Below are 56,848 nucleotides of genomic sequence, written 5' to 3'. Positions count from 1 at the left end.
CAGGCGCCCTGCTGAAGCGCCGCGATGCGTTCCTCGATGGGCGGATGCGTGGAGAACAGCTTGCCCACCCCCGAGGTGATGCCCATGGACTGCAGGCCCTTGGGCAGCTCGCCGGGCACCATGCCGCCCAGGCGCGCCAGCGCATTGATCATGGGCTGCTTGCGGCCCATGAGCTGGGCCGCGCCGCGGTCGGCGCGGAACTCGCGCTGGCGCGAGAACCAGGCCACGATGATGGCCGCCAGGAAGCCGAGCACGATGTCCAGCACGATGGTGGTCACGATGTAGCCGATGCCGGGACCGGAGGACTGCTCGCCGCGACGCAGGAAGCCGTCGACCACGTAGCCGATCACGCGCGAGAGGAACACGACGAAGGTGTTCATCACGCCCTGCAGCAGCGTCATGGTGACCATGTCGCCGTTGGCGATGTGCGCCACCTCGTGGCCGATCACGGCCTCCACTTCCTCGCGGGTCATGCCCTGCAACAAGCCGGTGGACACCGCCACGAGTGCGTTGTTCTTGAACGCGCCGGTGGCGAAGGCGTTGGGCTCGCCGGGGAAGATGCCGACCTCGGGCATGCCGATGCCGGCCTTGTCGGCGAAGCGGCGCACGGTGTCCACGATCCACTTCTCGTCGGCGTTGCGCGGCTCTTCGATCAGCTGCACGCCGGAGCTCCACTTGGCGATGGTCTTGGACATCAGCAGCGAGATGAACGCACCGCCGAAGCCCATGATCAGCGCGAAGCCAAGCAGGGCACCCAGGTTCAGCCCGTTGGCCGTGAGGTAGCGGTTGACGCCCAGCAGGCTGGCAACCACGCCCAGCACCACCACCACGGCAAGGTTGGTGGCCACGAACAGGAAGACGCGTTTCATTTTGGCTAGTAGCTCCGGTAGAAGGAAAAGGATTCCCGCGCGAAAGATAAGGCCGCGGCCGCCGGTTTCAAGCGCGACGGCGCATCGGCCTGAAGACCAATGAGTCGTCGTAGAAGGAAAAGTTCTGGTTGGCCGCGCACCAGCCGGGGATGCCCAGCACCGGCAGCGGCGTGAAGGGCTTGGCGGCCAGGGCGTCGGGCGTGAACTCGCCGGCCAGCCAGCGGTCCGCCTGCGCCGCATCATGCAGCGGCGCGGGCGCACGCCAGACGTGGGCGGTCATGTCCTTGCGCGGCGCGGCGAGCTTCTCCAGCAGCGCGTGGCCGAAGATCAGCACCTGCGCGGCGGTCCACAGGGGCCGCAGCTCCACGAAGAGGCGCCGCCACTCGCGCGCGAGCAGCGCCTCCCAGAGGGGAGGCGGCGCCTGCAGCAGCAGGCCGTTCTCGTCGAAGAGGGTGACCGCGTCGCGCACCGGTCCCCGCTCGGCGCCGATGCCATGCCGCGCGATCTGATCCGCCTGAAGTTCATTGAGCCGCGCCTTGGCCCGCGGGAACGCGAGCCAGACCAGGCCATTGAGAAAGTCGTGCAGGTTGTCGCGGCTCGGACAACAGCCGCTCTCGCGGATGAAGCGCTCGTAGGGCATGCCGGCGCCCAGCGCCTGCTGCGGCACGAAGCGCGGCACGCCGGACACGCGCGCGCGGCCGGCCTCCTCGTTCAGGGCGGCGTGCACCGGCGCGCCAGCGGCGATGCGCCGGGCCAGGCGCTCGCCCGGCTCGCGCCATGGCGCCAGCCCGGGCGCGGACCAGTCCAGGCTCAGGCCAGCTTCCACGCCAGCGTTTCGCCCGCGCCCAGGGGCTTGAGCTGGGCCTCGCCGAAGGCATAGGCCTCGGGCACGGTCCAAGGCTCGCGGCGCAGGGTAACGGTGCCGGTGTTGCGCGGCAGGCCGTAGAAGTCGGGGCCGTGGAAGCTGGCGAAGGCTTCCAGGCGCTCCAGCGCACCGGCGGCCTCGAAGGCCTGGGCGTACAGCTCGATGGCCGCATGCGCCGTGTAGCAGCCGGCGCAGCCGCTGGCGTGCTCCTTCAGGTGCGCCGGATGCGGGGCGCTGTCCGTGCCCAGGAAGAACTTCGGGCTGCCGCCGGTGGCCGCCTCCACCAGCGCCTGGCGGTGCGTCTCGCGCTTGAGGACGGGCAGGCAGTAGTAGTGCGGGCGGATGCCACCGGTGAAGATCGCGTTGCGGTTGTACAGCAGGTGGTGCGCCGTGATGGTGGCCGCGGTGTTCGCGTCGGCCTCGCGGATGTACTGCGCCGCCTCGCGCGTGGTGATGTGCTCCATCACGATCTTCAGCTGCGGGAAATCGCGCCGCAGCGGAATGAGCTTTTCGTCGATGAAGACCGCCTCGCGGTCGAAGAGATCGACCTCGGGCGAGGTCACCTCGCCGTGCACCAGCAGCGGCAGGCCTTCGCGTTGCATGGCTTCCAGCGTGGGGTACACCTTGGCCAGGTCGGTCACGCCGGCGTCGCTGTTGGTGGTGGCGCCGGCCGGGTAGAGCTTGACGGCGGCGATGCCGGCTTCGCGGGCGCGACGGATCTCCTCGGGCGGGAGCCGGTCCGTCAGATAGAGCGTCATCAGGGGCTCGAACGCCAGCCCCGGGGGCACGCAGGCCAGGATGCGGTCCCGGTAGGCCAGCGCCTGCTCGGTGGTGGTCACCGGCGGGCGCAGGTTGGGCATGATGATCGCGCGGCCGAACTGCGCGGCGCTGTGCGGCACCACGGCGGCCATGGCGGCGCCGTCGCGCACATGCAGGTGCCAGTCGTCGGGGCGGGTGAGGGTGAGCTGCGAGGTCATGGAACCTGGATTGTCCCACCCTGTAGCCCCCCGCCGACGGCTCAGAACGTGCGAAGGAATCGTAGCGAGCGGCCCGGGGTGGTGCCGAGCATCGCAGCCGTACTTGGGTACGGCGAGAAGCGCAGGCGCCAGATCGGGCCGCAGAGGAGATTCATTCGCGCCTTCAATGGCTGAGGATTTTGTTGAGGAAGTCCTTGGTGCGGGGCTGGCGCCCGTCGGGGTTGCCGAAGAACTCCTCCTTGCTGCAGTCCTCCAGGATGTGGCCGCCCACGTCGATGAAGATCACGCGGTTGGCCACCTTGCGCGCGAAGCCCATCTCGTGGGTGACCACCATCATGGTCATGCCTTCCTTGGCCAGGCCCACCATAACGTCCAGCACCTCGCCCACCATCTCGGGATCGAGCGCGGAGGTGGGCTCGTCGAAGAGCATGACGATGGGGTCCATGGACAGCGCCCGCGCGATGGCCACGCGCTGCTGCTGTCCGCCCGAGAGCTGGCCGGGGAACTTGTCCTTGTGTGCCATGAGGCCCACGCGGTCCAGCATCTTGAGGCCGCGCGTGCGGGCCTCGTCGGCGCTGCGGCCCAGCACCTTGATCTGCGCGATGGTCAGGTTCTCCGTCACCGACAGGTGCGGAAACAGCTCGAAATGCTGGAACACCATGCCCACGCGGCTGCGCAGCTTGGGCAGATTGGTCTTGGGGTCGCTGACACTGATGCCGTCGACGGTGATCGTGCCCTTCTGAATGGGCTCCAGGCCGTTGACGGTCTTGATCAGGGTGGACTTGCCCGAGCCCGAAGGGCCGCAGACCACCACCACGTCACCCTTGCTGATATTCACCGAACAGTCGCTGAGCACCTGCACGGGCCCGTACCACTTGGAAACGTTCTTGATCTCGATCATGGTGTTGCTTTCGACGGTTCAGCGAATGATGGCGATGCGGTTCTGCAGGCGCTTGACCAGCCAGGACAAGGTGTAGCAGATCACGAAATAAAAGACCGCGGCCAGGATGTAGGTCTCCTCCGGACGGCCATAGATCTTGCCGGCGGTGGAAAAGCCCTTGAGCAGGTCGTAGGCGCCGATGGCATAGACCAGCGAGGTGTCCTGGAACAGGATGATGGTCTGCGTCAGCAGCACAGGCAGCATGTTGCGGAAGGCCTGCGGCAGCACGACCAGGCGCATGTTCTGGCCATAGCTCATGCCCAGCGCCTGCCCGGCGTACACCTGACCCCGCGGGATCGACTGGATGCCCGCGCGCATGATTTCGCTGAAGTACGCCGCCTCGAAGGCGATGAAGGTGATGATGGCCGAGTACTCCGCGCCCACCGGCCGGCCGATGATGAGCGGCACCAGCAGGAAGAACCAGAGGATCACCATCACCAGCGGCACCGATCGCATGCCGTTGACGTAGATGGTGGCCGGCACCACGAGCACCTTGCGGCCCGACAGGCGCATGAGCGCGAGCAGCGTGCCGAAGAAGACGCCGCCCAGTGTGGCGATGATGGTCAGCTGGATGCTGAACAGGAGCCCCTTCAGCACGAAGTTGCTGAAGATCTCCCAGTTGAAGAAGCCGAAGTCGAGCGCGCCCATCAGTGACCTCCCGCGGCGCCGGCCACGATGAAGCCTGGCACCTGCACGCGCCGTTCGATCCAGGCGAACACGCGGTTGACGGCGAAGGCGGAGACGGCGTAGGCCGCCGTCACGACGATGTACACCTCGATGCCGCGCGAGGTTTCCTCCTGCACCTGCATGGCGTACATGGTCAGTTCGGGGATGGACACCGCGAACGCCACCGAGGAGTTCTTCAGCAGGTTCATGGACTCGCTGGTGAGCGGCGGCAGGATGATGCGAAACGCCATGGGCAGGAGCACATAGCGATAGGTTTGAGCCGTCGTGAAGCCCATGGCCATGCCGGCGTTGCGCTGGCCGCGCGGCAGCGACTGGATGCCGGCGCGCACCTGCTCGGCGATGCGCGCGGAGGTGAAGAAGCCCAGCGCGAAGACAACCAGCAGGAAGCCGGGGACCTCCTGGAAGAACGGGAACACCCGCGGCACGACGAAGTACCAGAGGAAGAGTTGCACCAGGATGGGTACGTTGCGGAACGCCTCCACCCACACATTGGCCAGGCGCACCAGCACGGGGCTGTTGGGCAGGGTGCGCATCGTGCCGATCAGCGCACCGGCCACCACGGCCACGACCCAGGAGCAACCCGCCACCGTGAGCGTCCATTGCCAGGCCTCGAACAACCACTCGAGGTAAGTGCGGCCACTGCCGTCATCGTTCAGGAATACTGCCCAATCCCAGGTCATGCGCGGAGCCCTCTTGATCGCTCGTTCTTGTTTACCGCTGCCAGATGCTGAAAACCCCGCCTCAGCAGGCGCCTCGGCGGGGTCTTCGTCCTCAGGCGATCTCGATTATTTCTTCGAGTACTCTTCCATCGGCTTGTCGTTGGGGTTGGCCCAGGCCTGCTTGGTGCTCTCGCTGGCCGCGTAGCCCACCTTCGCGTTCTTCGGCGGGATGGGTTGCATGAACCACTTGTCCCACAGCTTGGCGAGTTCGCCGGACTTGGCCATCTGGCGCACGGTCTCGTCGCCGATCTTCTTGAAGGCCGCGTCGTCCTTGCGCACCATGATGGCGATGGGCTCCACGCTCAGCACCTCGCCCACCAGCTTGTACTGCTCGGGGTTCTTGGCGTTGGCGATGTTGCCCGCCAGGATGGCGCCGTCCATCACGAAGGCATCGGCGCGGCCGGACTCCAGCAGCAGGAAGCTGTCGGCGTGGTCCTTGCCGTAGATTTCCTTGAAGTTCAGCTTCTCGCCACGCTCGTGCTTGCGCAGGTGCTGCACGGAGGTGGTGCCGGTAGTGGTGGCCACCGTCTTGTTGTCCAGGTCCTTGATCCCGGTGATGCCGGAGTTGGCCTTGGTGGCGATGCGCACTTCCTCGACGAAGGTGGTGGGCAGGAAGGCCACGTCCTTCTGGCGGGTGGCGTTGTTGGTGGTGGAGCCGCACTCGATGTCCACCGTGCCGTTCTGCACCAGCGGGATGCGGTTCTGCGAGGTCACGGGCTGGTACTTCACATCCAGCTTGCGGCCGACGGCCTTCTCGACGTTGTCGATGATGCGCTGGCAGATCTCGACGTGGTAGCCGGCGTACTTGCCGTCACCCAGCGTATAGGACAGGGCACCGGACGAATCGCGCACGCCCATGGTGATGGTGCCCGAGTTCTTGATCTTGGCCAGCGTGTCGTTGGCCTGGGCCATGGCGCCGCCGGCGGCAGCCATCAGAACGGCGAGGGCCAGCACTTGCTTCTTCATACGCATCTCCTGTGTCGAAAGCGTGGGGTTGAATGAACCGAAAATTCTACGAAAACGAACTTGAGGGAATACCCTTAGGTCACTTTGCTCACATCGAAATGGCGATGCCTACCAATGGCCGAGGCCGCGTTGGAGCATAAGCAGGCTTCGTGCCGGCGGTCACTTCGATTGCAGGCGAAGCGGCTCGGTGAGCGTCTGCGGCACCAGCAGCGCCGCCATCTCCTCGCGGGTGAGGATGCCTAGGGAGTGCGCGACGTCCTCGATGGGCGCGCCGGTGGCGATCGCGGTCTTGGCGATGAGGGCGGCCTTCTCGTACCCGATGATCGGATTGAGCGCCGTGACCAGCGTGACCGACTCGCGCACCCGGCGCGCCAGCAGCTCGCGATTGGGCTCGATCCCTGCCACGCAATGGGCCTGCAGCGTGAGGCAGGCGTTGGACAGGTGCTTGATGCTCTTGAACAGGCTCCAGCCCATGATCGGCTCGAATGCATTGAGCTGCAACTGGCCGGCCTCGGAGGCCAGGGTGACGGTGATGTCGTTGCCGATCACCTCGAAGGCCACCTGGTTCATCACCTCCGGAATCACCGGGTTGACCTTGCCCGGCATGATGGACGAGCCCGCCTGCCGCGGCGGCAGGCGGATGTCACCGAAGCCGGCCTGCGGGCCGCTGGAGAGCAGGCGCAGGTCGTTGCAGGTCTTGGACAGCTTGGTGGCCACGCGCTTGAGGACGCCCGAGAGCTGCACGAAGGCGCCGGTGTCCTGCGTGGCCTCGACCAGGTTCTTGGACTTGACCACCGGGATGCCACTGCCCTGCGCGAGCAGGCGGCAGGCCAGGTCCGCGTAGCCGGCCGGTGCGTTGATGCCGGTGCCGATGGCCGTGGCCCCCAGGTTGATCTCCTGGATGAGGGCGCGCGCCTCGCGCAGGCGGGCCTCGTCCTCCTCCATCATCACGGCGTAGGTGGAGAACTCCTGGCCCAGGGTCATGGGCACCGCGTCCTGCAGCTGCGTGCGCCCGATCTTCAACACCTCCTTGAACTCCTCCGCCTTGGCCTCGAAGCCCGTGCGCAGCACGGCCATCGAATCGAGCAGCTTGTCGATGCCCGCCCACAGCGCCAGGCGCACGGCGGTGGGATAGACGTCGTTCGTGCTTTGGGAGGCGTTGACGTGGTCGTTGGGATGCAGGACGTCGTAGCGCCCCTTTTCGAAGCCCAGGCGCTCCAGTGCGAGGTTGGCGATGACCTCGTTGGCGTTCATGTTGGTGGAGGTGCCCGCGCCGCCCTGGATCACGTCCACCACGAACTGCTCGTGGAACTCCCCTGCGATCAACCGGTCGCAGGCCCACATGATGGCGTGCGCCCGCTTGGCGTCGAGCACGCCCAGCTCCAGGTTGGCGCCGGCCGTGGCCTTCTTGACGAAACCGAAAGCCCGAATGAGCTCCGGCATGGCCGACACGGGCGTGCCGGAGATGGGGAAGTTCTCGACCGCGCGGGCGGTGTGGACGCCCCAGTAGGCGTCGGCAGGAATGTCGCGGGGGCCGAGGAAATCGCGTTCGACGCGGTGCGGGGTGGCGGTCATTTAGAAGGGCTGGAGCGCAGAAGCAGCCACTCTAGGCATGCCCGCGCCCGCTTGCCAATGCCTTTTTCCCGCGGGTCCATGCGCGGCGCGCATGACGCGCTGCACCACGATCAGCCTTCCGTGCGGCCCCGCAGGAACTGCCACAGGGACTGCAGCGCGCGCTTGCCCGCGTCGCGGCCCTGCGGGCGCACGCGGTAGGCGCGGATCTCCATCTCCAGCGACAGGCGCCCGGCCTCGTCGGCCGCCTGCGCCGGAACGAGCCGGCGCGAGCGCAGCTCCCGCCGCACGGCACTGGACGGCAGGAAGGCCAGGCCGTGGCCCTCCGCTGCCATCACCTTCAGGCCCTCGGCCATGTCGGTTTCGTACACGCGGTCCAGGTGCACCGCCGGCTGCGCCTCTTTCAGCAGCAACTCGACCAGGCGCCCGAGGTAGGCGCCGGGCGCATAGGCCAGGTAGGGCAGCGGCTCGGCCGCGGTGCCGGGCAGCCGGAACCGCGGCTGCCCGGACTCGTCGGCGCGCGAGTAGGCCGCCAGCGTCTCGCGGCCGAGGACGACCATCTCGTAGCGATCGGCGTCGAGCTGCAGCGGCTCGGCCGGGTGGTGGTAGGCGATGAGGAGGTCGCAGCCGCCATCGACCAGGCGCAGCGCGGCGTCGTGCACGTTCAGGGCCATCAGGCGGCTCTTGACCGGCCCGAAGCGCTCACGCAGTTCAGCCAGCCAGCTGGGAAAGAAGGTGAAGGCCAGCGTGTGCGGCGCCGCCACCTCGATGACGTCCTGGCCCGCCAGCGCATGCCCGCGCAGCATGGAGCGCATGCCTTGCACGGCCTGCAGCACTTCCAGCGACTGGGCGTAGAGCGTCTCGCCGGCCGGGGTCAGGCGCGTGGGGTAGGAGCTGCGGTCCACCAGGTCGGTACCGGCCCAGGCCTCCAGCGCCTGGATGCGGCGCGAGAACGCCGGCTGCGTCACGTGGCGGAGCTGCGCTGAACGGCTGAAGCTGCGCGTCTCGGCCAGGCTCACGAAGTCTTCCAGCCACTTGGTTTCCATGGCTCAGCGGACGCTCGAACGGTTGTGCATGCGATCGATTGTGCTCCCGCCCGGCGCACGGACGCGGCGCCCTACTCGCCGGACGGCTCGGCCTGGGGCTGGTCGCGGTGCTGGCGCTGCAGCGCCCACATCGCGGCGTAGCGCCCGCCCTGTGCGAGCAGCTGCGGGTGGGTGCCGCGCTCGATGATGCGCCCCGCCTCCATGACCAGGATCTCGTGCGCGTCGACCACCGTGGACAGGCGGTGCGCGATCACGAGCGCCGTCTTGTAGCGCGCCGCGCTTTTCAGCTCGGCCTGGATGGCGCGCTCGTTGGCCGAGTCCAGCGCCGAGGTGGCTTCGTCGAAGATGAGGATGGGCGGGTTCTTCAGCAGCGTGCGCGCGATGGCCACGCGCTGCTTCTCGCCGCCGGAGAGCTTCAGGCCCCGCTCCCCCACCATGGTCTGGTAGCCCTTGGGGGTGGACTCGATGAAGTCGTGGATGCGCGCGGCCCGCGCCGCCGCCTCCACCTCCGCGCGCGTCGCGCCCGGGCGGCCGTAGGCGATGTTGTATTCCACCGTGTCGTTGAACAGCACCGTGTCCTGCGGCACGATGCCGATCGCCTGGCGCACGCTGGCCTGGGTCACCTCGCGGATGTCCTGGCCGGCGATGCTGATGCGGCCCTGCTGGAGGTCGTAGAAGCGAAACAGCAGCCGCGCCAGTGTCGATTTGCCCGAGCCCGAAGGGCCGACCACCGCCACCGTCTTGCCGGCCGGGATCTCGAAGCTCACGTCGTGCAGGATCTCGCGGCTGGGCTCGTAGCCGAAGCGCACGTGCTCGAAGCGCACCGTCGGCTGCTCCAGGCCTGAAAGCGGCAGCGCGCCCGGCTTGTCGGCCACCTCGCGCTCGCGCTCCATGAGCGTGAACATCTTGTCCAGGTCGGTGAGGCTCTGCTTGATCTCCCGGTACAGCACGCCCAGGAAGTTGAGCGGGATGTACAGCTGGATCATGAAGGCGTTGATCATGACCAGGTCGCCCAGCGTCAGCCGCCCCTCCACCACGCCCCGGGTCGCAAGCCACAGCATCAAGACCAGCGCCGTGGCGATGATGAGCTGCTGCCCCGTGTTGAGCATGGACAGGGTGGACTGCGACTTCAGGCGGGACTTGCGCAGGCGCTCCAGGCTTTCGTCGTAGCGCTTGGCCTCGAAGCCTTCGTTGTTGAAGTACTTGACGGTCTCGTAGTTCAGCAGCGAGTCCACGGCGCGCGTGTGTGCGGCCGAGTCGAACTCGTTGGCCTCGCGCCTGAACTTGGTCCGCCACTCGGTCACGCTCACGGTGAAGCCGATGTACAGCACCAGCGCCGTGGCGGTGATCCAGACGAAGCCCATGTCGAACTTGACCGCCAGGATGGCCAGCACCAGCGTGACCTCGATCAGCGTGGGGATGACGCTGTAGAGGGAGTACGAGATCAGCGACTCGATGCCGCGCACCCCGCGCTCGATATCGCGGGTCATGCCGCCGGTCTGCCGCTCCAGGTGGAAGCGCAGGCTGAGCGAATGCAGGTGGCCGAAGGTCTGCAGCGCGATGCTGCGGGCCGCCCCGTGTGTGGCCTTGGCGAAGACCAGTTCGCGCAGCTCGGTGAAGAGCGAGGTGGACAGGCGCAGCAGCCCGTAACCCAGCAGCAGCCCCACCGGCACGGCCAGCACCGCGGCCGCGACCGCCTCGCCGCCGGTCGGCAACTGCCCGCCGCCGGGCGTCATGCTGTCCACCAGCTGCTTGAGCAGCAGGGGCACGCTCACGTTGGCGAGCTTGGCCGCCACCATGAAGGCCAACGCCGCCAGCACACGCCAGCGGTACTGCCACAGGTAGGGAAGCAGGCGAGCGAGGGTGGCCCAGTCGCTGCGCTTGCGCGGCGTCGGCTGCGCCGCGGCGTTGCTCAGGGGCGGGGGGGAAGCGAGTTCGCCGGCGCGGCGCATCGAAGAGAATCCGAAAGCTCAGTGAAACGACAGGAGATTGTGCCCATGTCCATGAAACCAGGTGACGCCGAAGGACGCGAGGCGCCGCCGGCGGCCAGCCTGCCCGCCGACAAGGAGCTGGTGCTCAAGGTGATTCCCATGCCGGGGGACACCAACGCCAACGGCGACATCTTCGGCGGCTGGGTCATGGCGCAGGTGGACCTGGCCGGCTCGGTGGTCCCGGCGCGTATCGCCAAGGGCCGGATGGCGACGGTGGCGGTCAACGAGTTCGTCTTCAAGCACCCGGTGCGGGTCGGCGACATCCTGTCTTTCTATGCCGGGCTCACGCGCATCGGGCGCACCTCCATCACTGTCCAGGTGGAGGTGTACGCGGAGCGCTTCGGCAGCCAGGGCAGCTACATCAAGGTGACCGAGGCTTCGCTGACCTACGTCGCCATCGACGACCGCGGCAACCCCCGGCCGGTGCCGCGGGATGCCGGGCCGGCGGATGCGCCGCCGCGCTAAGCTGCGCCACCGCCCAGCCCCGAAAACCGCCTCATGAATCCGAACGATCCTCTGCGCCCGCCTCTGCTCGAACACCGCACCCTGCTGTGGCTGGTGGTGGGCGTCTCGGCGGCCTTCGCCGTCGTGCTCTGGCCCTTCCTGGGGGCGGTGCTGTGGGCGGTGTTCATCGCCATCGTGTTCCGGCCCGTTCACCGGCGCGTGCTGGTCCAGGTGGGAGGGCGCCCGAACGCAGCGGCGCTGCTGACGCTGCTGCTGATCCTGGTGATCGTCATCCTGCCCCTGATCCTGGTGAGCGTGTCCATCGTGCAGGAGATCCTGGTGGTGGTGCAGAAGGTGCGCACCGGGCAGATCGACCTCGGCGCCCTCGTGCGCACGGTCTTCGACGCGGTGCCCGACTGGGCCGGCAACATCCTGGAGCGCTTCGGGCTGGACAACCTGCAGGGCCTGCTGAACCAACTGGCGGCGCTCCTGACCAGCAGCGGCCAGGCCATTGCCACCCGCCTGCTGGGCATCGGCCAGAACACGCTCGATTTCGTGATCGGCCTGTTCGTGATGCTCTACGTGCTGTATTTCCTGCTGCGCGACGGCTCGGTGCTGGTCCAGCGGGTGGCCGTCGCCATCCCGCTGCGCGAACGGCAGTCCGAACTGCTCCTGAGCCAGTTCGCCACCGTGGTGCGGGCCACCGTCAAGGGCAACATCGTCATCGCCCTGGTGCAGGGCAGCCTGGGCGGCCTGGCCTTCTGGGCACTGGGCATTCCCGGGCCGCTGCTGTGGGGCGGCGTGATGGCGCTGGCTTCGCTGATCCCGGCGGTCGGTGCCGCCCTGGTGTGGGCGCCGGTGGCGATCTACCTGCTGTCCACCAACCAGCTGTTCCAGGGCATCGCGCTGGCGGCCTGGGGCGGCATCGCCATCGGGCTGGTGGACAACTTCCTGCGCCCCATCCTCGTGGGCAAGGACACCCGCATGCCCGACTACCTGGTGCTGGTGTCCACCCTCGGCGGCCTGGCCATGTTCGGCATCAACGGCTTCGTGATGGGCCCGGTGATCGCTGCCATGTTCCTGGTCACCTGGAACATGCTCACGGCCCTGCGCCAGCAGCACACCTCGCCGGAGGAATGACGGGGCTTCACAGCCGCGAGAAGTCCGGCTTGCGCTTGTCCATGAAGGCGCCGAAGGCTTCGCGCGCGGCGGGTTCGCTGAGCATGCGCGCGAACAGCGCGCCCTCTTCCTGCATGCGCTCACGCACCAGCGGCGCGAGCTGCTGCTTCATGAGGCGCTTGGTTTCCATGAGCAAGCTCAGGGGCTTGGCGGCGAGCTTGCGCGCCTGCGCCTGGGCCAGCGGCTTGGCCTCGCTGGGAGGCACCACGCGATTGACCAGGCCCACTTCCAGCGCCGCTTCGGCCATGAAGGGCTCGCCCAGCAGCAGCGCCTCGGCGGCGCGGTGGTAGCCCATCATCTGCGGCACCAGCAGGCTGGAGGCGGCCTCGGGCACCAGGCCCAGGTTCACGAAGGGCATGGAGAAGGCCGCGTTGTCGCCGGCATAGACCAGGTCGCAGTGGAACAGGATGGTGGTGCCCACGCCCACGGCCGGCCCGCACACCGCGGCGATGAGCGGCTTGGGGAACGCCGCGAGCCGATGCAGGAACTGGAACACCGGGGCGCCCTCGCCCGCCGGCGGCTGGTGCAGGAAGTCCGCGATGTCGTTGCCGGCGCTGAACACCGTCTCATGACCCTGCAGCACGACCACGCGCACGGCCGAGTCCGCCTCGGCCGCGGCCAAGCCGTCGGCGAGCGCCTGGTACATGGCGGCGGTGATGGAGTTCTTGCGCTCCAGGCGGTTGAAGGTGAGCGTGGTCACGCCCGCTTCGGTATGGGTGAGGATGTCGCTCATGCTCGCTTTCGTGAATGCGCTCAGACGCGCTCGAAGATACCTGCTGCGCCCTGCCCCATGCCCACGCACATGGTGACCATGCCGTACTTCAGCTTCCTGCGGGCCAGCGCATGCACCACGGTGGCCGAGCGGATGGCCCCGGTGGCGCCCAGCGGGTGGCCCAGGGCGATGGCACCGCCGATCGGGTTGACCTTGGACGGGTCGAGGCCCAGCTCGCGGATGACGGCCAGCGACTGTGCGGCGAAAGCTTCGTTCAGTTCGATCCAGTCGAGATCCTCCTTGCGGATGCCGGCCGAGCGCAGGGCCGCCGGCACCGCCTCGATCGGCCCGATGCCCATGAGGTGCGGCGGCACGCCCCGGCTGGCATAGCTCACGAAGCGGGCCAGGGGTTTGAGGCCGAAGCGCTGGACAGCCGCCTCGCTCGCGAGCACCAGGGCGCCCGCGCCGTCCGAGGTTTGCGAGCTGTTGCCCGCCGTGACGGTGCCGCGCGCCGCAAAAACCGTCTTGAGCTTCGCCAGCCCCTCCGGCGTGGTGTCGGGACGCGCGCCTTCGTCCAGCTGCACGGTGCGGCTGTCCACGCGCGGCTCGCCGGTCTTCAGGTCCACGGAACGCTCGGTGACCTCCACGGGCGTGATCTCGCCCGCGAACTCGCCTGCCTTCATCGCCGCCACGGCCTTCATGTGCGACTGGTAAGCGAACTGGTCCTGGTCTTCACGGGTCACCTTCCAGCGCTGCGCCACCTTTTCGGCGGTCAGGCCCATGCCGTAGGCGATGCCATAGCTCTCGATGTCGTCCACGTCGGTGAAGATCTCCGGCGACAGCGAGGGCGAGTTGCCCATCATGGGCACCATGCTCATGCTCTCGGTGCCGGCCGCGATCATCACGTCGGCCTCGCCCACACGGATGCGGTCGGCCGCCATCTGCACGGCCGACAGGCCCGAGGCGCAGAAGCGGTTCACGGTGATGCCGCCCACGCTCTTGGGCAGTTTGGCCAGCACGGCGCCGATGCGCGCGATGTTCAGGCCCTGCTGCGCCTCCGGAATGGCGCAGCCGCACACCACGTCCTCGATGGCCTGCGGATCGAGCGAGGGCACCTGCGCCAGGGCCGCGCGCAGCGCGGTGGCCAGGAGTTCATCGGGCCGGGTGTGGCGGAAATAGCCGCGGTGCGAACGCCCGATGGGCGTGCGGGTGGCGGCGACGACGTAGGCGTCCTGGACTTGTTTCATGGCTTGATCCTGGAAGGAGCCGCACCCGCCAGGCTGGCGAGTGTCGAGGTGATGGTTTCGAGCACGCCGTCGCAATGGCGCAGCGGCTCGTGGCAGGGGAAACGCAGCACGGCGAAGCCGCGGCTGCGCAGGAAGGCGTCGCGGGCCTGGTCGTAGGCCGTCTGCTGCGCATGCTGCGAGCCGTCGAGCTCGACGACAAGCTGCGGGTCGAGGCAGGCGAAGTCCGCGATGAAGGGACCGACCGGGTGCTGGCGGCGGAAACGGAAGCCGAGCTGATTTCCACGCAGGCGGGACCAGAGGCGACGCTCGGCGTCCGTCATGGCTTTGCGCAGTTCGCGGGCGAACTGGCGGGCCTGGGCGGTGGCCTGGGATTGCATGGACTGGCCTTTCCTTGGTGGAAAGAGGCCAGTCTTGCAGGAGACGCTTCGAGCGCGAATGTCAGACATGGCAGGGTGTGCGCCAAGGGGCGGTACTGGCGTGCGGGCCCCCATCCCTGCCTTCCCCCAAAGGGGGAAGGTGCAAGACCCCCTCCCCTTCTGGGGGAGGGCGGGGGTGGGGGCTACGCCCGCCAACCCCTCCGCAAATTCGCCAAGCCCCACCATCACCCCCTCAATTGCGCAGCGGCTTGCCCGTGGACAGCATCCCCAGGATGCGGTCCTGCGTCTTCGGGTGTTGCACCAGGGCGCAGAAGGCCTCGCGCTCGAGCTTCATGAGGTAGTCCTCGGTCACCAGCGTGCCGGCATCCACGTCGCCGCCGGTCACCACGTGGGCGATGGCGCTGGCGATGCGGAAGTCGTGGATGCTGATGAAGCCGCCGTCGCGCATGTTCACCAGCTGCCCCTGGATGGTGGCCTTGCCGTTGCGCCCGGCCACCGGGAAGGGTCGGCGCAGCGGCGCGCGCCAGCCGTTGTCGGCCATGGTGCGCGCCTCGTTCAGCGCCACCCAGAGCAGTTCGTCCTTGTTGGCGACGATGAGGTCGCTGTCCAGCAGGTAGCCGAGCTGGCGCGATTCGAGGGCGCTGGTGCCGACCTTGGCCATGGCCGCGGCGGTGAAGCCTTCGGTGAGGAAGGCCAGCAGGTCCTTGTGGGTGGACAGGCGCTGGTTCTCCGCCGCGCGGCGCGCGATGTAGGTCAGTCCGCCCGCGCCGGGGACCAGGCCCACGCCGACTTCCACGAGGCCGATGTAGCTTTCCAGCGCCGCGACGCGACGCGCCGAGTACACCGCCAGCTCGCAGCCACCGCCCAGTGCCAGGCCCCGGATGGCGGACACCACCGGCACGCCGGCATAGCGGATGCGCAGCATGGTCTGCTGCAGGTGCTGCTCGGCGTCCTCGATGGCGGCGACGCCCACGGCCATGAAGGCCGGCAGCATGGACTGCAGGTCGGCGCCGGCCGAGAAAGGCTCGTCACCCGACCAGACCACCATGGCCTTGAACTGCTGCTCGGCCAACTCCACGCCGCGCTGCAGGCCCTCGGCGAGTTCCGGGCTGATCACGTGCATCTTGGTCTTGAGACTGGCGATCAGCACCTCGTCGTCGAGCGTCCACAGGCGCAGCGACGCGTCCTCGTGCAGCGTGCGACCGGCGGTCTCGAAGCGCGGGCCGCTCGCGCCCAGCACGGTCTCCGGAAAGAGCTGGCGCTCGTGGACCGGCAGGCGCCGGGGCGGCTCGAAGCGTCCCGTGCCCGGGTTCCAGGAGCCCTCGGGCGTGTGCACGCCGCCAGCCTCGGCCACGGGGCCTTCGAAGACCCAGCGGGGCAAGGGCGCCTTGGACAGCGCGCGGCCGGCGTCGATGTCCTCCTGGACCCACTGCGCCACCTGCAACCAGCCGGCCTGCTGCCACAGCTCGAAGGGGCCCTGCTTCATGCCGAAGCCCCAGCGCATGGCCAGGTCCACGTCGCGCGCCGTCTCGGCGATGTCCGCCAGGTGCACGGCGGCGTAGTGGAAGCTGTTGCGAAGCAGCGCCCACAGGAACTGCCCCTGCGGGCCCGTGGCATGCCGCAGCAGCTTCAGCCGCTCGGGCGCGGGCTTGGCGAGCATGCGGGAATAGACCTCGTCGGCCTTCTGGCCGGCCGGAACGTAGTCGCGGCTTTCCAGCTCGAAGCGCAGGATGTCGCGGCCCGCCTTCTTGTAGAAGCCCGCCTTGGCCTTCTGGCCCAGGTGGCCCATCTCCAGCAGCGCCGAGAGCACGGGCGGCGTCTCGTAGCTTGCGTAGAAGGGATCGGTCTCGGCGCTCAGCTTGTCCTGCAGCGTGCGGATCACGTGGGCCATCGTGTCCAGCCCCACGACGTCGGCGGTGCGGAAGGTGCCGCTGGAGGCGCGGCCCATCTTCTTGCCGGTGAGGTCGTCCACCACGTCGAAGCCTAGGTCGTAGCGCTGCGCCTCCTTCATGGTGGCCAGCATGCCGGCGATGCCCACGCGGTTGGCGATGAAGTTGGGCGAGTCCTTGGCCCGCACCACGCCCTTGCCCAGGGTGGTGGTGACGAATGCCTCCAGGCCGTCGAGCACGGCGGGCTCGGTCGCGGGCGCCGCGATCAGCTCCACCAGGAACATGTAGCGCGGCGGGTTGAAGAAGTGGATGCCGCAAAAGCGGGGCCGCAGCGACTCGGGCAGCGCCTCAGCCAGCTGCGTGATCGACAGGCCCGAGGTGTTGGAGGCCAGCACCGCATGCGGCGCCACGTGCGGGGCGATGCGGGCATACAGATCGCGCTTCCAGTCCATGCGCTCGGCGATGGCCTCGATGACGAGGTCGCATTCGCCCAGCAGGGCCAGGTCGTCGCCGTAGTTGGCCGGCTCGATCAGGCCGGCGTCATCGGCCACGCCCAGCGGCGCGGGCTTCATCTTCCTGAGGCCCTCGATGGCGCGCGTGACCACGCCGTTCTTCGGGCCGTCCTTGGCCGGCAGGTCGAACAGCACCACCGGCACCTTCAAGTTGACCAGGTGGGCGGCGATCTGCGCGCCCATCACGCCGGCGCCCAGGACGGCGACTTTCTTCGGGTTGAATCGGTTCATTGCGTCAGGCCAGTGCGGCATCGGTGTCCATCAGCACCTTGGCGCCGGAGCGGGCGCTTCGCATCAGCGCCGCGGTCTCGGGGAACAGGCGCGCGAAGTAGAAGCGCGCGGTCTGCAGCTTGCCCTGGTAGAACGGATCGGTGTTGCCGGCCGCGATCTCGCGCAGTGCCACCTGCGCCATGCGCGCCCAGAAGTACCCGAAGACGAGATGCCCCGCCACGCGCAGGTAGTCCACCGCGGCCGCGCCGACTTCCTCGGCGTTCTGGAAACCGCGGAAGCCCAGTTCGGTGGTGAACTTGGTCATCTGCTCGCCCAGGTAGGCCACCGGGTTGATGAACTCGGCCATCTGCTCGTTCACGCCCTCTTCCTCCACCAGCTTGGCGATCATCTTGCCGAACTTCTTCAGCGTCGCGCCCTGGTTGCCCAGAACCTTGCGGCCCAGCAGGTCCAGCGACTGGATGGTGTTGGTGCCTTCGTAGATCATGTTGATGCGGTTGTCCCGCACGAACTGCTCCATGCCCCATTCCTTGACGTAGCCGTGGCCGCCGAAGACCTGCATGCAGGCGTTGGTGGCGATGTGGCCGTTGTCGGTGAGGAAGGCCTTCACGATGGGCGTGAGCAGGGCCACCAGCTCGCCGCTTTCCTTGCGCACCTTCTCATCGGGGTGATGCAGCTCGCGGTCGATCAGGAAGGCGCAGTAGAGGTTCAGCGCCCGGCCGCCCTCGGCGTAGGCCTTGGCCGTGAGCAGCATGCGCCTGACGTCCGGGTGGACGATGATGGGATCGGCCGGCTTGTCCTTGGCCTTGGGCCCGCTCAGGCTGCGCGATTGCAGGCGGTCCTTGGCATACGCCAGGGCGTTCTGGTAGGCGACCTCGGTCAGGCCCAGCGACTGCATGCCCACGCCGATGCGCGCCGCGTTCATCATCACGAACATGGCCTGCAGGCCTTTGTTCGGCTGGCCCACCAGGGTGCCCACCGCCCCGTCCAGCACGATCTGTGCGGTGGCGTTGCCGTGGATGCCCATCTTGTGCTCCAGGCCGCCGCAATACACGCCATTGCGCTCGCCCAGCGTGCCGTCGGGCTGGATCCTGTACTTGGGGACGATGAAGAGGCTGATGCCCTTGCTGCCCGCGGGCGCGTCCGGCAGGCGGGCCAGCACGAGGTGCACGATGTTGGCGGCCATGTCGTGCTCGCCGGCCGAGATGAAGATCTTCTGGCCCGTGATGCGGTACGTTCCGTCGGCCTGGGGCTCGGCCTTGGTGCGCAGCAGGCCGAGGTCGGTGCCGCAATGCGGCTCGGTCAGGCACATGGTGCCGGTCCACTCGCCACTGGTGAGCCTGGGCAGGTACAGGCGCTTTTGCTCCTCGGTGCCGTGCGCATGCAGGGCCTCGTAGGCGCCGTGCGAGAGGCCGGGGTACATGGTCCAGGCCTGGTTGGCCGAGTTGAGCATCTCGAAGAAGCACTGGTTGACCACGATGGGCAGGCCCTGGCCTCCGTACGCCGGGTCGCAGGACAGCGCGGGCCAGCCACCTTCCACGTATTGCGCAAAGGCTTGCTTGAAGCCCTTGGGTGTGGCGACCTCGTGCGTGTCGCGGTCGAGCGTGCAGCCTTCCTCGTCACCGGAGATGTTCAGCGGCAGCAGCACTTCGCTGGCGAACTTCCCGCCCTCCTCCAGGACGGCGTTGATGGTGTCCACGTCCACCTCGGCGTGGCGCGGCATGGTCTTGTACTCGTCGGCGACCTTGAGCACCTCGTGCATGACGAAGTGCATGTCGCGGATCGGCGGGTTGTAGAGAGGCATGGGCTTTCTTTCCTGAGGTGAATGGGGAAGGCGCCGGTCAGCCGGCGAGGCGATGGCGCAGGACGTTGTCGAACCCGGCCTGCGCGCGCGCGACGGAGCCGGGGTGGCGCAGCAGGCGGGCCTCGTAATGCAGGGCCAGGATGAGGCCGTGGATCTCGAACAGCATCTGGTCCTCCTGCACGTCGGCGCGCAGGTGGCCGCACTCGCGTGCCGCGACGATGGCGCGGCGGATGGCGGCCAGCCAGGTGTTGACGGACTCCACCAGCGCATCGCGCACCGGCCCGGGGCGGTCGTCGAATTCGACGGCGCCGCTGATGTAGATGCAGCCCGAGTCGATTTCGATCGAGGTGCGTTTCATCCAGTTGCCAAAGAGCGCGCGCAGCCGCGGCAGGCCGCGCGGCTCGCGCATCGCCGGCGTGAAGACCTCGGCCTCGAAGCGCTGGTGGTACTCGCGGATGACCGAGATCTGCAGTTCCTCGCGGGAGCCGAAGTGGGCGAACACGCCGGACTTGCTCATGCCCGCAACCTCGGCCAGCGCGCCGATGGACAGCCCCTCCAGCCCGACGTGCGCGGCCAGGCCCAGGGCTGCATCGAGGATGGCAGCGCGGGTCTGCTGACCTTTGTGCAAGGCGCGGGCAGGCTTGGACAGGGCGTCGCTGGACGGCATGGTTCCCGGCGGAATAAAACGAACGGTCGTTCTATTTTGCACGCGATCGTCAGGCCGTGGCAAGACTTGACCGGAACGCAGGGGCTTCCGGGCGACCGGCGCCCGATGCGGCCCAGCGGGTGGCGCAGTGCGCCTACGCCTTGAAAGCGATGACTTCCTGCCGCTGCTCGCCCAGGCCCTCGATGCCCAGGGTGATCACGTCGCCCTTCTTCAGGTAGCGCGGCGGCTTCATGCCCAGGCCGACGCCCGGGGGCGTGCCGGTGGCGATGACGTCGCCGGGCAGGAGCGTCATGAACTCGCTCACGTAGCTCACCAGCCGCGCGACGTCGAAGATCATGGTGCGCGTGTTGCCCGTCTGCATGCGCTGGCCGTTCACGTCCAGCCACATGTCCAGGCGCTGCACGTTGGCGATCTCGTCGGCGGTGACGAGCCAGGGGCCGATGGGGCCAAAGGTGTCGCAGCCCTTGCCCTTGTCCCACTGGGGCCCGCGCTCGAGCTGGTACTCGCGCTCGCTGACGTCGTTGACCACGCAGAAGCCGGCGACGTGCGAGAGCGCATCCTTGCGACTGACGTAGCGGGCGCGGGTGCCGATCACCACCCCCAGCTCCACTTCCCAGTCGGTCTTGACCGACTTGCGCGGCAGCATGACGGGATCGTCGGGTCCCTGGATGCAGCTGGTGGCCTTCAGGAACACGATCGGCTCGGTCGGGATGGGCGCATTCGCCTCGGCGGCGTGGTCGGCGTAGTTCAGGCCGATGGCGATGAACTTGCCCACCTGCGCCACGGGGCATCCCAGCCGCGGCTTGCCGCGCACCAGCGGCAGGCGGGCGGGGTCGAGCTTGCGCAGGCGCGCGAGGGCGGCCGCCCCGAGCTGCTGCGCGCCGATGTCCGGCACGACCGCGGCAAGCGAGCGCAGCTTGCCGTTGGCGTCGATGAGGCCGGGCTTCTCGCGTCCGGCTTGGCCATAGCGCACCAGTTTCATGGGAATCGATCCTTCGAGGCGGTGATTGCGACGGCGCGGATCATCGCTCATCCGCGATCGGCAGCTCGCGCAGGGTGGCCCCTGCGATGGCGATCACGCGGTCACCCGGACGTGCCTCGATCGGGTGCATGCCCGTGAAGCTGCCGAAGGCCGGCAGCACCCCGACCGCCCGCCCGAACCAGAAACAGGGAAGGCGCAGCGACTCGAAGCCCTGGGACACGCGCACGCAGGGATGCCAGTGGCCGGCCAGCACATAGGCCCCCGCGCGCTCGCGCGGCTCGTGGCCGAGCGCGAAGGGGCCGAGGCGGGTGCCCTCGTCCAGCGGCTCGATGCCGAGCTCGTCGGGCGGCGGCCCGGCGTGCCGGTCGTGGTTGCCGCCCACGAGCGCGACGGCGAGGCGCGCATGGGCGCGGCGCCAGCGCGCGAGCGACTCGAACATGGCGGGCGAGCGGCCGCCCCGCGCGTGCAGCAGATCGCCGAGGAACACCAGCCGCCGCGCGCCGGTTCGGGCGAGGGCCTCGGACAGCGCCTCGAGCGTGCCGCCGGTGGTGGATTCGGGCACGGGCACGCCCAGGCGCCTGAAGCTCGCCGCCTTGCCGAAATGCGCATCGGCCACCAGCAGCGTCCCGTGCTGCGGCGCGTAGGCCGCCCCGCTGGCCAGCAGGACCAGTTCGGCCCCGGCGATCGAGACGGACGGCACGGTGGAGGGAACGCCCGCTCAGAGCATGCGCGCGAGGCAGGCGTCCAGGTGCTCGGAGGGCGCGCGCCGGAAGCCCGAACGGGCGAAGCGCTGCAGGCGCCCGACGACGAAGGCCGTGAGCATGGAGGCGCGCAGTTGCCCTTCGACCGTGGGCATGGCCGAGCCCTGCGCATCGGCACCGCCGCGCAGGCACTGGCGCAGCGTCGCCTCGATCTTGTCGAAGAACTGGTTCATGCGCTGCTGCAGGCGCTCGTTCTCGAAGACGAGGGCGTCGCCCACCATCACCCGGGTCATGCCGGGGTTGCGCTCGGCGAACTGCACCAGCATGGTGACGATGGCCGCGGCCTGGCGCGTGGCGGTGGTGGCCAGGTCCTCGCCAGGGCTGCCCGGCCGCTCCGTGATGCGCGCGACCAAGGTGAAGACGCTCTGCTCGATGAACTCGATGAGCCCCTCGAACATCTGCGCCTTGCTGGCGAAGTGCCGGTACAGCGCCGCCTCGCTGACTTCCAGGCGCGCGGCCAGGGCCGCCGTGGTGACGCGTTCGGCGCCGGGCTGCTCCAGCATGGTGGCCAGCGCCTGAAGGATCTGCACCCGCCGCTCACCCGGCTTGGGCCGCTTGCGCACCGGACCTTTCGCGGAATCGGCCTGCGGCGCCTGCGGGGGACCGGCCACTGCGGTGGCCTGCGACGGGCCTTCCTGAGTGGAAGCAGCGGCTGCGGGGGTGAGGGTCGGCTCGGCTTCAGGCATGCAGGTTGGCAGGATCGAGTCGGAGCGGGGCATTCTCGCACAGCCGTTCAGTGCCGCCGATGGGGCACTGGTGCCGCTGTGCGGCCAAGTGGGCGCTCACCCGCCGAACGCCATGCGGATGCGCAGCCCGTGGCCGCTGCTGCCGGTCTGCAGGTCCAGCTGGCTGCCGTGCGCCCGCGCGATTTCCTCGGCGATCGCCAGGCCCAGGCCGGTGCCTTCGACCTCGCAGCCGCGCACGCGATAGAAACGCTGCAGGACGCGCGCCCGCTCGTCCGCGGGGATGCCGATGCCTTCGTCATCGACTTCGACGAAGGCGCCACGCATGCCCAGCGGACCGCAGCGGATGGTGACCGCACGGCCCGCCGGGCTGTACTTGATCGCGTTGTCCACGAGATTGGACAAGGCTTCGCGCAGCAGCCATTCGTAGCCCTGGGCCATGGCCGGCTGCAGCTCCACGCCGAGGTCGATGCCGCGGTCGGTGGCTCGCTCCAGGTGCAGCTCCAACACACCCTCGCACAGCGCCACAAGGTTCACGGGCCGCGTCGGCTCGGCGCGCAGGCTGCGCGCGTCGGCGCGCGAGAGGGCGAGCAGCTGGTTGGCCAGGCCGGAAGTGCGCCGGGTGGCACTGCGCAGCATCTCGATCTGCTCGATGGGCAGCAGCAAGGTGCCGAGCTGCCCGGGCGGCGAGATGCGCCGCCCGGCATGGGCCCAGGCCTCCACCTGCGACTGCAGGGCCGCCAGCGGCGTGCGCAGCTGGTGCGAGGCGTCGGAGATGAAGCGGCGCTGACCCTCGGCCTGGCCGTCCACCAGCCGGAACAAGCGGTTCAAGGCCGCGATCAGGGGCCGCACCTCCTTCGGCGAAGCGTCGTCGGGGATGGGGCCGAGGTCCTCGGCCGAGCGCTGCTCGATGATCCGCGTCAGCTCCCGCAGCGGTCGCGTGACGCAGCCGAGCGACCAGCGCATCGCCGCGAAGGCCAGGCTCATGATGACCAGGTGCGGCAGCGTCACCTCCCACCAGATGGCGCGCACCCACTGCTGGCGCGTATCGGAGGCGTCGGCCAGGGCGAGCACCATCGGTCCCGCCCGGGTGACCTGCTGCTGCCTGGCGATGCGCCAGATGGCGCCACCGCCTTGCTCGCTGCGAAAGTCCACCGCGTCCCCGGCCCGCGGCAGCCCGGCGAGCCAGGCGTGCCCGGCCAGCACGGTGCCCTGCAGGTCCGCCACGGCAAAGGCCGTCATGGTCTGTCCATCGGTACCCAGGAACTGCTGCAGCGGGGGCGCCATGACCAGCACGGGGGCACCGGCTTCGCCCGGAATGACGGAATCGGCCAGCAGCGGCAGCAGCCGGGCGAGCCGCTGGTCCTGCAGCCTGTCGATCTGAGCGGCCGCGCGCCATCCGGACCAGGCGCTCAGCAAGGCCAGGGACAGCAGCGGCGCCAGCAGCACGAGCATCAGGCGCCATCTCAGGCTGGCAACGATGGTGCCGCCGCGCGCGGGCGCCGTCACGCCCGGCACACCGCGGCCGGTCAGGGCGGCCACCTCAGTGGGCGCTCGTCAGCTCGATGCGGTAGCCGAAGCCGCGGATGGACCGCAGCGCCACGCCGAAAGGCTCCAGCTTGGCACGCAGCCGGGAGATGTAGACCTCGACCGCGTTCGGGGTGATCTCCTTGTCCCAGCCGGTGAGCGCCTGAAGGAGCTTGTCCTTGCTGGCCGGCTTGGGGGCGTTGAGCAGCAGGTACTCCATGACCGTCCACTCGCGCGGGCCGAGCTCGATCTGCACCAGCTCGTCGCCCCGGCGCCCGCCGGCGCGCCGGCTGGCGGTGTCCAGCTCGATGGGGCCGAAGGTGAGCACGGCACTGGTGGCGGCCTGGGAGCGACGCAGCAGCGCCCGCATGCGCGCCAGCAGCTCCGGCAGCTCGAAGGGCTTGATCATGTAGTCGTCGGCGCCCTGGTCCAGCCCCTGCACGCGATCGTGCACCGCGTCGCGCGCGGTGAGGATCAGCACGGGCATGCCGGCGCTTTCGCTCGTGCTCTTGCGCAGCCTGCGAGTGAGTTCCAGTCCGTTCATGTTGGGCAGGCCGATGTCGACGATGGCCGCGTCGAAGGTCTCCTGCTTCAGGACCTCCTCGGCGCGCTCGCCGCTTCCCACCCAGTCCACCGCATAACCCGCGTCGGTCAGGCCCAGCTTGATGCCACTGGCCACCATCAAGTCGTCTTCGACAAGCAAGATTCGCATGTTCAGCCCATCCTTTGGGCTGAAAGGTATCAGACCTTGACGCTCAGGTGAATAGAAAGTACGAGGATTCGTTCCGCATCAATGCGAACGGATCATGGTCCCGAATGCCTGCTCGGTCAGGATCTCCAGCAGCATGGCGTGCGGGACGCGGCCGTCGATGATGTGGACCGAATTGACGCCGCTCTTGGCCGCGTCCAGCGCCCCGGCGATCTTGGGCAGCATGCCGCCCGAGATGGTGCCGTCGGCGAACAGTTCGTCGATCTCACGCGCGGTGAGGTCCGTGAGCAAGCGGCCGGTCTTGTCCAGCACGCCGGGCGTGTTGGTCAGCAGCACCAGCTTCTCGGCCTGCAGCACCGTGGCCAGCTTGCCGGCCACCACGTCGGCGTTGATGTTGTAGCTCTCGTTCTCGTCGCCGAAGCCGATGGGGCTGATCACGGGGATGAACTGGTCATCCTGCAGGGCCTTCACCACCGAGGGGTCGATGGAGACGATGTCGCCCACCTGCCCCACGTCGTGTTCCTTGGACGGGTCGGCGTTGTCCAGCATCTTGAGCTTGCGCGCGCGCATCAAGCCGCCGTCGCGCCCGGTCAGGCCCACGGCCTTGCCGCCGGCCTGGTTGATCAGGCCCACGATGTCCTGCTGCACCTCGCCGGCCAGCACCCACTCGACCACCTCCATGGTCTCGGCGTCGGTCACGCGCATGCCCTGGATGAACTGGCCCTTCTTGCCCAGGCGGTTGAGCGCGGTCTCGATCTGCGGGCCGCCGCCATGCACCACCACCGGGTTGATGCCCACCAGCTTGAGCAGCACCACGTCTTCGGCGAAGTCGGCCTGCAGCTCGGGGTCGGTCATGGCGTTGCCGCCGTACTTGATCACCATGGTCTTGCCATGGAACTTGCGGATGTACGGCAAGGCCTGGGCGAGGATCTCGGCCTTGTCTCGGGGAGCGATGGCGGCGGGAGCGGGGCTGGGCATAATCGCGGATTCCTGCGAGCGTCGAAAGCGGCAAATTGTGCCGCATGGGCCGCGAGCCCAGCCCGCTGGCGCACCGCCGGACACTTCCTCCCTCATTTGTGCTCCCCGCCCGGCCGCACGGGCTTTCGTCATGAGCCCCACCTCCTCCCCCCGTTCCGCAGACCCCGTCATCACCGTCGCTGGCCGCATCCGCGTCGGCAACCGCGAGCCCTTCGTCCTCTTCGGCGGCATCAACGTCCTGGAGAGCAAGGACCTGGCGCTGCGCAGCTGCGCGGAGTACGTGCGGGTCACGGGCCGGCTCGGCATTCCCTACGTGTTCAAGGCCAGCTTCGACAAGGCCAACCGTTCCTCCATCCATTCCTACCGCGGCCCCGGTTTGGAAGAAGGCCTGCGCATCTTCGAGGCCGTGAAGGCGGAGTTCGGGGTGCCGGTGATCACCGACGTGCACGAACCCGCGCAGGCCCAGCCCGTGGCCGAGGTGGCGGACGTGCTGCAGCTGCCCGCCTTCCTCGCGCGCCAGACCGACCTGGTCGTCGCACTCGCGAAGACGGGCCGCCCCGTCAACGTGAAGAAGCCGCAGTTCCTCAGCCCCGCGCAGATGCTCAACATCGCCGAGAAATTCCGCGAGGCCGGCAACGAGCAGGTGCTGCTGTGCGATCGGGGCACCTGCTTGGGCTACGACAACCTCGTGGTGGACATGCTGGGCTTCGGCGTCATGCGCCGGGTCACCGGTGGCCTGCCCCTGATCTTTGACGTCACGCACGCGCTGCAGCAGCGCGACCCCACCGGTGCGGCCTCCGGCGGGCGGCGCCAGCAGGTGGTGGAACTGGCCCGCGCCGGCATGGCCGTGGGCCTGGCCGGCCTGTTCCTGGAGGCGCATCCGGACCCCGACCAGGCCAAGTGCGACGGCCCGAGCGCCCTGCCGCTGGACAAGCTCGAGCCCTTTCTTTCGCAGATGAAGGCCCTGGACGATCTCGTCAAAGGCTTCGCTGCGCTGCAGATCGACTGAAGAAGAACGCCATGCCCCAGGCAAGCAGCGACCTCGACCAGGCACTCGCCCGCATCCGTCTCGTCATCACCGACGTGGACGGCGTGCTCACCGACGGCGGCCTCTACTACGACGCGAACGGCGAGTGCCTCAAGCGCTTCCACGTGCGCGACGGCCTGGGCATGCGGATGCTGGAGGAATGCGGCGTGCGCGTGGCGGTGCTCTCGGGCCGCGACTCGCCCGCGCTGCGCGCGCGGGTGGCCGACCTGCGGCTGGATTTGTGCGACTTCGGCGTCAAGGACAAGGCGGCCGCCTGCCGCGCGCTCATGGCACAGGCCGGCGTCACCGCCGAGGAAACCGCCTGCCTGGGCGACGACAGCATCGACCTGCCGGCCTTCGGGGCATGCGGGCTCAGCTTCGCGGTGCCGGAGGCGGCGGATTACGTGAAGGCGCAGGCCACCGCCGTGCTGAAGACGCCGGGAGGGAGCGGCGCGTTCAGGGAGCTGGCGGATCGGATCCTGCGGGCGCAGGGGCGGGGGGAGGTGTTCGCTTCGGCCGAGGGCTTCGGCAAGGTGATGCACCGCGCGGTGCAGTAGCGCGCCGGACTAGCGCCTGATCCAGCGCGGCACCTTGAAGCGCACGATGCTCAGGTAGGCGTACAGGTACGACAGCACGAAGAGCAGGCAGAAGCCGATCAGCACGGGCGTGTTGTTCCAGAACAGGACGGCCGGGATCACGGTGAGCAGCGTGAAGCCCCAAAGGTAGGGCGAGGTGCGGTTGTTCCGCTGGAGCACGCGGTTGGCGTCGCTCTCGGAGAACACGCCGCGCACGATGCGCCGATAGATGAGCTGGTGGAAATGCAAGGCGTCCGCCAGACCGGGCGACTGCCCCCGCGCGAGCTTGCGGTAGCTGGAGAACAGCGTTTCCCACACCGGGTAGATGAGCAGCAGCATGGGGAACCAGGGCGACACCTCGGCATGGCGCTGGGCGAGCTGGATGGACGCGACCGCGATCACCACGCCCCAGAGGTAGGCGCCGCCGTCACCGGCAAAGATCAGGCCGCGGGGGTAATTCCAGACCAGGAAGCCCGCGGTGGCGCCGGCCAGGCTCAGCACCACGACCATCAGTTGCCGGTCGCCCACCAGGAAGGCGACATAGGCCAGCGCCAGGCAGCAGACGATCGCCACCGTGCTGGCCAGGCCGTTGTAGCCGTCGATGAGGTTGAAGGCATGCGGCAGGCCGGCCACGGCGACGATCGCCAGGACCATGGGCGCCCAGGGCAGCAGGGCGATCGCCTGGTCGAGCCAGTCGACCCCGAGGCTGTCGATCCGCACGTCCAGCATGAACACGGCCGCCAGCCCCGCCGCCAGTGTGCAACCCAGGCGCCAGCGGGCCTTCAGGCGGTGCGTGACGTCCTCGGCCAGCCCGCCCCCTGCCCCGAGCAGCGCCACCATGAGCCAGGAGGACGCCAGCGCGGGACTGAGCAGGATGTCGTGCGCCAGCGGCAGGCCGGAGCCGGTCATCCAGAGCCAGCCGGCGGAGCAGGCCAGCATCATCGCGGCCCCACCGAGCCGTGGCGTGTGGCCCAGGTGGAAGCGCTGCGGCATGTCCAGCCCGTAGCGGGCGGCCAGGTGCTGCCCGTGCCGCAGCAAAAGCGCGCAGGCCAGGGCGGAGACGACGGCGGTGACGATCAGGAGGAGGAGCATGGTCGCGGGAAGCCGCGGATTTTCGCATGGGGGGGCGGCTGAGCCATCAGCGGCGGCAAACGAGCGCACAGCCGGTGCGCGGCACGATCGGCCCCGGCCTCATCGAGCGTCTGCGCGCGCTGCCTGCCCCAGAACCGCGCCAAGGCGTTCGGCGCGCTTGCGGAGGCTGAAGTGTTCCGCCACATAGGCCCGACCTTTGGCGCCGAGGTCGGCGGCCCGCCCGAGATCGCCCGCCAGGCCGATGGCGAGTTCCGCCAGGCGGGCATCGTCTTCCGGATCGAAGCACTCTCCGGCACCACTCGTCTCGACGATCGCACGCGCCTCGCCTCGCACGCCGCACAGCACGGGACGGCCGCACGCCATGTATTCCAGAAGCTTGGTCGGGATGGCCCCGGCGAACACGGGCAGATCCTGCAGGGTGACCACGCAGGTGTCGGCCGCCGACAGGTACTCCTGCGCCTGCTGCCTCGGTACGGCGGCAAGCAGGTCGACGTTCTCCAGGGCGGCGTCCCGGATTTCGCTCTCGCACCATGCCCGGCGAAAGCCGTCACCCACCAACACCATTCGCAGGGTCGGGTATGTGCCCTGCAGCCGCCGCGCGGCCCGCAGCAGGACCGGCAGGTTGTTGGCCTCGCCGAGCGCCCCGAAGTACATGAGAACGTGGCAGTGCTGCCATCCGTGCTTCTCGCGCACCGCATGGCGCCGAGCGGGATCGGGTGCAAGCTGCGCGGTGTCGACGGCACAGGCCAGCGTGCTGACCCGATCCGCCGGCCAGCCGCGCGTGACGATGTCCTGGGAAATGCCGCTCGTGAGACCGACGATATGCCGCGAGCCGTCGTAAACCCGCCTCTCCATCCAGGCCGTCAGGCGAATGAGCCACGGATTGCGCAGCATGCCCATCTGCACCATCGATCCGGGCCAGAGGTCGCGCACTTCCGTCACCACAGGCATGCGGCGCAGCCGGCAGGCGAGCCACGCCGTGAAGATGGGATAGAGCGGCGGCGGGGACAGCAGCACGACGTCCGCGCGCGGGGCGAGGGCCACGGCCAGCGGACTCAAGGCGGCGAGAAAGGCATAGCTCAGGAAACGACCCAGCAGCCCCTTCTGATGGCCGCGGTAGCTTTTCGTACGCAGTACGCGGATCGGTCCGACCGCGTCGCGCCAGACCAGTGCGCGCCGCCGCTGCCCGGTCGCCGGTTGCCCGGACTGCATGTACCCGCCCTCCCCGCTCACCACGGTGATCTCGTGGCCCTGGGCAGCGAGCGCCTGCAATGTGTCATGCATCAGCGCGTGGCCGGCGGCGTGGTGATCGACGAAGTAGGGGTAGACCACCAGCACCCTCATGACAACGCCTTGAAGATCTCCACCAGCTTGCGACCCTCGACGTCCCAGTTGACCACCTCGCGGGCACGTGTCGCCGCAAGCTGCCACTGTCGCAGGGCGCCCGGATCGGAAAAGAAGGCGTCGATCGCGACGGCGATGCGCTCCTCGTCGGCCATGTCGGCCACACGACCGATTCCGTGCCCCTCCACGATGGCCCGGATCTCCGGCAGGTCTGACGCCAGGACCGGGATGCCGGCGGCAATGAACTCGAACAGCTTGTTGGGCGTGCAGTAGTAGTTATTCAGGCAGGTGGCCTGGTACGGGATGATGCCCGCGTCGGCTGCGGCGCTCCAGGCCAGCAGCTCGGATTGGGGCACGGCGTCGTGTAGATGCACGCGCGCAGACAATCCTGTCGCGACGATCCGCTCCAGCTGCGGCTTGATGCCTCCGTCGCCCAGCACCACCAGGTGGACATGCGACGAGCGCACCCGGCGCATTGCGCGCACCAGCGCCTCGATGTGGCGCCCCGCGGAAAGTCCCCCCTGGAACAGAAGCACGCGCGCCTGCGCGGGCAGCCCGAAGACCTGGTGGAAGCGCTTGTCGCCCACCGCGGCTTCGCGTGCCTTCTCGGCGTTGTAGAGAACATGCACACGGGACAGCCTGTACCGCTGTTCGAGCTCTCGCGCAATGGACGGATTGACTGTGATCACGGCGTCCGCCTCGCCGATGTTCGACGCTTCCACCCGCTTCCACGCGTGCTGTTCCCGCGCGGAAAACTCTTGCTCGGCGTAGAGCTCGTGGCTGTCGTAGACGAGTCGGGCCGCATGCCGCTGCTTGGCGCGCACGCCCACCGGCAACATGGGCAAGTCGTGCGCGACATACACATCGGCAGGGTGGGCCAGCACGGTGGGCTCGAACAGGCGGAGAAAGAAGGAATCCTGGCGAACCACGTAGCGCCAGGCCAGCCGCTTGAGCAGTCGCATGGGGCCGCTGTTCATCGGGAGGCGGGCGCGCGCTGCACGGTAGATCGCCAGCACCACGCCCTCCTTGCGCGGCAGGGCGGGGCCGCCCGGGCCTTGGCCAATGCGAATCACCCGCGGGTCCTCGGTGCCCGCTCCAGGCTGGTCGAGCGGCATGGCGATGATGCGCACCGTCCAGCCCATGGCCTCGAGGCTGTCGGCTTCGAGCAGGATGCGCCGGTCGATCTGCCGATCCTGGGTCAGCATGACCACTGCTCCGCGCCGCTGCGGCGCACCCAGCGGACCACGCCCCAGAGCAGGTGCGCTTGCCTCAGGCACGCAGGAGCGCGTCAACGATGGCCTGCGCACTGCGGCCGTCGCCGTACAGTCCCTGGCCGAAAGCGGCCTGCGAGTCGAGCGCCGCGCGCGCCGCATCGACGACGGCTTGGACCGACCGTGGTGCCGCCAACCGGTTCGCGCCGCATTCCACCAGCTCGACCCATTCGGTCTCCTCGCGCAAAGTGACGCACGGCACGCCGAAGAAGTAGGCCTCCTTCTGCACCCCCCCGGAGTCGGTCAGCACCAGCCTCGCATCCCTTTCGAGCTGCACCATGTCGAGATAGCCCACTGGCTCGATGAGCTTCAGGCGTGCGACCGTCGCCGCATCCAGCAGCCCACGCTCGCGCAGGGCCTTGCGCGTGCGCGGGTGGATGGGCAGCACCACGGGCATGAGTTGCTCGCTGCATTCCACCAGCGCCCGGAAAGCGGTTTCGAGCCGCTCGGGAACGTCGACGTTCTCGGCCCGGTGAAGCGTGGCCAGGATGAAGCCCTTGGCCTGCAGGCCCAGCTTGCCGACCACGTCGCCACCGGCGCGCTGGCTGTAGTGCAGGGCGGCGTCGTACATCACGTCGCCGCAGCGGACCACCTTGCTGCCGGTGATGCCCTCGCGGGCGAGGTTCTGCACCGCCACGTCGGTGGGCGAGAGCAGCAGCGTGGACACATGGTCCGCCACCACCCGGTTGATTTCCTCCGGCATGGCCCGGTTGAACGAGCGCAGGCCGGCCTCCACGTGCGCCACCGGAACGTGCAGCTTCACGGCAGCGAGCGCTCCGGCCATCGTGGAGTTGGTGTCACCGTAGACCAGCACCCAGTCGGGCTTCTCGTCGCGCAGGATGGTCTCGATGCTTTCCATCATCCGCCCCGTCATCGCGCCATGACCCAGGCCGCCCAGTTCGAGCTGGTACTGCGGCCGCGGGATCTGCATCTCGGTGAAGAACACCTCGGACATGTTGGCGTCGAAATGCTGCCCGGTGTGGACGATGATCTCGTTCACCTGCGGCCCCCGCTCAGCGAACGCGCGGGAGACCGTGGCGGCCTTCACGAACTGGGGCCGCGCCCCGACGACGGTGAGCACTTTCATGCGCTTGCCGGAAGGTACTCGGCCGGCAGCGGCGCACCGGCCTGCTGCATCTGCTTGGCATGGGCGGCCATGGTCCGCGCGATCAGGTCGCGATGCGCCCGCGTCCACTCGACCGTGCGCCGAAGTCCCTCGCGCACCTCGAACTGCGCCTCGAAGCCAAGCTCGTTGCGCGACTTCTCGGTCGATGCGAAGCGCTTGCCCGAACGGTCCCAGTCCCGCGCGGGCTTGAGGTCGGGCGGCGTGGGGTTGCCGGTGAACTCGTTGATCCAGGTCGCCAGCTCCAGGATGCTGGTTTCGCGGCCGGTCGCCAGGTTGTAGATGCCGCCGGGTTCGCCGCGCAGGGCGCAGGCCATCAGGCCGCGCGCCATGTCCTCGACGAAGATGAAGTCGCGGCTTGCGTTGCCACCGTTGTCCAGGGGCAGGGCCTCCCGGTGCAGCGACTTCCAGATGAAGGTCGGGGTCACGTTGCGCCACACGGTGTGCACCGTGCCGCGCCAGCGGCCCGCGCCGAGGATCTCGCCCGGCCCGAACACATTGGAAAAACGCGCCTTCACGAAAGGCAGGTCATAGCGCTGGTGGTAATAGTTGCCGTACAGCTCGCCGATCAGCTTGGAGATGGAGTAAGGGCTGTCGTGCACCAGCGAAACCGGCTGGTCTTCGGTGGTGGCGCTGGGCGCGTCGTAGGTCTTCTCGGCCACCGCGCAGGCCGCGGCGGCATACACCACCTTCTTGAGGGAACCGAAGTCCTTCAGCCGGTCGAACAGGCGCAGCGAGGTGAGCGTGTTGTTCTCGTGGTCGGCGAAGGGGTCCGCGATGGACGACTGGTTGCCGTGGTAGCACGAGAGATGGAAGACGTACTCCACCTCCTGCGGCAGCGCCGCCAGGCCCGCGTCGCTGGTGATGGAAGCGAAGCAGAACTTCACCCGGCTGTCGGAGGGCACGTTGGCCACGTCCGAAGACAACAGGTTGTCGATGACCACGACCTCGCGTGGCTGCTCCTTCAGGAGCAGCTTCACCAGGTTGCTGCCGACGAAGCCGGCACCCCCCACCACGGCGATGGAGGCGTTCTTGAAGCTGGCCATGCTCATGACTTGCCCGAAAGGTGGCTGTAGATGTCGGTCACGCCGTGACGGTCGTACCACTGAAGCTGCTTGCGAATGGTGTCCTCGAAGCCGAGCTTCGGCGTCCAGCCGAAGGCTCGCGTGGTCGCGGACGCGTCCAGGGCCACGACCGGCACGTCGTCGGCGGCCGGCGGCACCACCGGCACATCGCCGGCATCGACGCCCAGATGCGCTGCGACGAGTTCGAAGATCTCCTTGATCGCGTGGGCCTCGCCGGACGCCACGTTGAACACCCCGGTGGGCGCGTCGGGCCGCACGGCGAGGTCCATCATGGCCAGGAAGTCCGACATGTCCAGGAAGTCCCGCGCGGTGTCGGAGCAGAAGCACTTCTGCCCTGCCTTCAGGCGCTTGTAGAACGTCGGGATCGGACCGATCGCCAGGCGCGGGCCCGTCACATTGGCCAGGCGCAGCGACACCACCGGCACGGCCGCCTGCAGCATGTACTGCTCCCCCGCTGTCTTGGAGATGCCGTAGCTGGTGAAGGGCGCGCTCGGATGCGTGACCGGGATCGGCGAGACGGCGGTGCGTCCATACGAGAGAACGGTCTGGAAGTTCACCACGCGCCTGACGCCATGCCGCTCGCTGGCCCTGGCGATCTCGATGCTGCCGGTGACGTTGGTCAGCGCATCCTCCTGCCAGTCGGCGGGGTCCTTGTACGACGCGGCCGAGTGGATCACCAGGTCGGGCTTGAAGTCGGCGAAGGCCTGTTCAACGAAGGCCCGGTCCGCGACGTGGCCCTCGCGCAGCTGGAGGCCGGGCAGGTCCGGCACCACCTCGCGCTTGCCGGTGGCGAAGTTGTCCAGCACCAGGAACTGATGCCCCTGGGGGAGCCAGTGCTCGATCAGGTTCGATCCCAGGCAGCCGGCACCCCCGGTGATCAGGATCCGGCTCACTTCTTTTCCTCGTGCTTCAGGTGCGTGTAGCCGCCCGTCACGCCATGCTTGCGGAAATAGGCCACGGCCTGCGCCGCGATCTCGGACAGCGGCGTGAACTCGACCGGGCCGAAGTCCTGGAAGGTGCGCGAGGGGTCGAGCAGGATGCTGGCGGCGTCATCGGGACCGAGCTCGCGCACCTCCGGCTCGGGATAGGTCGGCAGGTCCATGGCCTGCACGACGGCGTCATACAGTTCCTTGATCGCGACGTCCTTGCCCGAGGAGAAGTGATAGGCCCCCCGGCCGGTGCCGTCCACGGCCTTGAGCACGGCGCGCGCCAGGTCCTGGTTGAAGCAGAAGTCGCGGCGGGCCTTGGTGACGAAGCACTTCTTCCCTTCGGACAGGCGCTGGAAGAAGATCGGCAGGGGACCGCTCACGTTGCGCGGACCGATCACGTTGGCCAGGCGGAACGAGACGTAGTCGATGCCCGAGATTTCGAGGTAGTCCTCGGTCACGGTCTTCGAGATGGCATAGCTGCTGTTGGCCGGCAGCTTGGGGTGGTCCAATCGGATCGGCTGCTGAAGCGGCTTGAGTCCGTAGCACAGCGCCGTCTGGAAGTAGATGAAGCGCCCGATCTTGAACTCGGCCGCCGCCTGGATGAGGTTGGTTCCACCCACGCAGTTGGTGAGCGTGTCGTTGTACCAGTCGTTGGGGTCCTTGTACGACGCAGCGGTGTGCACGATGGCGCCGAACCGGTGCTCGCGGCACAACTCGAACACCTTGTCCCGGTTGGCGATGGTGTCGATCACCACCGTGAGGTTCGGGTGGTCGGCCAAGTGGTGGCGCTGCCCGGTCGCCAGGTTGTCGATCACGACGACCTTGTCGCCGCGGGCAAGCAGCATTTCGGAAACATGGGAGCCGATCTGGCCGAGGCCGCCGGTCACGAGGACGTTCATGGTGAGGTTTTCCGCAAGTGAATGAGGGGCGGGTACGGACCCTGCGAGGCCGCGGCCGGCGCGGCGGACGCGGGATTTTACCGGCGCCGGCCCTGCCGCCGAGGGCGCCGGAAACCCGTCAGGCGGCCAGGCCGTCGCCGTCGATGAAGGACTGGTGCCACAGCTCCAGACTCAGCAGGGCCCAGAGGTTGCGGCTGTAGACGCTCTGGCCGGACAGGACCTGGTCCAGGTCCACCGGTCGCGACAGGTAGGAGCGTTCCCGGGCCGCGCGGCTGGAGAACACGTCGCGCACGAACTCCGCCGCGGCACCGCCCTGGCGCAGCCACAAGGTCAGTGGCACCGGGAACCCCATCTTGTCCTTGCGATTGCTGATCGCCTCGGGCAGCTTGGGCGTGAACACATGCTTCAGGAGGCGCTTGAGTTCGCCGTCCTTGAACTTCACGTCGGCCGGCACGGTGGCGGCGAACTCGACCAGCGGATGGTCGAGGAAGGGCACGCGCGACTCGACGCCGTGCGCCATGGCCATGCGGTCCTCCACCTGCAGGAGCGCCGGCAGCAAGGTCTTGAAATCGAAGTGGGTCATGGAGTCGAAGTACGACTCCTTGCCCACGTTCTCGCCCCAGAAGATGTGCTGGAACTCGGCGAAGGTGGCGGCCCGGTCGATGGCTCCAGGCGCGAGCGCGTCGCCGAAGGTGTTGGCGCGGTTGACCAGGCGCCAATAGCGGGCGTCGCGTTCCTCGAACACGCCCCCGGCCCAGAACTCCTTGATCATGGGCTTGTACTGCCGCAGGGTCTGGAGGTTGGGGATGATGGATTCGTAGGTGACGATGTAGTTGCCGTCGTGCAGGGTGCCTTCGATGGCGCCCTTGATGCACTGCTCGAAGTAGGCCACCAGGTAACGCGCGTAGCCCCCGAAGATCTCGTCGCCGCCCTGCCCGCCCAGCACCACCTTCACGTGCTCGCTGACCTTCCTGGAGACCATGTACTGCGGGAACGATCCCGGGCCCGCGGTGGGCTGGTCCAGGTGCCAGATGACCTTGCGGATGTTGTCCACGAAATCGCGCTCGCCGATGTCGGCCACGTGCAGCTGCATGCCCCGCTCCTCGGCCAGCGCACGGGCGTAGTGCGACTCGTCGAAGTCGGGGCCATCCGTGAAGCGGCCGTTGAAGCCCTGGAAGCGGCCTTCGGGGCGGGCCTCCCGCGCCATCGCCGCCACCAGGCTGGAGTCCACGCCGCCGCTGACATAGCTGCCGACCTCCACGTCGGCCCGCATGTGCATGCGGACGGAGTCATGCATCAGTTCCTGGAGGCGCTCGGTGAACCACTTCTCGCTGTGGTTGAAGTCGATGTCGTAGTGCACTTCCCAGTAGCGCTGCGGCCTCGGCGCCTCGCCGGGCGACACGAAGGCATGGTGCGCCGCCGGAAGCTGCTGCACGGCCTCCAGGAGGGTCTTCTCACCCAGGCAGAACTGGAAGGAGAAGTAGTCGGACAGCGCGGCCCCATTCACGCGCGGCTGGTCGAGGAAGGGGCGCAGCGCCTTCATCTCGGAGCCGAAGACCAGGCCCTGCCGGGTCTGCGCCCAGTAAAGGGGCTTGATCCCGAAACGGTCACGCGCCATGAACAGCCTCTGCTCGCGCTGGTCCCAGATGGCGAAGGCGAACATGCCCCGAAGCCGCGTGACGCTCTGCGGACCCCACTTCATGAACGCGCGCAGGATCACTTCGGTATCGGACGAGGTACGGAAGTTCTCGGCGCCGAGTTCCTCGCGCAGCTCGAGGTAGTTGTAGACCTCGCCGTTGTAGATGATGGTGTAGCGCCCGTCGGCGCTGTGCATCGGCTGGTCACCGGTGGACAGGTCGATGACGGAGAGCCGCACGTGACCGAAGCCCACGCGCGCGTCGGGGGAGACCCAGATGCCCTGGCCGTCGGGACCCCGGTGGCGGATGCGATCCAGCCCCGTCCCAACCGCGGCCTGCAGTTGCTCCCTGCTGCGGGCCGAACCCGCGATGATCCCGAAAATTCCGCACATCTTTCGACCTGTCTAGGAGCCTGGCGTCCTGCGTTGGCAAACCGGCGATTATCGAGCAGCAGCCTGGACGAGCCAAGGCCAGGGATGCCGTAGAGTCATGGGCTTTGCCTCGCCCGAGGTCGTAACAGGAGGTTTTCCCTTGGCCGCCCACGTCAAGCGGGTGCTCGTCGTCTCGAGCATGTACCCGACCGCCGAACACCCGGCCGGCGGCATCTTCGTGCACGAGCAGGTGAAGGCCCTGCGCCGCCAGGGGCTCGATGCACGGGTCGTGACCGGCAGGCCGGCCTGGATGTCGGGACGCCATCCGCGCACGGCACTGCGTCTGCTGCGGGATTGCGTTCGTGCCCCCTGGCTTGGCTGGGATCACCACGAGGGGGTGCCGGTGGCCCGTTTCCCCTATCCCGTGGGCGCCTTCTCGCGCCCGTGGCTGTATCCCTGGTTCTACGCGGCGGCACTGCGGCGGTGGCTGCCGGGCGTGGAGGACGGATTCCCCTACGAGCTCGTCCACACCCACACGGCTTTCGTCGACGGCCGCGCCGGCATTGCGGCCGCCCGGCATCGCGGCGTGCCGATGGTGCTGACGGAACACACCGGGCCGCTGCGCGCCATCACCGCCGACTGGCGCTGGCGGCTCCACACGCAAGCCGGGATCGACGGCGCCGACCGCCTGATCGCGGTGAGCCAGGCACTGCGGCGCGACATGCTCGACCAGCTCCGCATTCCGGATTCGAAGCGGCCGTGGGTGGTGCCGAACGGGGTGGACACGGAGTTCTTCGACCCCGCGCGCCCGCCCCGATCCGAGGCGCACCCGATCGCCAGCACCGAGGTGGTGGCGCTGTTCGAGCGCCTCGCGCAGGGCTTCGAAAGCCATCACGGCGAGCCGCTGTCCGGCAGCGCCGTGGCCCGCGAGCTCCGTGCGGCACTGGCCGGCAGCGGGCTCGTTCCCGAGTCGCCGCCGGATCCGTGGCGGGCAGCGGACGTGGTCCATGCGCTGTGGGTCGGGCACCACGTCGACGTCAAACGCGTCGATCGGCTGCTCGATGCCTTCGCCATCGCAAGCCGCCACCGGCCGCAGCTGCGGCTGACGCTGCTGGGCAGCGGCCCGCTGGAGGCGACACACAGACAACGGGCGCAGGCGCTGGGCATCGCCGGGGCGGTGCGCTTCCTGCCCGCGGCGGACCGCGAAGGGGTGCGGCAGGCCTTGGCTTCGGCCGATTTCCTGGTGCTGCCGAGCGAGACCGAGACGTTCGGCGTGGTGGTGATCGAGGCGCTTGCGATGGGGCGCCCGGTGCTGGCGACGGCGTGCGGCGGCCCCGAGGACATCCTTTGCGACGAGCGGCTCGGCGTCCTGATGGGCAACAACCTCGAGGACATCGCGCTGGGCCTGCAACGCATGGCGGGCGGTGCCCCGAACTTCTCGAGCCAGCAAATCAGGCGCCTGGCCGTCGAGCGCTTCGATTTCGCCGGCCTGGCGCAGCGCCTGGGCGCGATCTACGACGAGTTGGCGGGGGCCGTGCGCAAGGCCTGAACCTGCGCAGGCGGTGCAGGCTGCGCCGCCGCCTCCAGCCGCGCATACAAGGCGGCCAGCTGGGCGGCCTCACGATCCCAATTGAGTTGCTGGCGCGCGGCGATGGCGTGGGTCGCGTACTGCTGGAGGCGGTCAGGCGAGGCCAGGGCCTGCGCCATCATGGAACTCAGCGCATCGACGGACTCGAGCTCCCCCAGCCAGCCGAAGTCATGGCCCGCGACCACGTCCCGCAGGTAAGGCAGGTCGTTCGCGATCACCGGCAGGCCCGCCATGACGAACTCGAACAGCTTGTTGGGGCTGCAGTAGCGGTGCATCTCGTCGACCGCGGCGTACGGGATCAGCCCGACGTCGCACGCCGGTGTCAAGCGAACCAGCGCCTCGCTTTCGATCCGGCCGAGGAAATGCACCCGGTCGGCCACGCCCAGCTCGGTCGCCAGGTTCTCGAGCACCGCGCGATAGTCGCCGTAGCCCACCACCACCAGCGCAGCCGGCGACGGCACGCGCGCGATGGCCCGCACCATCACGTCGAGGTTGCGCTCCGGGGACAGCCATCCCTGGTAGAGGAAGGTGAAGGCGTCGGGCGGGATACCGAATTCGCGCCGGCGCGCCGCGCGCGCCGGTTCGTCGGCGCGCAGAACCAGCGCGTCGTCCTGCGGCGCTGGCCAGGGACAGGCATTGAGGATCACCATCGGCTCGTCGATACCGTGCTCGCGGGCGATCATGCGCGCGAGGTACGGATTGACCGTGATCACCTGCACGCACTCGCGCACCAGTCGCCGCTCGCGCGCCAGGTGCCGCTTCTGCTGCGCCGGTGTGAACGACGACTGCACGGGGTAGAACTCATGCGAGTCGTACACGACCGGTACGCCGCGCGCCTGCGCGGCCATCACCCCCGGCCGCAGGGCGGGGTAGTCATGCACATGGACGACGTCGAACTCGTGCTCCAGTGCCTTTTCCAGCACGAAGTAGTCGAAACCGGCGGGCCGGTCCAGCAGGCGGTCCCTGACCCGCATGAAGGGCCACAGCAGCCGCCAGGCGAGCGGGTGCCGGCCTCGCAGCGCCAGCAGGCGCCGGTCCTGCCAGTCGTACACGTAGCGCTTGACGATCACCCCATCGGTCGTCTGGTAGGCGTCCGGTTCACGGCACTCGAAGCCGCTCAGCACCGTGACCTGGTGGCCCAGCGCCTGCAGGCTGTGCGCCTCCTGAAGGATGCGCCGGTCGATCATCTGGGCGTCCGGCGAGAGCATCAGGATCTTCATCGGTGTCAATCCAGTGTGAGGTCCAGGCATGCGTACTGCGCGATCCGCGCCGCCCTGCGTCGCTCATTGATCCAGCGCGGCTCCGGGCTGGTCTCGTAGGCATTGCGCTGCGGCAGCAGTTCCCGCGCTTCGTACTGGGCGAAGCGCCAGCTCGCCTCGTGCCGCGCCTGCGCGCGTCGCACCGCCAGCGCGGCCCCGGGCCCGCACCAGCGGCTGCCCGCGACCGGGCCGAGGACGTCGCGCTCGATGTCGCGCACGAAGCCGGCATAGGTGTAGCGGCCCGAGCCGACGACCTGCTGCCAGGCCGACTCGGCGACACGCTGCACCAGCGCGTCGTCGGCGAGCATCCGGAACACTTCGCGCAGGTTGGAGAAATCGCGCGCGATGGGGATGTAGTCGACGCCGGCGCGCAGCACGCCCTGGTACTGACCTTCCACCAGCAGCTGGCAGGTGCGCGTCGCGCAAGCCTCCAGGTGGCGCGGACCGATCGCGAACAGCGACAGCGAACCGTCCTGTCCAGGGAAGCAGGCGTCGCGGATCTGCTCGAAGCTGGCCTGCGGATGCTCGACCACCCACGCCCGGGTACGAGCGCACAGACTGCCGTCGCGATCGAGGATGCTGGCCCCACCCTCCACGCCCAGGGTGGTGCGGCAACGCAGGAGGAACTGGTACCAGGCGTCGCCGGTCAGCACGTCGGCCTCGTCGGTGGACACATCCAGCACGAGCTGCGGGAACTCCGGTGCGAGGGCGTTCGCGGCGTCGGCGATCTGCGCCTTGAGCATGCCGTGCGCGCCCAGCCAGGCTTCGGCACGCCAGGCCCGGTAACCGACGTCGATGTCGCGCCGCTGCTGCGCACCACGCATCCGCTCGATGCGTTCCAACGTGCCCTGCTCCAGGTAGCCGGTCAGCTTGCTGCCGATCTGCGCGTGCGGCAGGAAACCGCCATAGATCCGCTGCGCATCCTGAGGCCCCGCCGCACTGAGCACGTGCGTGCAGCCGATGCGCGCCAGCAGCGCGCCGAGGCTGTCGGTATGGATGAACTCGTCCTGCGGCATGGCGATCCTGGGGCCGTCGAACCGCCGCAGGTCGGCCAGGGGCGCGGTCACCCGCTCGAAGTACGCCGGGCTCCAGCGGATGTTCAGGGCCAGCGTGTCCAGGATCACGGCCGCGATCGGCAGGCCCTCGAACCTCGACCAGTCGAAGCCGTACGCGATGTTGTGGTAGATCGCCGGGTAGCGCGAATGCCGCTGCCAGGCGAACAGGTGGTCCTCGATGGCGGCCCGCAGGGGCAGCTGCGCCACGCCGCGGCAGTGGTACAGCACGAGAAGCGCGGGGCGCAGTGATTTCATCCTTGGGAGGCGTCCGCATCGGGTGCCCCCTGGAGACGGGGCCTGGAACGCGGCAGGCAGTATAGCCAGGGGCCCGGGTACGGCTGGGCGCAAGCGCCCCGGGACACGGCCAGCGGTTAAGATCCGGCGCCATGGCCTGGGCTGCCCGTCGCTGCCCACGAGCGGCCAGGTGCCTGCATCGCGCGATCCGTTACACCTCCTCAGCTCCACCTCCTTCCTCACTCAACGATGTGCGGTTTCGTCGCTCTTTTTGCCCCGACCGGCAGCTTCAATGCCGACCTGGTGATCCGCATGCGCGACCGCCTGACCCACCGCGGCCCCGACGGCGCCGGGCTGGCCATCAAGCCATGTGGGCCGCTGTCCGTCGGCCTCGGGCACCGGCGCCTGTCGATCCTGGACCTGAGCGATGCCGCGGCCCAGCCGATGACGAGCAGCGACGGCACGGCGACCATCGTGTTCAACGGCGAGATCTACAACTTCATCGAGCTGCGCGATGAGCTCTCGCGCGAGGGCGTCGCCTTCCGAACGCACAGCGACACCGAGGTCCTGCTCGCGGCCTACCGCCACTGGGGAACCGACTGCCTGTCGCACCTGAACGGCATGTTCGCCTTCGCGATCTGGGACGAGGCCCGGCAGGAGTTGTTCGTCGCCCGGGACCGCTTTGGCGAGAAGCCGCTGTTCCACGCGCGCCTGCCTGGCGGCGGGCACGCATTCGCCTCGGAGATGAAAGCGCTGTTCGCGCATCCGGCGCTGGCGCCCGAGGTGAACCAGAAGGAGCTGGAGCGGTTCACGCTCGGCCAGTACCTGGAGGACACGGAAGACACGCTCTTCGCCGGCGTCCAGCGCCTGGCGCCCGCCAGTGCGCTGGTGATCGACCACCATGGTGTCGTGGCGCGGCGCTGGCGCTACTGGATCCCCGACTACACCCGGGTCAACGGTCCGCGCTCCATGCGGGAGGCCAGCGAGCAGTTCCTCCACCTCTTCCAGGAAAGCATCCGCAAGCGGTTGCGCTCCGACGTACCGGTGGGCACGAGCCTCTCGGGCGGGCTGGACTCCTCGATGATCGTCTGCGTGTTGGCCGACATGCGGCTGAAGGGAACGCAGTTCCACCAGAACTCGTTTTCCGCGCGGTTCGACGAGGACCCCACCTTGTCCGAGGGTGACTACATCGACCTCGTGGCGCAACGCGCGCAGGTGCAGGCCCATGCGGTCTCGCCGGACCCCGTGGCGCTCATGGAGGAAAGCCGACGCCTGCACTGGCACCAGGAGGAGCCCTTCCTTTCGGCGTCCATCTACCTGCAGTGGTGTGTCGCGCGCCTCGCCAGGGAGCACCGCACCACGGTGCTGCTGGACGGCCAGGGCGCTGATGAACTGCTGGCGGGGTACCAGTTCTATTTCCCGAGCCACCAGCTGGATCTGGTGGACCAGGGTCGCTGGCTGCAGCTGGCCTGGACGACATTTCGCTTCACCTCCGGACTGAGGCGAGCGAGCCTGCAATACGCCGATAGCCGGCGCCGCTTCAACGAGCGCGTCGCGCTCGATCGTCAGCAATTGCAGGCCGCGCGCCGCAGTCCACCCGGTGTATCGGCCGGGCCGTATTCCATCGGGGTCCCCCCGGCCCAGCCCGGCATGCGCCTGCGCCGCCAGATCGCAGAAGCGCTGCAGTACAACTCGCTGCCGATGCTGCTGCGGTACGCGGACCGCAACGCCATGGCCTTCGGCCGCGAAGGCCGGCTGCCCTTCCTCGACTACGACCTCGTGGACTGGTGCATCAGCTTGCCGGACAGCGCGCTGATCCAGGGCGGCTGGCAGAAATACGTGCTTCGCCGATCCGGAGACGGCATCCTGCCGAAGCAGGTGCAATGGCGCGCCGACAAGGTCGGCTATGCCGCGCCACTGGACGTCTGGCTGCGAGGTCCGCTGAAGGAATGGGCCTGGCAGCGCCTGGACGACAGCACACTGAAGTCTCTCCCCCATCACGACGTGGACCAGCTGCGCAGCCTGTGGGACCAGCACCAGCGCGGCGAGGGCAACCACTCCTGGGCCCTGTGGCGCTGGATCAGCCTGGCCGAGTGGTTGCAGATGCACCGGCAGGGCATCTGGCGAGACGGTTACGACAGCGCGCTCGCGCCTGCCGCCGTCGCCGCCTAGGAGCGTGGGCGGCAGAAATCGGGCGCGCGTTGGGCCTTGCCGGGCGCGCAGGCAAGGCGCGTCGCGCAGCCCAGGCTGGCCGCCTGGGCAAGCGGCGCAACGCGGCATGCGCACCCGGCAAGGCCTAACCCTTCGGGCCGGGGTGCCACAGGGCGCCAGGCGTCGTTGCCGGCTCGTTGTGTGGCGAAGCCACACGGCCTCGCCGGACGCCTAGCCTGACTCCCTGTGGCACCCCGGCGCGCGCCCGATTTCTGCCGCCCACGCTCCTAGGAGCCGCCCAGGGCCTGCCGCAGCGCCTTCTTGGCGGGCCGTGGCGTGAGGGTCCAGGCTGCGGCCACCAGCTTGTTGACCGCGCCCGGCGGCAGATCCGCCTGTATCGCGAGGGCGCGCAATCGCCACCCCAGCCCACGCTGGACGGCTCGCGGCAGCATCGACCATCCGGCCTTGCCGAGGTGATAGAGCGGGCCTTTCGGCGGTGGCAATCCCGGGCTGGGCGGCGGCGCAACCTCGGCGGCCACTTGCGGTTGCGGCTGCGACGGCGGCGAGAACAGCCAGGGCTGCAACGGCGACGAGGTCTGCGAGACCAGGGCCGCCTTGCCGTGGCGGTCGCAGGCCCGGTCCGCGAGCAGCAGGCCTTGGGGCGTGGTGGCCTGCAGGTGTTCGAACGCGCCCGAAACGTCGCGCACGAACAGCGGGACCCACAAGAGCGCCAGGCCGGTCTCGCGCAGCACCCGCTGCTCGATGTCTGCATCGAACCCTTCGACAAAGGTTCGATAACTCCAGCGCCCCGACCGGATCACGTCGTCGTAGGCACGCGTGGTGAGCGCCGTGACGAAGGCGTCATCGCGCAGTTGATGGACGACCTCGTCAAAATTGGAGAAGTCCCGCTTGAGCGGAATGTAGTGCTCGCCGGCGCGGACCACGCCCGAATACTCGCCTTCGAACAGCACCAACGCCGTGCGCGTGCGGATCGCCTCGAAGATCTTCGGCGACACCTGGTTCATCCGGACCGCCTGCTCGTAGCCCCGCAGCAGTGGCTCCAGGGTGGCGTAATCGGCCTGCGGATCACGCGCGAGTTCGCGCTCGATGAGCGCCGCCGCGCTGCCGTCGAAATCGAACAGGTTGGAGCCGCTCTCCGTGCCCAATGTCGCGCGCGCCGAGCCGAGGAACCGGTACCAGTCGGCGCCGTAGATGCGCTTGGCATCATCCACCTCGACATCGACCGGCAGGCCGCGCGCATCCGCCAACTCGCGAACCGTGCGGCCGATCAGGTATTTCTCGTAACCGAGATGGCCATAGATCGGCGGCAGCTTGCGCCCGCGGTAGGCGATGAGCAGCGGGCGCTGCGTCAGTGGCAGCGCGTGGTCGTCGATGGACGCGTCCTCCGGCACGTAGCCGGTCAGCGTGGGCAGGAACTCGGTGGCCGGAAAGCGCGCGCTGCTGTAGACCTTCTCGCGATCCTGCGCGGGCACGCAGGTGTAGACCAGGTCGGGCTGGACACGGTCGATCCAGCGCAGCGTGACCTCGGGGGTGTCGTACTCGTCTTGGATGTACAGCAGCTTCAGGCCATGGAAGCGTGCCAGCGCCTGCTCGACGACCGGCGGCATGTGGCCTTCGACGCTGACCCGCGCCGAATAGTGCACCGCCACCACATCGAAGGCGCTCAGGTCCGGCCCGCCGGACACGTCCAAGGCGGCTCGCCCCGACCAGCGGAACTGCGCCGGCTCGCCCCCGGTAGCGGGCACGTAGACGATCTGATGCCTGGAGTAGCGGGCGAAGGACTCCAGGTGCTCGCGAACCGTGTTCACGTGGACGGAGCCATCGTCATAGAGGACCGCGACGTTCAGCCGCTTGCGGCCGGCGCGGCGCGTCTGCGCGACCGCCCGAAGCGACGCCGTCACGGCGTCGAACCGGGCATCGTACGAATTGCACCGCGCTGCCGCGGCGCGCTCGCGCAGGGCGGCCGGATCGGACCGGCTGGGCGCGACCGCGCGAACGGCGTCGGCAAACGCGGGCGCCGTGTCCGCCAACCGGAACAGCCCCGGTTCGCCCTGCAAGGCATCGATGGGGATGCTGACCACCGGCAGGCCGCAGGCCACGTACTCGTAGGCCTTCAGCGGCAGCGAATTGCGGATCCAGCGGTCCTGGACAAAGGGAATCAGCCCCACCGTGGCCTCGCACATGGCGCGCGCCAGTGCATCCGGGGCGAGCGCGCCCAGGTGACGCACGTTCGGTTCCCTGAGCAGTTGCTCCCAGCCCTCCAGGCCGGTGGTCGCCTGGCCACAGAACCGGAACTCCCAATCGGGCATCAGCCGCACGAGCTGCAGCAGCAACGCGAAGTCCACGCGCTTGTTGACGCCGCCCTGGTAGATGCAGATGCGCTCCCCTGGCGCGGCCGGGGAGCAGCTCGCCGCCGATTCGAAAAATGTTGCGTCGCAACCGTTCGGCGCCAGCAGGGTGGGCCCGCGGTAGCCGCCCTGCTCCACGTAGGCGTTCACCACGCGCTCGCTCACGCCCACCAGCAGGTCCACCTGGGGCAGCAGCCGGCGCACGGAGTCAGCCACTCGCTGGTAGCTGTCCATCTCCATCTGGGCCGAATGATTCAGGTAGTCCTCGGTCGCGTGGTAGACGCGCAGGGCCTGCGGCCAGGCCCGCAGCAGGCCGTCGTAATGCAGGCTGCTGTAGATCCACAGGAGCGGCTTGCGCACACCACGCTCGATCAATCGGCGAGAGATCAGCCCGAAGGTCTGCGCGTCCATCGGGTCGGCGAACGAGATGACCTCCATGCCCCCGATCTCGCAGGACTGGACCGACGCCGGCTGGCCCGGCTCGAGCGTCGGCTGCAGGAACAGCACCGGCACACGGGCCGCGAACCGTGCGGCGTAGTGGTAGCGGTTGCTTCGCGGCTCGGTGACCCAGTTGGACCATGTGAGCATCACGACGCCATCGTGGCCGCCCAGATCGGCACACAGGGGCTGCCGGTGAACGAGTGGGGAATCCATGTCTTGCTTCACTTGTGGGCCGCGGTTGTCCGCCGCCGCTGCAGGCGGTCTCGGCGCCGGCGATGCAGCGCCCGCGCCATCGGTCGCAGCACGCCATTGACGATCGGCCGGAGTGCGTTCTGCGCCGGCCGGGGCAGGCAGCTCCAGACCAGCACCGCGGCCTGGCGCAGCCGATTCCACCGGCTCAGGGGTTCGGCCGGCGCCACGGGAATCGGCTCGGGATTCGGCGGCTCCACGGGCACGGCGGCCACCGGCGGCGGACAGCGGATGGGTAAGGTGGTCAGATCGGTGGGATGACCCTGCCCGCCTTGCAGCAGGGCGTGCCGGCTCCCTTCGGGAGCGCGGGCTGCCAGCGATGCCGCGTGGCACGCCAGCAGTTCCTGGTCGACCATGCGGATGAAGGCCGAGTACGCGTAGCGACCCGAGCCGATCACGTCGCGCCACGCGCGTTCGCTCATGGCGTCGACGAAGTCGCCGTCCTGCAGCAGGCGGAACACCTCGTCCAGATTGCTGCCGTCCTTGCGCAAGGGGATGTAGTGGGTCCAGGGCTCGACGACACCCGAGTAGCTGCCTTCGAAGAGGACCAGCACCGTCCGCAGGGCGATCGCCTCGAAGATGCGGGGCGACACCTGGTTCATCAGCCCGGGCATCTCCAGCGGCCGCACCACAGTCTGGTAGGCCTCGTCCTCCGTCGCATCCGGGTGTTCCGCGAGCCAGGTGGCGATGCGTGAGCGCAGGGTGCCGTCCCAGTCGAAGACGTTGGCGCCGCTTTCGGAGCCGAGCATGGCGCGGCACGAGGCGACGAAGGGGTACCAGGCCTCGCCGTAGATGCGGGCTTCCTCGCGCCATTCGATGTCGTGGGGCAGGCCATGCCGCTCGCAGTAGGCCCGCACGAGGAGGCCGACGCCGACCTTCTCGCGGCCCAGCGCGCCATAGATGAGGGGCAGGTGCCGCCCGCGATAGCCGACCAGCGTGGACCGCTGCGAGGGGGGTAGCACCGCGCGCGCTTCGGCGACGGCTTCGGGCACGTAGCCGGTGAGGTTGCTCACGAAACGGGTGCGCGGGAATCGCTCGGGCGGATAGATGCGCGCGACGTGCGGCTGCGGAACGACCGTGAAAACCAGGTCGATGCCCAGCCGCTCGATCCAGTGCCAGGTGCGGTAGGTGCTCTCGTACTCGTCCTGCAGGAACAGCACCTTCGTGCCCTCGAAGGCGGCAAGGCGCTGCGCCGCCTGGGCCGACACCTGGTCCATCGGCATGCGCAGGCAGTAATGAATGACGACCGCGTCGAACTTCGACAAATCCACCAGGAACGGATCCGACTCGTCGTGGTGGCAGAAGAAGTAGCGGTGCGACGAGAACCGGGCAAAAGCGTCGACGTGTTCGAACACGGTGTTGGTGAACGTCTGCCGCGAGTGATAGAGCAGCAGGACGTTCAACTCCGGGGCGGCATCGCCGCCGCCCGGCGTGCAGGAGGCCTGCGCACCGTTCATCACCGTTTCGTTCAGCATGGCAGGCACGCTCACACCACCGAAGAAAGATTGCCCTTGAGCCGCCGGAACAGGCGCAGGTTGACCAGGCCGATGCAGGCCGTGACCCCGGCAACGAACAGCCACTGCTTGAGCGGCGGGATCGTGTGATAGATCAGCGGCGAACGGATGAAATCGACCGTGAGATAGAACGGGTTCCAGGCCGAGATCGCCCGCAGCTTGCCCGGCATCGCCTCCAGGGGATAGAAGATCGGCGTCGCGAACAGCAGCATCATCAGCAGGCTGGGGAGCATCACGCCGAAGTCGCGGACGAACGGCGTCACGGCTGCCGCACCGAGCCCGAGGGATGCGACGAAGGCGAAGGTCATCACCACGCCTGCAACGGCTGCCAGCGCGTGCCAGGTCGGATAGTTGCCGTCGATGAAGAGCAGCGTGAACGCGAACACCACACTGATGGACAGCGGCACCATGCCCAGCAGGCTGGCGGCCAGCGGCAGGCACTCGGTCTTGAACGCCATGTTCTTGACCAGCCCCCCGTTGGCCACGACAGATTGCGAGGCCGAATTCAAGGACTCGCTGATCGCCAGCCAGGGGCCATAGCCGGCGATCAGCCAGGTCGCGAAGGCCAGGGTGGTGTCGGATCCTGGCAGCTTGGACTTGAAGACGAAGCCGAACACGAAGGTGTAGGTGCCCAGCATCAGCAAGGGGTTGACCAGGGCCCACACCGTTCCCAGGCGGGAACCCAGGAACCGGTCGCGCAGGAACATGCGGAAGAAGTTCCAGGTGGTGGAAAGATCGCGACGATCGAATCCGAGCAGCGTCATCAGCTTGTCTTGGTCACGGTCAGGGTGGAGGGATACACGAGCACGGGGCGCCCGCCGCGTGGCGGGCGCGGATTCACGACTTCGAACAGGACGGCCCGCCGGGCTGCCGGCCCCGCATCAGTGCGGATCTCGAGCTGCGCCTTGTACAGCCCGTAGTTGAGCGGAAGCCGGCCGAAATCGAGGTGAAGCCGGCGCTCGCCGGACGCGCACATGGCTGCCGATTGTCCGTCGAAGCGACAGGTGGTTTCCAGAACCGCCAGCCCATCGAGCCGGTGCAGCCCCAGCACGGCCTGGAAGCCTTCCCCGGCCGGGGCCCGGACGCGGGCCGAGAAGGCGCAGGAATCACCCGTCACCACGTGCTGCACCACCAGGCCTTCGGCCGACTGCATCTCGGCCGCGTCGATCGACCATCCCGGCAGCAGCGACTCGTTCACGAGCTGGTGCCGGAAGCGCTCGGACAGCTTGGCCTCGTCCGCGCGGCGCACCTCGTCGAGGTAGGCGCGGGTCACCTCGGACGGGGGACCGTCGAGCCGAATGCGACCCTCGTCGATCCAGAGGCAGCGGCTGCACATGTCCTCGATCGCGCCCATCGAGTGCGACACCACGATCAGGATGCGGCCCTTGCGCGTCAGCTCACGCATCTTCGCGGTGGCCTTGGCGCCGAACTTCACGTCCCCGACTGACAGGGCCTCGTCAATGATCAGGATCTCCGGCTCGATGTGCACGATGGTGGAGAACGCCAGGCGAGCCTTCATGCCGGTGGAATAGGTGCGCACCGGCCGGTCGATGAAGGCGCCGAGTTCGGCGAAGGCGACGATCTCGTCCACCAGGGCCTGCGTCTGCTCGCGCGTGCGCCCCATCAGCTCACCCTCGACGAAGATGTTCTCCAGCCCGGTCAGGTCCTCGCGCAGGCCCATGCCCAGCGTGAAGATGGCCGTGACCTTGCCATCGACGTGCAGGATTCCGCCGCTGGGCTCGGCAATGCCGGCCAGCATCTGCAGCAGCGTGGTCTTGCCGGCGCCGTTGCGGCCGATGAAGCCCACGCGCTCGCCCTCCCCGATCCGGAAGGTGACACCGTCGATCGCCTTCTTGGGCGGCTGGCCGTGCCCCAGCGCATAGTGCTTGCACAGGTCCTCGGCCCGGATGGCCAGGCTGGTGGGCGATGCGGGGCTCATGGTTCCTCCGACCACCGGACCGGGAAGGGCGCGACGCCACACCCGGTGTCTTCGCCGGTGACGGTGAACACCAGACCGTTGCCGTAGGTCCAGGCCCGTGCGTCCAGGATGTCGACCGAGCCGGTGTGCGGGTCCGGCGCCGTGTTCAGGAAGAAGCTGAGCGAGTACTCGCCCGGGCCCAGCGGCAAGGCCGGAATGTTCAGCTCGATGCGCAGGCGCCCGGGCCCGCGGCCGGCGTCCTGGAATTCCGTGAGGATCACCGGCTCCCAGCCGACCCCGAGCTGCAGCACCTCGATGGACACCGCGGCGCGGACCGCAATCGGCTCCAGCACTTCGATGTCGAAGGACAGGGTGCAGTCCCGCCCGCTTTCGGCGCGAAGTGCCTCGGGCGGCGGCTCCAGCAGCCGTGCACGGTCGGCCGCCGGCAGGGGCAGGTCCAGGTAGCCGGCGACCACGGCGTCGGAGCGGCCCGCCAGCACCACGCGGCCGGCGTCCATCACACGCGACTCGCGGCACAGCTTGATGACGGCCGACCAGTCATGCGTGACCAGCAGGCCGGAGGCGCCGCCGGCAAGGCGCTCGCGCATGCGGGCCCACGACTTGGCCTGGAAGTGCTCGTCGCCCACCGACAGGATCTCGTCGATGAGGTAGATCTCGTGCGGAATGGCGGTGGCCGCGGCGAAGTACAGCCGCGCGGACATGCCGGCCGAGTAGGTGCGGATGCGCTCGTCGAAATAGGCGCCGAGCTCGGAGAAGTCGTGGATGTCGTCGACGATCGCGGGCTGTTCGCCGCGATTGACGCCGAACAGGTCCAGATACCGGAAAGCGAACTCGCGCCCCGTGAGCTGCGTGTTGCCGAAGCCGCCCAGCTCGAAAAGCCCGGCCAGGTCGCCGGTGAGTGCGACGCTGCCCCCGTCGGGCGAGTAGATGCCGCCTACCAGGCGCAGCAGCGTGCTCTTGCCGGCGCCATTGCGGCCCAGCACGCCCACCACCTCGCCTTTGGGAACACGCAGGCTGACCCGGTCCACGGCCGTGAATCGCTGGTCCGGCGGGATTCCGGTGAACAACGCCCTCATGCCGATGCGGCCGGTCTTGGGAAAGTGCTTGGTGACCGTGTTGATGGTGATGGCGGTCGCGCTCATGGGAGTTCCAGCAGTTCGCGGGTGCCGCGCAGGCCCGCGTTCATCAGCGCGTCGATCACGGAGAGCCCCGGGACGAACTCGGCCAGGCCGCGCTGCGGGTAGGGCCGGGGCCGGAAGTCCTGCCACACCAGCCGGATGCCACGGGCCTCGAACACACCGCCATCCTGGTAGTCCTGTGCGCCTGCGCCGGCCAGGTAGCTGTCGCAGCCGGCCGCTGCGGTGAGCGCGGCGAGCCGCTGGCTGGCGCTGTCGGCCACCGCGAAGGAGGAGGCCAGCACGAAGGGGGTCGCGAGCCCCAGGGCCTGCGCGATGCCGCGCACCGCGTGCAGGTTGTAGGCGGCCACGCCCGGCTCGGGGTTGCGCACCAGGGGTTCGACCAGTGCCATGGTCTCCTCGTACTGCGGACACCGGGCGTAACTCAGCTCCAGGGTTTTCAGCAGCTTCTCGCGCCAGGGCTGCAGCGGATCCCACTGGAGCTGGTGCAGCAACACCGTGCCATGGGCGGGGCGGCGCACCGGCGCACTGACCCAGCGCGGCTCGCCCGACACCAGCAGCTTCACGCGCGTCGACCAGTTGCTGCCCGTCTTCTGGTGCTGGACGTCGTCCAGCACCACGAACACATCGCTGCGTGCGATCTTGTCGAAGTAGCCCAGCCACGGGAAAAAGTTGGGCTGGTGGATGGCTGCAACACGGCTCAAGGTGACAGCACCCCCATGCAGACCAGATCCACGTACCGACCCTCGATGAGGGCAGCATCCCGCAGCAGCCCCTCCCGCACGAACCCGCATTTTTCGTAGGCCCGGATCGCCCGCGCGTTGTCCGCGCGCACGGTGAGCGCGACCCGGTGCAAGCCCAGCTCGCCCCAGGCCTGCGCCAGCAGCAGGCGCACCGCCTCCGTTCCGATGCCACGGCCGCGTGCGTCGGCCTCGCCGATGCGGATCTGCAGCTGCGCACTGCGATGCAGCGGCGAGATGTCGAGCAGCTGGGCGCTGCCGACCAGGCGGCCACCGGGGACCTCGTCGATGGCGAAGATCCGCAGGGACGGGTCGCGGCGCACGCGCTCGAACCAGCGCTCGTGGTCGGCACGCGTCACCGGATGGAAGGGCGCGTTGAAAACCACGGTCTCGCGATCGTTGATCCATCGGAACAGCGTGTCGCTGTCCTCGTCGCGCAGGGGCCGCAGCAGGGCGCGGGCTTGGGCTTCGATGGTCACCAGTCGATGTCCTCGCGGCCGTGCGCCGCCAGCACGGCCGCGTAATCGTGCAGCAGGGTGCGACCGAGTTCGGCCACGGTCCGCTCGACCTTCTCGTGGGGCGACATCACCTCGGCGGTCCACCACGTCGGATGCGTGAGCACCTGCAGCGCACGCGTGGCGGGAGCATCGAGCACATCCTGCAGTCGCTGGTGGCGCCAGTAGCCGTTGGAGTCGGAGCAGTAAGCCACCTCATCGCGGAAGTACCGCGCATACGTGTTGACCAGCGTCGCATACCGGTCGGCGTCATAGGCCAGCGACTCGGCAACCGGGTTGTGGAAGGAGAAGGCCCGAACGGGCACCCCACAGGCGTCCTCAAGGCGCTGAGCGTCGGAGCGCACGTGGCGGCACAGGTCGGCCTCGTCGGCAGGCCGGTGGTGCGCGAAATCGAAGTGCAGTCCGATGGCGTGCCCGAGCCCGACGATTTCCCTGAGCCGCTCGAGGTTGGCGCGGCTGAAAGGGTTGTAGAAGTCACCGTTGAGGAGCACGAAATAGGTGGCCCGCACCCCCTGCTCGGCCTCGATCCGCGCCAGCGGCAGGGCGTCGGCCACGGAAAAGTCCAGGTCGTGGCGCCACAGCACGAACGCCTCGCCGGGAACGAAGTCCTCATAGGTTCGGAACACATACCGCTCGCCGGCCTTGGCGAGCAGTTCGCGGTAGTGCTCGTGGGTGAAGTCGGCGAAGCGGTATTTCACCGAGTTCGCCGTCTCAGCGGGGTGGCGGTGGCTCATGGCCGGCTCCTCAGGCATGGCGTGAGCGCACCCAGGCTGTCGGAGGCATGTCGTGCCCATCGATCTGCAGCTCCAGCAGCTCGAGAGCCGTTCCTTCGCCGGCGCCTACCCGCACCCCATTGTCGTCACCCATCGCAACGTCTCCCGGCGGGAGCCCGGCGGGCGCCGCCACGCGGGCGGCCCAGACCGTCACCCGTCGAGCGCCATCCAGGAAGAAGGCGCCCGGATACGGACGGGTCTGGGCACGAACGAAATCGTGGATCCGACGAGCCGGCCAGTGCCAGTCGATGCGGCCGTCCTCCGGGCCGCGCTGCGCGAAGACCTGCCCCGCCCCCTCCGGCTGGGGACGCGGACGCAGCGTTCCGGCTGCAAGACCGGGCAGCGATTCGACCAGCAGCCGCTCGCCCAGCGCTTCGATGCGCGCGTAGACCGTGCCGATGGTGTCGTCCTCGGCGATCGGCGTGGACGCCTGGGCGACGATGGGACCGGTGTCCACGCCGTCGTCGAACTCGAACAGCGTGATGCCGGTCTGCCGCTCGCCATGGATCATGGCCCACACCAGGGGCGCACCACCGCGGTAGGCCGGCAGCAGCGAGGCGTGCAGCCCGTAGGCCGGGGCGAGCTCGCGCCAGGCCTTCGGCACCATGTGGTACCAGCCGGCCACGACGAACGCGTCGGGCTCCCACTGCTGCACCGCATCCCACAGGCCAGGAGTGCGCATGCCCTGCGGCCCGAGCGTCGCGATCGGCAAGCCGCGCGCCTCGCACCAGCCGGCCACGTCGGCATGCAGCACGTTGGTCACGCCTTGGGGGCGGTACGAGATGGCGAAGGTGCGCGGTGCGGTCACCACGCCGGCCAGGCTGATACCCGGCAGGCCGGCCAGGGCGCCCAGGCATCGCAGCCCGAACTGGCTTGCGCCCAGGAACACGATCCTCACGTCAGGCTCCTCATGAGGCGATGCCGAACTGCTGGAAGCAGTTCTCCAGGCTGATCAGGGACCAGATCAGGAGGCGGCGGTTCTCGCTGCCGCGCAGGTGCTCGTCCACCAGCCGCCGGGTGCTGGCGGGGTCGAGGAACTGGTAGATGGCCGCCTGGTCGTTGTGCACGATGGAGCGCACGTAGTCGATGCTCTCGCCGCGGAACCAGCTGGCGTCCGGGGCCGAGAAACCCTGCTTGAGGCCGTAGGCGACTTCGTCGGGCACGTGGCGCGAGACCATGCGCCGCAGCAGCAGCTTGCCGTCGCGGGTCTGCTGGAAATAACGCGCGGTCTTGGGCCCGGGCTCGTTTTCGTTGAGCCGGACCACGTCGCCCAGGTTGCCGAGTTTCAGTCGAACCGGCAGCCGCATGGCGAAGTCGACCAGGTCGTTGTCCAGGAACGGCAAGCGCGTCTCGAGCCCGTGGGCCATCGCCAGCTTGTCCTCGACGGCGAGCAGGCCGTGCAGGAAGGTGCGGGCCTCGAAATACAGCGAGTGGTTGACGTACTCCTGCGGCGACTGCATCTCGTTGGCATGGGATGCGAACACGCCGCGGAAGATGGCCTTGTGGTCGACGTGGCGCACATCGTTCCACACCGGGCCCAGGACCTGCTGGAGCACGCCTTCGGGCAGGAGCCGGTTCCAGAACTGGAAGTACTTGTCGATGTAGTGGTCGAAGTCGTCGTTGACCACCGCGCGGTAGTAGCGCCACGGATACCCGCCGAAGACCTCGTCGCCGCCGGCGCCCGAGAGCACCACCTTGACGAACTTGGACGCCAGGCGCGAGACGTACATGTTGGGGTAGCTCTGCCCGACCCGGGGCTCCTCGAGGTGCCAGGCCAGCTTGGGCATGACGCGCTCGAGGTCGCCCGCCTTGAGCACGACCTCATAGTGCTCGGTGCGGAACAGGTAGGACATGCGCTCGGCACGCGCGCGCTCATCGAACCCGAGCTCCACGCCCGAGGCCGAGGTCATGTCGAACCCGGTGGTGAAGCTCTTGATGTAGGGGTGCTGGCGGGCGGCCACCGCGGTGATGGCGCCGGAATCGATGCCGCCGGACAGGTAGGCCCCGACCTCGACGTCGGAGACCAGCTGGCGCCGCACAGCCTGCTCGAAGAGCCGGTCCAGCTCCTCGAGGTACTCCTCGTCGCTGGCGCCGGCGTGGGACTCCTGGAAGTGCCAGTCCCAGTAGGCCCGTGGGCGCAGCACCGCCGCACCGCCGGCCTCCACCTCGGCCCAGCTGCCGGGCGGGAACATCTGGACTCCGGCGAACAGCGTGCGCCCGGTGAAGAAATTCTGGAAGCTCAGGTATTCGGACAGCGCCTCGCGGTCCAGCCGGAAGCCGTCCGCGCGCAGCGCCTTGGCTTCGGAGGCGAAAGACAGCCCCGCGGCGTCTGAACGGACGTAGAGCGGCTTGATGCCGTAGCGGTCGCGTGCCAGCACCATCGTGCGACGCTGGCGGTCCCACAGCGCGAAGGCGAACATGCCGTTGAACCGCGGCAGGGCCGCCGGCCCCCAGGCGACCCAGGCCTGCAGCAGGACCTCGGAGTCGCTGGCGGTGCGAAAGACATGGCCGGTCGCTTCCAGCTCACGCCGCAGCTCGCGGTAGTTGTAGATCTCGCCGTTGTAGCTGAGGACATAGCGTCCGTCGGCGCTGTGCATGGGCTGCGCCGCGCGGTCGCTCAGGTCGATGATGGCCAGCCGCCGGTGCGCGAGGCCGGCGGGGCCGTCGGTGAACAAGCCCTCGCCGTCGGGACCGCGGTGCGCGATGGCCGCTGCCATGGCCTGCAGCCGCTCCCGACTGGCGGGCGCGCCCGCGGCGTTCAACAGACCTGCGATGCCGCACATGGGAGATCAGCCGAGCGCTTGCAGCGCCTGGGCCACCCGGGCGTAGTCCCCGGCTTCCATGCGGTTGTGCAGGGGGATGGCCATGGTGTTGGCATCGCACGCGGCGGCCTGCGGAAAGCTTTCCGGCGCGAAGCCGTACTTCTGCCGATACAGGCCCAGCAGGTGCACGGCATGCGTGCCGGGACGCGTGGCGATGCCCTGCTCCTGCAGGTGCGCCATGATCTCGTTGCGCGGGCGTGGTGCCCGAGCGGGGTCGACCCAGCAGACGAAGGATTGCCAGCCGTGCCGGCTGCCCTCGGGCGCCTTCGGCGTGCGCAGCCAGTGGAGGCCCTGCAACTCGCGTCGATACCAGCTGGCCCAGCGCTCGCGTTCGTCGATGTAGCGATCCAGCTTGCCAAGCTGGACCAGCCCGACCGCGCCCTGCAGATCCGTCATGCGGTAGTTGAACCCCAGCAGGTTGAACTCCGGCAGGAGGTAGGGACGCGGCCCCGCGTGGCGCTGTTCCTCCGAAATGCTGGCGCCGTGACTGCGCAGCACGGCCATGCGCTCGGCCAGGGCGTCGTCCTGGGTGGTCGCCATTCCGCCCTCGCCCGTGGTGATGGACTTGCGCGGGTGGAACGAAAACGCGCCCGCCACCCCCAGGGTTCCCGCGGGCCGGCCCCGCAGGCTGCTGCCTGCCGCGCACGCGGCGTCTTCGATGACGGGGACGCCCGGGACTGCCTCGCGGATGGCATCCACGTCGGCGCACAACCCGAAGAGGTGCACCGCGATGATGGCGCGGGTGCGTGGGGACACCACGGCCTTGACCGTCTCGGCCGTGAGGTTGTAGCTGACGGGATCGACATCGGCCAGCACCGGCGTGGCGCCGCAATAGAGCACCACGTTGGCCGTGGCCACCCAGGTGAAGGCCGGAACGACCACTTCGTCGCCGGGGCCGATCTCCAGGGCCGCGAGGATCAGGTGCAAGGCGGTAGTGCAGCTGGTGGTGGCGAGCGCGTGGCGCACCTCGTGGCGTGCGGCGAAGGCCTTCTCGAAAGCGGCAACCTTCGGGCCCTGGGTGAGCCAGCCGGATTCGAGCGGCTCGCGGGTGGCATTCCACTCGTCCAGGCCAGTGTCCGGCAGTGAAATCTGGATGGGTCGTCTGGACGCGTCGGTCATGCCGAGAACTCCTCCATGGTGATGCGGCGGGCCAGCATGTGATCGTAGGCGTCCTCGTAACGCTGCGCACCCGCATCGGCCGAGTGCCAGCGCATGGCGAATTCACGCGACTGGCGCCCCAGCCGCTCGCGGCGCGCCGGGTTTAGCACCAGCGCCCTGAGCACCTCGAGGAGGGTGTCCACCGTCGCGTTGACGATGGGCGTTTCGGCAATGGCGGCCAGCACGTCGGAGGGGGCGTTTTCGTGCGTGTTCACGTAGCC

General features: G+C 68.7%; 50 protein-coding genes (2 of these 50 only partly in view). 6 read left to right on the top strand and 44 right to left on the bottom strand.

Annotation, left to right across the window (positions count from 1 at the left end):
• The 10 genes from htpX to EZ242_RS11190 form a co-directional block, all read right to left on the bottom strand.
• Positions 1-869: the 5' portion of a protease HtpX gene (gene htpX / locus EZ242_RS11235; RefSeq protein ID WP_135285253.1), read on the bottom strand. 1 nt of this gene lie to the left of the window's left edge; 869 of the gene's 870 nt are visible here — the first part of the coding sequence; it begins with the start codon at positions 867-869; only part of the stop codon is in view: it crosses the left edge, with 2 bases visible at positions 1-2.
• Positions 870-936: 67 nt separating this feature from the next.
• The gene (locus EZ242_RS11230; RefSeq protein WP_240787056.1) at positions 937-1,695 is read right to left on the bottom strand and encodes a DUF3025 domain-containing protein; all 759 of its coding nucleotides are present in this window, start codon (positions 1,693-1,695) and stop codon (positions 937-939) included.
• Positions 1,680-2,843 carry a dihydroorotase gene (pyrC, locus tag EZ242_RS11225; RefSeq protein ID WP_338101467.1) on the bottom strand — a complete coding sequence of 388 codons (1,164 nt, stop codon included), beginning with the start codon at positions 2,841-2,843 and terminating at the stop codon, positions 1,680-1,682. Before pyrC ends, EZ242_RS11230 begins: the two co-directional genes overlap by 16 nt.
• A 31-nt stretch (positions 2,844-2,874) precedes the next feature.
• The gene (locus EZ242_RS11220; RefSeq protein WP_135285251.1) at positions 2,875-3,612 is read right to left on the bottom strand and encodes an amino acid ABC transporter ATP-binding protein; all 738 of its coding nucleotides are present in this window, start codon (positions 3,610-3,612) and stop codon (positions 2,875-2,877) included.
• Positions 3,613-3,630: 18 nt separating this feature from the next.
• Positions 3,631-4,299: an amino acid ABC transporter permease gene (locus EZ242_RS11215; RefSeq protein ID WP_135285250.1), complete on the bottom strand. Its 669-nt coding sequence runs from the start codon at positions 4,297-4,299 to the stop codon at positions 3,631-3,633.
• Complete coding sequence (locus tag EZ242_RS11210) at positions 4,299-5,018, bottom strand: amino acid ABC transporter permease (protein ID WP_135285249.1); 720 nt, start codon at positions 5,016-5,018, stop codon at positions 4,299-4,301. The genes EZ242_RS11215 and EZ242_RS11210 overlap by 1 nt, the downstream gene beginning before the upstream one ends.
• Positions 5,019-5,123: 105 nt before the next feature.
• Entirely contained in the window at positions 5,124-6,023 is a 900-nt protein-coding gene (locus EZ242_RS11205; protein ID WP_135285248.1) for a transporter substrate-binding domain-containing protein, read from the bottom strand.
• A 159-nt stretch (positions 6,024-6,182) separates the two neighbouring features.
• Complete coding sequence (locus tag EZ242_RS11200) at positions 6,183-7,598, bottom strand: aspartate ammonia-lyase (RefSeq protein WP_135285247.1); 1,416 nt, start codon at positions 7,596-7,598, stop codon at positions 6,183-6,185.
• 110 nt (positions 7,599-7,708) lie between these two features.
• Positions 7,709-8,641, bottom strand: a complete 933-nt coding sequence (locus EZ242_RS11195; RefSeq protein WP_135285246.1) for a LysR substrate-binding domain-containing protein — start codon at positions 8,639-8,641, stop codon at positions 7,709-7,711.
• Between the two features lie 71 nt (positions 8,642-8,712).
• Positions 8,713-10,593: an ABCB family ABC transporter ATP-binding protein/permease gene (locus EZ242_RS11190; protein ID WP_135285245.1), complete on the bottom strand. Its 1,881-nt coding sequence runs from the start codon at positions 10,591-10,593 to the stop codon at positions 8,713-8,715.
• A gap of 45 nt (positions 10,594-10,638) precedes the next feature.
• On the opposite strand from EZ242_RS11190, the gene EZ242_RS11185 reads away from it, so the two are divergent.
• Positions 10,639-11,097, top strand: coding sequence for an acyl-CoA thioesterase (locus EZ242_RS11185; RefSeq protein ID WP_240787055.1), 459 nt, complete (start codon positions 10,639-10,641; stop codon positions 11,095-11,097).
• A gap of 33 nt (positions 11,098-11,130) precedes the next feature.
• Positions 11,131-12,216 (top strand): AI-2E family transporter, encoded by a 1,086-nt coding sequence (locus EZ242_RS11180; RefSeq protein WP_135285244.1) that lies wholly within the window; start codon positions 11,131-11,133, stop codon positions 12,214-12,216.
• A gap of 7 nt (positions 12,217-12,223) precedes the next feature.
• On the opposite strand, the gene EZ242_RS11175 is transcribed toward EZ242_RS11180, so the two are convergent.
• From EZ242_RS11175 to argB, 12 genes are all read right to left on the bottom strand, one after another.
• Positions 12,224-12,988: an enoyl-CoA hydratase gene (locus tag EZ242_RS11175; RefSeq protein WP_135285243.1), complete on the bottom strand. Its 765-nt coding sequence runs from the start codon at positions 12,986-12,988 to the stop codon at positions 12,224-12,226.
• Positions 12,989-13,008: 20 nt separating this feature from the next.
• Positions 13,009-14,214, bottom strand: coding sequence for an acetyl-CoA C-acyltransferase (locus EZ242_RS11170; protein WP_135285242.1), 1,206 nt, complete (start codon positions 14,212-14,214; stop codon positions 13,009-13,011).
• Entirely contained in the window at positions 14,211-14,591 is a 381-nt protein-coding gene (locus tag EZ242_RS11165) for an endonuclease domain-containing protein (RefSeq protein ID WP_135285241.1), read from the bottom strand. Before EZ242_RS11165 ends, EZ242_RS11170 begins: the two co-directional genes overlap by 4 nt.
• Positions 14,592-14,823: 232 nt before the next feature.
• Positions 14,824-17,223 (bottom strand): 3-hydroxyacyl-CoA dehydrogenase/enoyl-CoA hydratase family protein, encoded by a 2,400-nt coding sequence (locus EZ242_RS11160; protein ID WP_135285240.1) that lies wholly within the window; start codon positions 17,221-17,223, stop codon positions 14,824-14,826.
• A gap of 4 nt (positions 17,224-17,227) precedes the next feature.
• Entirely contained in the window at positions 17,228-19,024 is a 1,797-nt protein-coding gene (locus EZ242_RS11155; RefSeq protein ID WP_135285239.1) for an acyl-CoA dehydrogenase C-terminal domain-containing protein, read from the bottom strand.
• Positions 19,025-19,061: 37 nt separating this feature from the next.
• Positions 19,062-19,691 (bottom strand): TetR/AcrR family transcriptional regulator, encoded by a 630-nt coding sequence (locus tag EZ242_RS11150; protein ID WP_135285238.1) that lies wholly within the window; start codon positions 19,689-19,691, stop codon positions 19,062-19,064.
• A 133-nt stretch (positions 19,692-19,824) separates the two neighbouring features.
• The gene (locus tag EZ242_RS11145) at positions 19,825-20,673 is read right to left on the bottom strand and encodes a fumarylacetoacetate hydrolase family protein (protein WP_135285237.1); all 849 of its coding nucleotides are present in this window, start codon (positions 20,671-20,673) and stop codon (positions 19,825-19,827) included.
• A 40-nt stretch (positions 20,674-20,713) separates the two neighbouring features.
• Positions 20,714-21,373, bottom strand: coding sequence for a ligase-associated DNA damage response endonuclease PdeM (pdeM, locus tag EZ242_RS11140; protein ID WP_135285236.1), 660 nt, complete (start codon positions 21,371-21,373; stop codon positions 20,714-20,716).
• 18 nt (positions 21,374-21,391) lie between these two features.
• On the bottom strand, positions 21,392-22,120 hold the full coding sequence (gene slmA, locus EZ242_RS11135) for a nucleoid occlusion factor SlmA (RefSeq protein ID WP_135285235.1): 729 nt from the start codon (positions 22,118-22,120) through the stop codon (positions 21,392-21,394).
• Between the two features lie 96 nt (positions 22,121-22,216).
• Positions 22,217-23,659, bottom strand: a complete 1,443-nt coding sequence (locus tag EZ242_RS11130; protein ID WP_240787054.1) for a sensor histidine kinase — start codon at positions 23,657-23,659, stop codon at positions 22,217-22,219.
• A gap of 1 nt (position 23,660) precedes the next feature.
• The gene (locus EZ242_RS11125; protein WP_135285234.1) at positions 23,661-24,356 is read right to left on the bottom strand and encodes a response regulator transcription factor; all 696 of its coding nucleotides are present in this window, start codon (positions 24,354-24,356) and stop codon (positions 23,661-23,663) included.
• Positions 24,357-24,434: 78 nt separating this feature from the next.
• Positions 24,435-25,331, bottom strand: coding sequence for an acetylglutamate kinase (gene argB / locus EZ242_RS11120; protein ID WP_135285233.1), 897 nt, complete (start codon positions 25,329-25,331; stop codon positions 24,435-24,437).
• 130 nt (positions 25,332-25,461) lie between these two features.
• On the opposite strand from argB, the gene kdsA reads away from it, so the two are divergent.
• Positions 25,462-26,340 carry a 3-deoxy-8-phosphooctulonate synthase gene (gene kdsA / locus EZ242_RS11115; protein WP_135285232.1) on the top strand — a complete coding sequence of 293 codons (879 nt, stop codon included), beginning with the start codon at positions 25,462-25,464 and terminating at the stop codon, positions 26,338-26,340.
• Between the two features lie 11 nt (positions 26,341-26,351).
• Positions 26,352-26,915, top strand: a complete 564-nt coding sequence (locus EZ242_RS11110; protein WP_135285231.1) for a KdsC family phosphatase — start codon at positions 26,352-26,354, stop codon at positions 26,913-26,915.
• 9 nt (positions 26,916-26,924) lie between these two features.
• Here the strand turns inward: EZ242_RS11110 and EZ242_RS11105 are convergent, their stop codons facing one another.
• The 8 genes from EZ242_RS11105 to asnB (EZ242_RS11070) form a co-directional block, all read right to left on the bottom strand.
• A complete protein-coding gene (locus EZ242_RS11105; RefSeq protein WP_135285230.1) occupies positions 26,925-28,025 on the bottom strand; it encodes a glycosyltransferase family 4 protein in 1,101 nt (366 codons plus the stop codon).
• 99 nt (positions 28,026-28,124) lie between these two features.
• Positions 28,125-29,369: a glycosyltransferase family 4 protein gene (locus tag EZ242_RS11100; RefSeq protein ID WP_135285229.1), complete on the bottom strand. Its 1,245-nt coding sequence runs from the start codon at positions 29,367-29,369 to the stop codon at positions 28,125-28,127.
• Positions 29,366-30,574 carry a glycosyltransferase gene (locus EZ242_RS11095; protein WP_167784719.1) on the bottom strand — a complete coding sequence of 403 codons (1,209 nt, stop codon included), beginning with the start codon at positions 30,572-30,574 and terminating at the stop codon, positions 29,366-29,368. The genes EZ242_RS11100 and EZ242_RS11095 overlap by 4 nt, the downstream gene beginning before the upstream one ends.
• 64 nt (positions 30,575-30,638) lie before the next feature.
• Positions 30,639-31,727, bottom strand: coding sequence for a non-hydrolyzing UDP-N-acetylglucosamine 2-epimerase (gene wecB / locus EZ242_RS11090; RefSeq protein ID WP_135285227.1), 1,089 nt, complete (start codon positions 31,725-31,727; stop codon positions 30,639-30,641).
• The gene (locus EZ242_RS11085; protein WP_135285226.1) at positions 31,724-32,815 is read right to left on the bottom strand and encodes an NAD-dependent epimerase/dehydratase family protein; all 1,092 of its coding nucleotides are present in this window, start codon (positions 32,813-32,815) and stop codon (positions 31,724-31,726) included. Before EZ242_RS11085 ends, wecB begins: the two co-directional genes overlap by 4 nt.
• Complete coding sequence (locus tag EZ242_RS11080; protein WP_135285225.1) at positions 32,812-33,741, bottom strand: NAD-dependent epimerase/dehydratase family protein; 930 nt, start codon at positions 33,739-33,741, stop codon at positions 32,812-32,814. Before EZ242_RS11080 ends, EZ242_RS11085 begins: the two co-directional genes overlap by 4 nt.
• On the bottom strand, positions 33,738-34,676 hold the full coding sequence (locus tag EZ242_RS11075; RefSeq protein WP_135285224.1) for an NAD-dependent epimerase/dehydratase family protein: 939 nt from the start codon (positions 34,674-34,676) through the stop codon (positions 33,738-33,740). The genes EZ242_RS11080 and EZ242_RS11075 overlap by 4 nt, the downstream gene beginning before the upstream one ends.
• A gap of 118 nt (positions 34,677-34,794) precedes the next feature.
• The gene (asnB, locus tag EZ242_RS11070; protein ID WP_135285223.1) at positions 34,795-36,705 is read right to left on the bottom strand and encodes an asparagine synthase (glutamine-hydrolyzing); all 1,911 of its coding nucleotides are present in this window, start codon (positions 36,703-36,705) and stop codon (positions 34,795-34,797) included.
• 139 nt (positions 36,706-36,844) lie between these two features.
• Between asnB (EZ242_RS11070) and EZ242_RS11065 the strand changes: the two genes are divergently transcribed.
• Entirely contained in the window at positions 36,845-38,233 is a 1,389-nt protein-coding gene (locus tag EZ242_RS11065) for a glycosyltransferase (RefSeq protein WP_167784718.1), read from the top strand.
• On the opposite strand, the gene EZ242_RS11060 is transcribed toward EZ242_RS11065, so the two are convergent.
• Positions 38,197-39,492, bottom strand: a complete 1,296-nt coding sequence (locus tag EZ242_RS11060; protein ID WP_167784717.1) for a glycosyltransferase family 4 protein — start codon at positions 39,490-39,492, stop codon at positions 38,197-38,199. The genes EZ242_RS11065 and EZ242_RS11060 overlap by 37 nt on opposite strands.
• A 5-nt stretch (positions 39,493-39,497) precedes the next feature.
• Entirely contained in the window at positions 39,498-40,841 is a 1,344-nt protein-coding gene (locus tag EZ242_RS11055) for a hypothetical protein (RefSeq protein ID WP_135285220.1), read from the bottom strand.
• A 228-nt stretch (positions 40,842-41,069) separates the two neighbouring features.
• On the opposite strand from EZ242_RS11055, the gene asnB (EZ242_RS11050) reads away from it, so the two are divergent.
• Positions 41,070-42,992: an asparagine synthase (glutamine-hydrolyzing) gene (gene asnB, locus EZ242_RS11050; protein WP_135285219.1), complete on the top strand. Its 1,923-nt coding sequence runs from the start codon at positions 41,070-41,072 to the stop codon at positions 42,990-42,992.
• Between the two features lie 266 nt (positions 42,993-43,258).
• Here the strand turns inward: asnB (EZ242_RS11050) and EZ242_RS11045 are convergent, their stop codons facing one another.
• From EZ242_RS11045 to EZ242_RS11000, 12 genes are all read right to left on the bottom strand, one after another.
• Positions 43,259-45,574, bottom strand: a complete 2,316-nt coding sequence (locus EZ242_RS11045) for a glycosyltransferase family protein (protein WP_276606539.1) — start codon at positions 45,572-45,574, stop codon at positions 43,259-43,261.
• A gap of 428 nt (positions 45,575-46,002) precedes the next feature.
• On the bottom strand, positions 46,003-47,514 hold the full coding sequence (locus EZ242_RS22400) for a hypothetical protein (protein ID WP_240787053.1): 1,512 nt from the start codon (positions 47,512-47,514) through the stop codon (positions 46,003-46,005).
• A gap of 2 nt (positions 47,515-47,516) precedes the next feature.
• Positions 47,517-48,308: an ABC transporter permease gene (locus EZ242_RS11040; RefSeq protein WP_135285217.1), complete on the bottom strand. Its 792-nt coding sequence runs from the start codon at positions 48,306-48,308 to the stop codon at positions 47,517-47,519.
• Positions 48,308-49,483, bottom strand: coding sequence for an ABC transporter ATP-binding protein (locus tag EZ242_RS11035; protein WP_135285216.1), 1,176 nt, complete (start codon positions 49,481-49,483; stop codon positions 48,308-48,310). Before EZ242_RS11035 ends, EZ242_RS11040 begins: the two co-directional genes overlap by 1 nt.
• Complete coding sequence (locus tag EZ242_RS11030) at positions 49,480-50,625, bottom strand: ABC transporter ATP-binding protein (protein WP_135285215.1); 1,146 nt, start codon at positions 50,623-50,625, stop codon at positions 49,480-49,482. Before EZ242_RS11030 ends, EZ242_RS11035 begins: the two co-directional genes overlap by 4 nt.
• Positions 50,622-51,323, bottom strand: a complete 702-nt coding sequence (locus EZ242_RS11025; protein ID WP_167784715.1) for a WbqC family protein — start codon at positions 51,321-51,323, stop codon at positions 50,622-50,624. The genes EZ242_RS11030 and EZ242_RS11025 overlap by 4 nt, the downstream gene beginning before the upstream one ends.
• Complete coding sequence (locus EZ242_RS11020) at positions 51,320-51,838, bottom strand: GNAT family N-acetyltransferase (protein WP_167784714.1); 519 nt, start codon at positions 51,836-51,838, stop codon at positions 51,320-51,322. Before EZ242_RS11020 ends, EZ242_RS11025 begins: the two co-directional genes overlap by 4 nt.
• Positions 51,835-52,608 carry a polysaccharide deacetylase family protein gene (locus EZ242_RS21995; protein WP_167784713.1) on the bottom strand — a complete coding sequence of 258 codons (774 nt, stop codon included), beginning with the start codon at positions 52,606-52,608 and terminating at the stop codon, positions 51,835-51,837. The genes EZ242_RS11020 and EZ242_RS21995 overlap by 4 nt, the downstream gene beginning before the upstream one ends.
• Positions 52,609-52,618: 10 nt before the next feature.
• The gene (locus EZ242_RS11015; protein WP_135285212.1) at positions 52,619-53,545 is read right to left on the bottom strand and encodes a methionyl-tRNA formyltransferase; all 927 of its coding nucleotides are present in this window, start codon (positions 53,543-53,545) and stop codon (positions 52,619-52,621) included.
• 10 nt (positions 53,546-53,555) lie between these two features.
• Positions 53,556-55,430 (bottom strand): asparagine synthase (glutamine-hydrolyzing), encoded by a 1,875-nt coding sequence (gene asnB / locus EZ242_RS11010; RefSeq protein ID WP_135285211.1) that lies wholly within the window; start codon positions 55,428-55,430, stop codon positions 53,556-53,558.
• 6 nt (positions 55,431-55,436) lie between these two features.
• Complete coding sequence (locus EZ242_RS11005; protein ID WP_135285210.1) at positions 55,437-56,588, bottom strand: DegT/DnrJ/EryC1/StrS family aminotransferase; 1,152 nt, start codon at positions 56,586-56,588, stop codon at positions 55,437-55,439.
• Positions 56,585-56,848, bottom strand: the 3' end of a protein-coding gene (locus tag EZ242_RS11000) for a glycosyltransferase (RefSeq protein ID WP_135285209.1). 1,230 nt of this gene lie beyond the right edge of the window; the window shows 264 of its 1,494 coding nt (coding positions 1,231-1,494); its start codon lies off the right edge, out of view; its stop codon occupies positions 56,585-56,587. The genes EZ242_RS11005 and EZ242_RS11000 overlap by 4 nt, the downstream gene beginning before the upstream one ends.

Source organism: Ramlibacter rhizophilus, assembly GCF_004681965.1.
In the GTDB taxonomy this organism is placed as follows: domain Bacteria; phylum Pseudomonadota; class Gammaproteobacteria; order Burkholderiales; family Burkholderiaceae_C; genus Ramlibacter; species Ramlibacter rhizophilus.
The sequence above is the reverse complement of the archived record's forward strand: the minus strand, read 5'-3'. Positions and strand labels throughout refer to the sequence as shown.

What these genes read in the sequence shown, in the direction of transcription:
- EZ242_RS11165 (WP_135285241.1), bottom strand. Translation starts at nt 14,591, where the DNA reads ATGCAATCCCAGGCCACCGCCCAGGCCCGCCAGTTCGCCCGCGAACTG.
- EZ242_RS11210 (WP_135285249.1), bottom strand. Translation starts at nt 5,018, where the DNA reads ATGACCTGGGATTGGGCAGTATTCCTGAACGATGACGGCAGTGGCCGC.
- EZ242_RS11160 (WP_135285240.1), bottom strand. Translation starts at nt 17,223, where the DNA reads ATGAACCGATTCAACCCGAAGAAAGTCGCCGTCCTGGGCGCCGGCGTG.
- EZ242_RS11195 (WP_135285246.1), bottom strand. Translation starts at nt 8,641, where the DNA reads ATGGAAACCAAGTGGCTGGAAGACTTCGTGAGCCTGGCCGAGACGCGC.
- asnB (WP_135285223.1), bottom strand. Translation starts at nt 36,705, where the DNA reads ATGTGCGGAATTTTCGGGATCATCGCGGGTTCGGCCCGCAGCAGGGAG.
- EZ242_RS11100 (WP_135285229.1), bottom strand. Translation starts at nt 29,369, where the DNA reads ATGAGGGTGCTGGTGGTCTACCCCTACTTCGTCGATCACCACGCCGCC.
- EZ242_RS11030 (WP_135285215.1), bottom strand. Translation starts at nt 50,625, where the DNA reads ATGAGCGCGACCGCCATCACCATCAACACGGTCACCAAGCACTTTCCC.
- slmA (WP_135285235.1), bottom strand. Translation starts at nt 22,120, where the DNA reads ATGCCTGAAGCCGAGCCGACCCTCACCCCCGCAGCCGCTGCTTCCACT.
- EZ242_RS11085 (WP_135285226.1), bottom strand. Translation starts at nt 32,815, where the DNA reads ATGAGCATGGCCAGCTTCAAGAACGCCTCCATCGCCGTGGTGGGGGGT.
- EZ242_RS11055 (WP_135285220.1), bottom strand. Translation starts at nt 40,841, where the DNA reads ATGAAATCACTGCGCCCCGCGCTTCTCGTGCTGTACCACTGCCGCGGC.
- EZ242_RS11125 (WP_135285234.1), bottom strand. Translation starts at nt 24,356, where the DNA reads ATGCGAATCTTGCTTGTCGAAGACGACTTGATGGTGGCCAGTGGCATC.
- EZ242_RS11155 (WP_135285239.1), bottom strand. Translation starts at nt 19,024, where the DNA reads ATGCCTCTCTACAACCCGCCGATCCGCGACATGCACTTCGTCATGCAC.
- EZ242_RS11220 (WP_135285251.1), bottom strand. Translation starts at nt 3,612, where the DNA reads ATGATCGAGATCAAGAACGTTTCCAAGTGGTACGGGCCCGTGCAGGTG.
- wecB (WP_135285227.1), bottom strand. Translation starts at nt 31,727, where the DNA reads ATGAAAGTGCTCACCGTCGTCGGGGCGCGGCCCCAGTTCGTGAAGGCC.
- EZ242_RS11045 (WP_276606539.1), bottom strand. Translation starts at nt 45,574, where the DNA reads ATGGACAGCTACCAGCGAGTGGCTGACTCCGTGCGCCGGCTGCTGCCC.
- argB (WP_135285233.1), bottom strand. Translation starts at nt 25,331, where the DNA reads ATGCCCAGCCCCGCTCCCGCCGCCATCGCTCCCCGAGACAAGGCCGAG.
- EZ242_RS11205 (WP_135285248.1), bottom strand. Translation starts at nt 6,023, where the DNA reads ATGAAGAAGCAAGTGCTGGCCCTCGCCGTTCTGATGGCTGCCGCCGGC.
- EZ242_RS11200 (WP_135285247.1), bottom strand. Translation starts at nt 7,598, where the DNA reads ATGACCGCCACCCCGCACCGCGTCGAACGCGATTTCCTCGGCCCCCGC.
- EZ242_RS11035 (WP_135285216.1), bottom strand. Translation starts at nt 49,483, where the DNA reads ATGAGCCCCGCATCGCCCACCAGCCTGGCCATCCGGGCCGAGGACCTG.
- EZ242_RS11190 (WP_135285245.1), bottom strand. Translation starts at nt 10,593, where the DNA reads ATGCGCCGCGCCGGCGAACTCGCTTCCCCCCCGCCCCTGAGCAACGCC.
- EZ242_RS11150 (WP_135285238.1), bottom strand. Translation starts at nt 19,691, where the DNA reads ATGCCGTCCAGCGACGCCCTGTCCAAGCCTGCCCGCGCCTTGCACAAA.
- EZ242_RS11110 (WP_135285231.1), top strand. Translation starts at nt 26,352, where the DNA reads ATGCCCCAGGCAAGCAGCGACCTCGACCAGGCACTCGCCCGCATCCGT.
- asnB (WP_135285219.1), top strand. Translation starts at nt 41,070, where the DNA reads ATGTGCGGTTTCGTCGCTCTTTTTGCCCCGACCGGCAGCTTCAATGCC.
- EZ242_RS11170 (WP_135285242.1), bottom strand. Translation starts at nt 14,214, where the DNA reads ATGAAACAAGTCCAGGACGCCTACGTCGTCGCCGCCACCCGCACGCCC.
- asnB (WP_135285211.1), bottom strand. Translation starts at nt 55,430, where the DNA reads ATGTGCGGCATCGCAGGTCTGTTGAACGCCGCGGGCGCGCCCGCCAGT.
- EZ242_RS11145 (WP_135285237.1), bottom strand. Translation starts at nt 20,673, where the DNA reads ATGAAACTGGTGCGCTATGGCCAAGCCGGACGCGAGAAGCCCGGCCTC.
- EZ242_RS11040 (WP_135285217.1), bottom strand. Translation starts at nt 48,308, where the DNA reads ATGACGCTGCTCGGATTCGATCGTCGCGATCTTTCCACCACCTGGAAC.
- EZ242_RS21995 (WP_167784713.1), bottom strand. Translation starts at nt 52,608, where the DNA reads ATGAGCCACCGCCACCCCGCTGAGACGGCGAACTCGGTGAAATACCGC.
- EZ242_RS11215 (WP_135285250.1), bottom strand. Translation starts at nt 4,299, where the DNA reads ATGGGCGCGCTCGACTTCGGCTTCTTCAACTGGGAGATCTTCAGCAAC.
- EZ242_RS11180 (WP_135285244.1), top strand. Translation starts at nt 11,131, where the DNA reads ATGAATCCGAACGATCCTCTGCGCCCGCCTCTGCTCGAACACCGCACC.
- EZ242_RS11005 (WP_135285210.1), bottom strand. Translation starts at nt 56,588, where the DNA reads ATGACCGACGCGTCCAGACGACCCATCCAGATTTCACTGCCGGACACT.
- EZ242_RS11105 (WP_135285230.1), bottom strand. Translation starts at nt 28,025, where the DNA reads ATGCTCCTCCTCCTGATCGTCACCGCCGTCGTCTCCGCCCTGGCCTGC.
- EZ242_RS11075 (WP_135285224.1), bottom strand. Translation starts at nt 34,676, where the DNA reads ATGAACGTCCTCGTGACCGGCGGCCTCGGCCAGATCGGCTCCCATGTT.
- EZ242_RS11175 (WP_135285243.1), bottom strand. Translation starts at nt 12,988, where the DNA reads ATGAGCGACATCCTCACCCATACCGAAGCGGGCGTGACCACGCTCACC.
- kdsA (WP_135285232.1), top strand. Translation starts at nt 25,462, where the DNA reads ATGAGCCCCACCTCCTCCCCCCGTTCCGCAGACCCCGTCATCACCGTC.
- EZ242_RS11060 (WP_167784717.1), bottom strand. Translation starts at nt 39,492, where the DNA reads ATGAAGATCCTGATGCTCTCGCCGGACGCCCAGATGATCGACCGGCGC.
- EZ242_RS11095 (WP_167784719.1), bottom strand. Translation starts at nt 30,574, where the DNA reads ATGCTGACCCAGGATCGGCAGATCGACCGGCGCATCCTGCTCGAAGCC.
- EZ242_RS11185 (WP_240787055.1), top strand. Translation starts at nt 10,639, where the DNA reads ATGTCCATGAAACCAGGTGACGCCGAAGGACGCGAGGCGCCGCCGGCG.